The organism is Ferruginibacter sp. HRS2-29 (assembly GCF_024343615.1).
Lineage (GTDB): Bacteria > Bacteroidota > Bacteroidia > Chitinophagales > Chitinophagaceae > Ferruginibacter.
This window is the reverse complement of record NZ_RJUB01000001.1, coordinates 1-57,671: the sequence shown is the minus strand read 5'-3', so window position 1 is coordinate 57,671 and position 57,671 is coordinate 1. Positions and strand designations below refer to the sequence as shown.

The window sequence follows — 57,671 nt, the reverse complement described above, 5'->3', positions numbered from 1 at the left end:
TGCGTCCGCATCAGCTATCTATGGAGCAAGGGCAGCCGCAGGTGTGGTGCTGGTGACAACCAAACAAGGTTCCAGTGCGGGCGGACAAACACGCGTAAATTTCAGCACGTATTATGGTATCAATATTACAGCAAGACAACCTGAACGCCTCAATTCATGGGATGAGCAGACACTGATCGATGAAGCACGTTTCAACGCGACCGGTGCCCGTGAGTTCAATGCAGAGCAAATGGAGTGGCTGCAAAACCCTAATTTTTCTTATCGCCCGAATCCGACAGCTGATCGCTGGGAATATTATGGTAACAACAACTGGGTGGATGCTGGTATGGATAAGATCAACCACCAGCAAAATCATTCTTTGTCTGTCGGTGGTGGAACCAATAAGCTTAATTACCTTTTGTCGGGAAGCTATTATCAACGCGATGGTGTGTTGAGGTACGGCCCTGATGATAATTCACGTTACAATTTCAAAGTGAATGTGAATGCGGAATTGAATAATTATCTTTCTCTAAAAGTCACTTCAGGTTATATCGGTTCATTTGTAAATGAAAATTCTTATGGTACCGATCAGATCATTAACAGGCTGTACCGCAGCCGTACAAGGCAGTCGCTGTATGTGCCAAAAGAAGACCAGACCGGCAATATATACAATGGTGATCTCCAGGTGAACGCAGTTGACATCGAAAAAAATGCCGGGAAAGAAACCCGCGATTATGAAACGTTCACTACCAAAGTAAACCTGCAGGTTAAAAATGTAGTGAAAGGTTTGACATTCGATGTGATCGCATGGCGCAACCAAAGCAGCTACAACATGGAGAACCAGGCTAAAACTTTATATTGGTACGGACGTACTGTCAACACTGTGCGTTTCAGCATCAATACCCCCAACCAGCTTTCTCTGGTTAAAAACAAAGCTTACCAGAATAATATACAAGGATTCTTTACCTATAATTACAAAGCGGGCAATCATGGATTCACGTTCTTACAAGGTGGTTCATTTGAAGAATACCGCAAAGACGAAGTACAGGCTACAGGTCAGAACATGCCGAACAACGAGCTCTTCAGTCTGAACTTTGCCGATCCTCTTACCCGTACCAGCAAAGATGTGGTGCAGACCTGGGCGATCGCTTCTGCATTTGGACGTTTCAACTATAATTTCAAAGGGAAATATTTACTGGAAGCATCTTACCGTTACGATGGCAGCTCCCGCCTGGTACCGGATGACCGCTGGCGTTTCTTCCCTTCCTTCTCAGCAGGCTGGAGGGCAAGTGAAGAAAATTTCATGAAAAATGTTTCTTTCATCAACAACCTTAAAGTGCGTGCTTCATGGGGCAGGCTGGGTAACAGCGATGCACTTGGGTTGTACGATTACATGCCGTTGCTGATAAGCGGTATCGCTACTACCAACAATCTTCCTTTCAATGGCGTGCGCAATCAATATATCTACCAGGATATCATGAATTCGCCAAGGCTTACCTGGGAAACTGTAGCACAATCCAACGTAGGTGTGGATCTTGCTTTCCTCAAAAGCAGGTTGTTAGTGACCGCTGATTATTATGTAAAAAATACCACTGATCTTTTATCACAACCCACCATTCCAAACATCGCAGGCATACCTGCAGGTTATATCAATCTTGGCAAACTGAGAAGCTGGGGTACAGAGCTCGATGTAAAATGGAGAGACCATATCGGTAAAGTACAATACAATGTGGGATTCAACATTTCCGACAACCAGAACAAGTTGGTTTCTTATGATGGCAGAAAGAATGTTGGTACAGGTGGGGTTGTTGGCCTGATTGAAGGCTATGCGATGAATACCGTTTGGGGGTACAAAACAGATGGCTTCTTCCAGACCGATCAGGAAGCTGCGGAATATGCAGCCAAAGTGAACTACCCGTTCTTCGCCAATCCGAAAGCCGGTGATGTGAAATATCTTGATCTCAATGGTGATGGTAAAATAAGTGAAGGTGATGGTACCGTCGATAATCCGGGTGACCTGGTAAATCTCGGTACAACCAATGCACGATACACTTACGGCTTTAGCGTGGGACTTGAATGGAAAGGTTTTGACTTTTCTGTTTTTTTCCAGGGAGCTATGAAGCGTAAATTCCTGATCGACCAGGGAACCTTATCACCGATGTTGGGTACAGCCGACATGCCATGGACAATTCATATGGATCGCTGGACTCCGGATAACCCGAATGCATTTTTTCCAAGGATGTACCAGACAAGTGCGCACAACTACAGGCCTTCCGATCGTTGGGCACAAAACGGAAGCTATATCCGCCTCAAAAATCTTCAGATAGGGTACAAAGTGCCGGTGCCAAAAAAATATGCACGTGAAGTACGGGTATATGTATCCGGACAGGATCTATGGGAATCTACCGATGTATTGAAAGTATTCGATCCCGAAGTTGGCAACAACGTAAGCGCAACATCTTATCCTTTTTATCGCAGTGTGGCATTCGGTCTTAATATTTCACTTTAATCAATCCAGGAAAATGAAAAAGTTTAAAACATCTTCTTTATTAATAATGACAGTTATCGCCTTTGCATTTGCAGGGTGCGATAAATTCGATATCAATCGCCTTCCGGAAACGGAGATCCCGGATAGCCAGTTCTGGAATTCGGAAGCCGATCTTACCAATGCCTGCAACAGGCTTTACCAGGAACTGGATGGCGACTGGATCGACAACAGGGCAGACGATGCATTGACTACGGCACCCAATAATGTCAGCACCGGCAACAGGGCGATACCCAATACCAGTGGAGATTGGAACGATCGTTATGACGAAATATTTACCGCCAACAATATCCTCGAAAAAGGATTGCGTGCAAAAGTGACGGAGCATGTACGTAGCCGCTGGTTTGCCGAAGCATATTTCTTCAGGGCTTATGCTTATTTCAAATTATTGAAATTATATGGCGATGTTCCGCTGCTGTTGAAAACACTGAACACAGAGTCGCCTGAATTATATATGGCACGTACACCCAGGGCAGAAGTGGTTCAGCAGATCTACAACGATCTTGATTCCGGCGTGAAATACCTTCCAAGGCGTGCCGATCTGCCTGCGGCATTGTGGGGGCGGGTTACCCGAAGCAGCGCATTGGCAATGAAAGCAAGGGTGGGATTGTATGAAGGAACCCGGGGAAAATTTCATGGCAATGTTTCCAACTGGCGGGATCACCTGAATATCGCGGTAGCAGCTGCTACAGCAGTCATGGGCGAAGGACATACATTATTTGCAAACTATGGCAACCTGTTCATCCAGGCTGGTGAAGGTCCGGCTAATACAGAGAATATCCTCGTGAAAATTTATGGGGTGAGCAAGGATAATCTTTTGCTGGGGCACAATCATTCCAGGAACATGGAAAATGGGCAGCTGGCGCCAACGCGTAATTTATTGCGCCAATATTTGTACAGCGATGGATTACCTGCTTACAACATCAATGGTACCACAGCATCCGCTACACGTTCTGCATTATTTGTACAGGAATTGAATGAAACCAGTTATAATACCATTCTTGATAACAGGGATCCACGTGTAGGCTTCTCCTATTTCCGTGCCGGCGAAGAAGCGTACCAGGGGCCATGGGTGCCCAAAACATCTTTGGGTATCCGCACCGCGATCGCACCCAAAAAAGGATTCAATAAGATCGATCAGAACATTACCAATGCCGCTACTGTTGACAGGATTCTCATCCGTTATGCAGAAGTATTGCTCACATTGGCAGAAGCTAAATTTGAATTGAACGATGCCATCAGCGATGCAGACCTGAATCTTACTGTGAATGCATTACGCACCAGGGTTGGCTTTGCACCAAAACTTACCAACGCTTTTGTAACCACCAACAACCTAAGTATGCGTGAAGAGATCAGGCGTGAAAGGACAGTAGAATTGGCGATGGAAGGTTTCAGGTACGATGATCTCATCCGTTGGAAATTGGCAGAAACTGTTTTGCCCCAAACTTTGCTTGGCGCAAAATTCATCACAGCTGAATGGGTTGGAACAAATCAGAATACGCTCAACCTCAATGCAGACAGGGTTTTGGTAGTGGAAACAGCAGCCAACCGTACTTTCCGGGTAGACCGTGATTATTTATATCCTGTTCCGTTGAATGAGATCAACACAAGCCGTGGAAATGTAATTCAAAATCCAAACTGGTAATCATCTTAAAAACACAACAATGAAATTAGTCAATTATATAGCATTAGCTTTTATGGGTGCTGCATTCTTCACTTCCTGTGAAAAGCACGAAGCAGCTCCGGCAGGGGTATCGGAACTGGAGCATCATTATTACGCGATCTTTGTTCCGAATAACAACACAGGCATCACCGTATCCAGGTCGCAGACGGCATTGATAAAATTGCCCGTTCAGTTTTATTCAACATTCGTTCGTTCTTACGATGCAGTGGCAGTGTATTCTATCGCGAAATTTATTGATCCTGTTACCACACCGCCTACGGTGTCAAATCCGGCAGTGAGGGGAGTGGATTACAACATCGTGGATCGGAATGGCGTAACTATACCCACTACAGATTCAACTTACAGGATAGTATTTCCCCAGGCCAAACAAGCTATGGACACGATTTATGTGAAACTGCTCAACAATCCTGCACCCGGAGTGCGTAAATTTGAAGTGCAGATGAGAGACAATATCACTTCCGAATTTGATGTGGATATTTTCTCCACAGCATACAGGAGGCCGATCACTATTAATTAACCACTCATATTATTTATCGTATCAAGAATCAAACATCTTTGAAGTATCTTTTTCTTTTTGTTTTATTTCTGTCGGCAGACCGGGCAGGAGCCCAGAGGGTTGTGCTGCCGATGAATGAAAACTGGGAGTTTACAAAAGACATTTATTCTATCGAAAACAACAGCTTACGTGCTGCCACCTGGCAGCACGTTGCCTTACCCCATACGTGGAATATTGCGGATGTGATGGATGACGCTCCCGGGTATTTCAGGGGAACAGGCACTTACAGGAAAAAATTTCTGGCGGGAAAAGATCTGGTAAACAAAGAAGTTTATCTTTTTATCGAAGCTGCTAATCAATCGACGGCAGTTTTTCTCAATGGAAAAATCACCGGCACTCACACCGGTGGTTACACTGCCTTTTATGTTCCGCTGTCGCAATATCTTCTTCCCGGAAAAGAAAATGAACTGGTGATACAGGTTGATAACAGCCACAACGCTGCCATAGCCCCGCTTACAGCCGATTTTACTTTTTACGGGGGATTGTACCGTCAGGTTTCCCTTGTGGCAGTAAATCCCGTTCATTTTTCTTTTAATGAAATGGGAAGCAAAGCTGTTTATATCTCAACGCCGGAAGTCTCGGTTGAACGGGCATCTTTGAAAATCAGATCTGTGCTTGCCGGAAAATATAGTTCAAAAAAAATTATCCTGGTCACTGAACTTTATGATGCAAAAAATAAAAGGATCGCAGAAACTGCTCTACCAATTTTCCCGGGAGCCGCAAATGACACTGCATTTGAACGTACGATACAGGTTGAAAAGCCACACTTGTGGTCGCCGTCAGCGCCTTATCTATACAAAGCTGTAACACGTATCAAAGATGCCGTTACCGGTACCGTGCTGGACGAAATTAAAAATCCCGTAGGTTTTCGATGGTTCCGTTTTGATGCTGCGCAGGGTTTTTTCCTGAATGGAAAACCATTGAAACTGATGGGTGGCAGCCGCCACCAGGATCGTGAAGGAATGGGAAATGCTGTATCAAAAAAACTGGCCCGCAGGGATGTGGAACTCATAAAAGAAATGGGCGGTAATTTTTTAAGGGTAGCGCATTACCCCCAGGATGCAGCTGTAATACAGGCCTGCGATGAGCTGGGGATCCTCACATCCGTGGAAATTCCTGTAGTGAATGAAATAACGGAGTCGGATAGTTTTTATAGTAATTGTATGCGGATGCAGCAGGAAATGATCCGGCAATATTACAATCATCCATCGGTCATCATCTGGTGTTACATGAATGAGATATTATTGAGACCACAATTCAATAATGACAAAGAAAGGCAAAGCCGGTATTTTTCCAACATCACAACTTTGGCAAAAAAACTGGATAGCCTCACCCGTGTGGAAGATCCATACCGATATACAATGATGGCAAATCACGGAGCGTATAGCCGTTACCGTGAAACCGGACTTCTTGATATCCCGATGATCGTTGGCTGGAATTTATATGCCGGATGGTATGGAGCTGATATCAAAGGCTTTCCGGCTTTTCTCGATCAGTTTCACAAGGATTATCCTGCCACACCCATGCTGGTAACGGAATACGGTGCCGATGCCGATCCGCGTATCAGGAGCGCCACCCCCGTTCGTTTCGATAAAAGCATTGAATACAGTACGAAGTTCCACCAGTATTATTTTTATGAAATGATGAACCGGCCATTCGTGGGCGGAGGAATGGTATGGAACCTTGCAGACTTCAATTCGGAAACCCGCAATGAAACCATGCCCCACATTAATAACAAAGGCCTCCTGCAGTGGAACAGGAAACCGAAGGATCCCTATTATTTTTATAAAGCTGCATTAAGTGAAAAGCCTTTTATAAAGATCCTTGGTGCTTCAGATTATTCAGCTGTTGCTGACAGCGGCTTGAATGTGGCATACCACCTTTTGCAGGTAGCAAATAATTTCGATACCGTTTTACTTTTTGTTAATGGAAAAAAGCAGGGGCCTGGTACAACCCAACAATCCCTTGCAACATGGAAAATCCCTTTCAGGAATGGCGTAAATACAATAGAAGCAAAAGCTTTTAGAAATGGAAAAGTATATTCCGATCGTTTATCGGTAAAATTCCGGCTTCAGCCTTTTGTACTAACGGATACGGTTATCCGATTTGAAAAGATGAACGTTTTGCTGGGGGCAGACCGTTATTTTACTGATGATATAAATGAAGTCTGGATACCTTCGCAACAATACAGGCAAGGTAGCTGGGGATATATTGGCGGTAAGCCTTTAAAGCTTTCTTCCGGTAATCTTCCCTATGGTACGGATAAAAACATCCTGGGCACATTTAATGATCCGGTTTATCAGACACAACAAGCAGGAATAAAAAATCTCCGGCTGGATGTTCCGGCAGGTGAATATGAAGTGATATTACACTTTGCAGAATTGGTTGGAGGAACCACGCAGCAATTAGTGTATAATCTTGATTCATCGGGGCGTACAGAACAAAAAGTAAAACGCGTATTCGATGTTTCGATAAACGGAAAACGGGTGGTTGAAAAACTGGATCTGGAACTACAGTACGGGGTTGCAGTCGCGATGCACAAAACCATCAGGGTAGTAGTTGGAAATAATAAAGGAATCGATATAGCTTTTTCGGCAATAGAAGGAGAGCCGGTTTTAAATGCGCTGCAGGTAAAAAAGCTGAATATAAAAACGGTCACGACTAAAACGAAACAATGAAAGCATTCATCATTTACATAACGATCATCTCATTCGCACTGCAAACGGATGGTCAGAAAATCAAGTACAATATCATTATTTCCGATGCAGAAAAACAGACGCAGGTAATGCTGGATGCTATTGCGCAGAAGAAAAATGTTGTAAATAACCCGGCATTGGTTTCTCCGCGGACATTGGAAAAAGAGGAACTTAAACTGGTGCCGGCAAAAGACTGGACAAGCGGATTTTTTCCGGGTCAGTTGTGGCTACTGTATGAACTGACCGGGAAGGAAACATGGAAGCAACAGGCGGAAGCATTTACAAAAAGTATCGAAAGTCAGCAGTTTGATCCGACCACTCATGATCTTGGGTTCAAGATATATTGCAGTATTGGTACGGGTTACAAGCTTACAGAAGATACACATTACAAGGCAGTCATCATTCAGGCGGCAAAAACATTGTCAAGGCGTTTCAATGCCGCAACCGGAACTATCAAATCCTGGGATAATACCAAAAAGTGGGCTTATCCTGTCATCATCGATAATATGATGAACCTTGAGTTGTTATTTGAAGCGACAAAACTTTCCGGTGATTCTTCGTTTTATCACATTGCAGTAACGCATGCGAATACTACCATGAAAAATCATTTTCGTGGAGACTATAGTTCTTATCATGTAGTAGATTATGATACCACAGGTCCAGGAAAAGTCATTAAAAAAACGACCCATCAAGGGTATGCGGATGAAAGTGCCTGGTCACGCGGACAGGCCTGGGGCTTGTATGGTTATACGATGTGTTATCGTGAAACAAAGAATATTGCATATCTGCGCCAGGCAGAAAAAATAGCCGCATATATTTTCAACAATCCAGATATGCCGAAAGACCTTGTGCCTTACTGGGATTTTAATGCACCATCCATACCAAACGAAGAACGGGATGTATCTGCCGCAACCGTTATGGCATCTGCACTGTACGAGCTGAGTTTGTACAGCGATAATAAAAAATCCTACCTTTCAAATGCTGATAAGATACTGAAAAATGTCATTGCTGCTTACCGTGCGCCAATAGGCAGCAGCAAAGGCTTTCTTTTGTTGCACAGCACAGGATCAAAACCGGGAGGGTTTGAAATAGACGCTCCCCTGAGTTACGCTGATTATTATTACATGGAGGCGATTGCAAGAAGTAAAAAACTGAAAAATAAAAAACCTTTATTCTGATCACGAAATGTTGCGGTGGTATAAAAATATAGCGATGATCTTGCTGATATGTTTTTGTCAGCACTCCTTGTATGCGCAGAAGAGCCTGCGTTTGGAAAACGACTGGCAGTTTTTAAAACAGGATATCGGCGGCATATGGGAAGCTGTGCGCCCTGTGATCAAAAACAATCCGGAAGCTGTTCCGGTGTGGACAAATGTAACGTTGCCGCACTGTGCCAATGCGGACGATGCCGTTGATCCAGACGGATTTTATTACCAGGGCGCGTCCTGGTATCGCACACAAATTTCTCTTGAAAATCCTTATGCAAAAGGGCGTACGCTGCTTCATTTTGAAGGAGCGGGGCAAAAAACAACTGTATATATTTATACAACGGAAGTCGCCAGCCATGTTGGAGGTTATGATGAATGGACGGTGGACATTACGGATGCTGTGGAAGCATTCAAAAAGAATCCGGTTTACCAGAAACAGTTCAAAGGGCGTATACCTGTTTCTATCCGTACAGACAATAGCCGCGACCTGGAAATGATCCCTTCCACGTTATCCGATTTCAGTATTTACGGGGGAATATACCGGCACATTAATCTCGTGTATGCGCCACCGTTATCTTTTGATAAATTGTTTGTTGCGGCAAAAGTTGAGAATAAAAGCAGGCAGGGAAAGCTTTCTGTCAGGGCAAGGTTTTTTAATCCTGATAATATCGGTTCAGCAGATATATCTGTAAAAGTCACTGATGCACAAGGAAAACTTGTAGGCCAATCAAGAAAGAAACTCGTTGGACTGAATAAGGATGCGCAGTTAGAAGAAATAATAATTGAAGCACCACGGTTATGGTCAACCGAAAATCCTGATTTATATACTGTGGAAGCCATCGCAATCAACGGCGGAGATACTTGCAGAATATCGGAGCAGGCAGGATTTCGGACTACCGAATTTTTAAGCAAAGGGCCTTTCCTGTTGAACGGTAAAAGATTACTGCTTCGTGGAACGCACCGGCATGAAGATCATGCAGGAGTTGCGGCAGCGATGACGGATGAAATGATCAGGAATGAAATGTTGTTGATGAAAGAGATGGGGGCGAATTTCATCAGGCTCGGGCACTATCAGCAATCTCGGTATGTGTTGAAACTTTGCGATAGCCTGGGAATACTTGTCTGGGAAGAAATTCCCTGGTGCCGTGGCGGACTTGGTGGAAGAATATACAAAGAGCAGGCGAAGCGAATGCTCACCAACATGATCGAACAACATTACAGCCATCCTTCGGCGATCATCTGGGGACTGGGAAATGAAAACGACTGGCCGGGTGACTTCACCTCTTTCGATACATCTGCGATCAAAAGATTCATGACTGAATTGAACGATCTTTCACATCAACTGGATCCATCACGTAAAACTGCTATCCGCCGTTGCGATTTTTGTAAAGAGATCCCTGATATTTATTCCCCTAGCATCTGGGCTGGCTGGTACCGCGGGGTTTACACAGATTATAAAGAATTCACTAAAAAAGAATTTAGCAAGGTCAATCATTTTCTTCATGTAGAGTGGGGCGGAGATAGCCATGCAGGCCGGCATTCGGAAACCCCTGATATCGCATTGCAACAATTCATGCACAACAACGATACGGCAAATTTCATAAAGTCTGTCAAAGCTGCGAAGGATGGTGACTGGAATGAAAGTTATATCTGCAACCTCGTGGACTGGCATTTGAAAGAACAGGAAAAAATGCCCCGGCTTACTGGTACTGCGGCCTGGACCTTTAAAGATTTTTCGACACCGATACGCCCTGATAATCCTGTGCCTTATGTAAACCAGAAAGGAGTGGTAGAAAGGGATCTTACAAAAAAAGAAGCATTCTATGTTTTTCAATCCTATTGGGCTTCCAGGCCGATGGTACATATTTATGGTCACGCTGCGTCTATCCGTTGGGGTAAGAAGAATGAAAAAAAGTTGGTGAAAATTTATTCCAACTGCGATCAGGCGGAATTGTTTGTGAATGGCAAAAGTGCCGGTGTAAAAAAACGTAACAGCCAGGATTATCCTGCTGCAGGGTATCACTGGGAAGTGGCTTTTGCAAATGGAGAGAACATGATTCATGTGGTTGCCCGGAAAGGGAAAGAGATAGTCACGGATACGATTCGCTTTCAATATGAAACAGCATCATGGGGCAAAGTAGCAAAAGCTATTCTTGATAAAATCGCCGAAACCGATGGGGAAGTTACTTTACAGGTGAAACTTGTAGATGATCAGGGGCATCAGTGCCTGGATGCGGCAAATTGGGTTCGTTTTGGACTGACGGGAGATGGGAAGTTGATCGATAATCTCGGTACGTCTACGGGTTCCCGTTATGTGCAGGTTTGTAATGGAGTTGCTAGGATAAAGATTAAAAAGAATAATGGGGCTTCTGTAGCAAGTGCCATGTTAGAAGGAATTTCGACAGTTTTTATTGATATAAAAAAATGAGGCCGGAGTGATAAAGTTGAATAAATATATAACAATAGTATTATTTTGTTTGTCTGCTGCATCCGGTGTGGCACAGAATAAAGTGTCGTCAAAATATGTAAAACTGGATGATAAAGGTTCGCTTCAATATATCCCCGATTCGTTGGGGAATATTTTGCCTGATTTCAGCAGGGTAGGCTGTTACGCCAATCAGGAAGCTTTGCCGGATATACAAACCTGGAGGACGATTTTTCCCACCGGGGAAAACAGCCAGCAGGCGATCCAGTCTGCCATTGATGAATTATCGGTGCAACCTGTAGGTAAAGATGGTTTTCGCGGAGCGATCTTATTAAAGAAAGGAGTTTATAAAATAGCGGGAACTATCCGTATTACCGCCAGCGGAATTGTCCTCCGGGGTGAAGGGGATGAAACGAAACTGGTAGCTGCAGGCAAAGGCCAGCGTAGCCTCATCAGTGTAGCTGGCACGGGGCAATTGCAGGAAATAAGTGGCACAAGGCGAAAGATAAAAGAGAGTTACGTGCCGCTTGGTACAACTTCTCTTACATTGCAAAATGTAAAGGGGTTGAAAGTTGGTGATAGCATTGTAGTATTTCGTCCGGGAACCAGGCAATGGATCGATGATCTTAAAATGAACCAGATCGAGGTTCGCGACAGCAATACCAGGCAATGGCAGCCGGCCGACTATGATCTGCATTTTGAGCGTGTGATCATCGCTATCAACGGAAGTAAGATCACACTGGATAACCCTGTGGTGATGGCCATGGAAGATAAGTATGGTGGTGGCGAAATTTACCGGTACACTTATAAAGGCCGCATCAACAATACCGGCATTGAAGATCTTTTATGCGAGTCAGAATTTAATGGTGATAAAGATGAGGACCATGGCTGGGATGCGGTACATTTCAATAAGGTGCAGAACGGCTGGGTGAAAAATGTTACCTCCGTTTATTTTGGATATTCCTGTGTGAACCTCGGAACGGAAGCCCGCAATATCACTGTGGATAGTTGTAAAAGCCTGGATGCAAAATCGAAGATAGAAGGAGGAAGAAGATATTCTTTTAACAATGACGGGCAGATGAATCTTTTCATGAATTGTTTTGCTTCGGAAGGGCGGCACGATTATGTTACGGGGGCGAAGGTTCGTGGCCCCAATGTTTTTTTTAATTGTAAAGCAGAAAAAACACATGCGGATATCGGTCCACATCACCGTTGGGCAATGGGCACTTTGTATGATAATATTGTAAGTGATGGAGAGATCAATGCGCAGGATCGCGGCAATTGGGGCACAGGCCATGGATGGTCAGGCGTGAACCAGGTTTTCTGGAATTGCACGGCTTCCAAAGCCGCGATACAGGACCCCTGGGTCTCAGGAAAAAATTATGTGGTAGCCTTGCATGCACAAAATTACAGTGGGAGGCTGAAAGGCAGGAACAGCAGCTACTCTGACCCGGGCGAAGCAGATAAATTGCAGATATCATCACTTTATCTTTTCCAGGTACGGGAAGCTGCCAAGCAGCAGATAAAGAATAACCCGGATCAATTGAACAGAACATTACGCTATTAAAAAATATTATGTCAGACATTTTTTCATTGAAAAATAAATCCTTTGTTGTTACAGGTGGCACAGGAATATTGGGTAAAGCTTTTGTGGAAGCCATCGCTGCCGAAGGCGGAAACGTGGGGATACTCGGCAGAAACAAGGTAGTGGCTGAAGAACGTGCGGATGCCATCGTGAAAGCTGGGGGCCATGCCATTCCATTGATCGCTGATATAAATGACGAAGCGGCCCTCTCTGCGGCAAAAGATGAGATGGTAAAAAAATTCGGCTCTGTAGATGGATTGGTGAATGGTGCCGGCGGAAATATTCCCGAAGCGGTGGTGCAACCGGAAGATGATATTTTTTCGCTGGATATGCAGGCATTGGGTAATGCGGTAAAATTGAACTTGTGGGGTACCGTTTTACCTACACAAATATTCGGGAGAGAGATCGCACGCAAAGGAGCCGGGAGCATCGTCAACATTTCTTCACTCAGCGCCTCCAAAGCCCTGACGAGAGTATTAGGTTACAGTCTTGGCAAATCCGCTATTGACTGCTATACCCGCTGGATGGCGGTGGAACTCGCTAACCGATACGGTGATGCGGTCCGTATGAACGCGATCATGCCGGGATTTTTTCTGACGGAACAAAACAGGACTTTACTGACCAACGAAGACAATAGTTACACCGCACGCGGTAATCTTATTGTGCAGCACACCCCATTTAAAAGAATGGGACAGGCTGATGAACTAAAAGGTACTTTAATATGGTTACTGAGCGATGCCTCCCGTTTTGTTACAGGTACTATCATTGCTGTTGATGGCGGGTTCAGCGCTTTCAGCGGAGTGTAAAAATCAATTAAGAATTAAGAATTAAGAATGATGGAAGTCAGTTCAATAAAGATGATACAGACCATGCGCTGGTTTGGGCCAACAGACCCGGTGAGTTTATCGGATATCCGGCAGGCGGGATGTAGCGGTGTTGTTACGGCGCTGCATCATATAAAAAATGGGGAAGTGTGGCCGGTTGACGAGATCATGAAAAGAAAAACTGAGATCGAGGCTGCGGGAATGACATGGGATGTGGTAGAGAGTGTGCCCGTGCATGAAGCGATCAAAACGCAGTCGGGGAATTTTCAGGAGTTCATTGAGAATTATAAAACATCCATCCGCAACCTGGGTGCCTGTGGCGTAACTGTCATCACGTATAATTTCATGCCGGTGCTCGACTGGACGAGAACTGACCTTGCATACACCGTGGAAGATGGCAGCAAAGCATTGCGTTTTGAAAAAGCGGCTTTTGCGGCTTTTGATCTGTTTATCTTAAAAAGGAAAAATGCCGGAACAGAATATAGTCCTGCCGATCTTCAGCGGGCTGAGGAAAGATTCAAAGGAATGAAGGAAGAAGAGAAAGAGCTGTTGCAGAAAAATATAATTGCTGGATTACCGGGCAGTGAAGAAAGTTTTACACTCCTGCAGTTTCAGGAAGTGCTGGATACTTATGAAAATATCGATGCGCAAAAATTACGCAGTCATTTGATCTATTTTCTTCAACACATCATTCCTGTAGCGGATGAATGTGGCGTGAAGATGGTGATCCATCCGGATGATCCGCCGTACCCGATCCTTGGATTGCCGCGTGTGGTAAGCACTGCAGCGGATATTGAACAACTGATAAAAGCAGTTCCATCGCTCAACAACGGACTTTGCTTCTGCACCGGCTCATTTGGTGTAAGGGCCGACAATGATCTTCCTGCCATGGTGAAATTGTTTGGCGAACGCATTCATTTCATCCATTTGCGCAGTACAAAAAGAAATGCGTACGGAGATTTTTATGAAGATGATCACCTCGGAGGCGATGTGGATATGTATGCTGTGGTAAAGGAAATAATAAGGGTGATGCAACAGCGAAATATTTCTATCCCGATTCGGCCCGATCATGGGCACCAAATGCTCGACGATCTCCACAAAAAAACAAACCCGGGTTATTCAGCCATCGGAAGACTTCGGGGGCTCGCGGAATTGAGAGGGTTGGAAATGGGAATAAGGAGATCAATGAAGAATTAAAAATTAAGAATTAAGAATGATGATCGAAGCGGATAGAAGATCGCAGATTTCAAGGGGATAACAGGATTACACAGATGGTTTTTACTTCGTAAAAACGGAAATGCAGTTTATAGAAAATTGAATGATCATTAAAAGTTCAATAGCTTATAAACAGCATTTTCATTTTGCGCCAGCAAAATAATCTGTGTAATCACCTTCATCCCTTTGGAAATCAGTGATCATTCTTTACTTTTTCTTCCTGATAAAATTCTTTCACATAAATCAAAAGCCCTTCAATTCGAAGGGCTTCATTATTAATTCTTCATTGATTTTAAAGTTTTCCCATCACAAACATACTTCCCTTCGGCGTCGGGTTTCCTCCTTTGGTTTCCAGTGTTACGGCGAATGCCTCTGCTTTACCAAAGTTTTTCATTTTTTGTATGTGATAGCGGTTGCCTTTTTTGCTGGTAAGGATCATCCCACCATCAACAGGCTTGCCATCCACGATGCCCCATAGCTGGTATTCTTTTCCTTCGGGAGCTTCGGGAAGATTGCTGGGGTCGATATACACCTCGCCGGTATTTTTCATCCAGAATATTTTAGCAGTAGCTTCAGGAGCTGCCGGCAAACCTTCCAGCGCAACCGGGCGGCTATATTTGTTCTGCACAATGCTCATGTCCTGGTCGAGGCCATTGAGTTTTTCTGTTTGGGCAATTAATTCCTCGTTTTTCTGCTGGTAGGCCAGTGCTGCTTTTTTAAATTTATTGTAATAAACAATATTTACCACCACGCTTGCCAGCAGCAGGAATATGGCAACAGCAGCAGCTCTCTGCCATATTGGTGATATGGAATAAACTTTCGCGGGAGTCTTTTCCGATACCACAGTTTTAGTGGCACTATTATTGAAATTAATTTTATTGAATATTTGTGATTTCAGATCTTCAACAGGCTCAACAGCATTGGCAAAAGCATACTGTTCCATGCTCTTCTCAATCACTGAAAGTTCATTGGCTACTTCAGGATATGCATGCGCCCAGGCCTGCACCTGCGAAGTTTCTTCCGCGGTAGCGAAGCCCATCACATAAGCTTCTAATAATCCTGACGATATGATATCTTTAATTTCCACTATTTAACTGAATTCCAATAATTTTCTAAGTTCTATAATAGCCGTTCGCATACGGGTTTTCACCGTACCCAAAGGTATTCCCATTTCTTTTGAGATTTCTTCCTGTGTATAGCCACTAAAGTAAGCCAGATCTATGATTGCTTTCTGGTCGGGTTTTAATGTAGCCACCTGCTTGCGTAAACCGATAGAATCGAATTGCTCTACCCCAAAATTCTTGTCATGATAACTACTTACGGAGTTTTCATCATGGGAGATTTTCTGTTGTTTCTTATATCCTTTGCTGCGCAAAATATCGATCGTGAGGTTGCGGGTGAGATTTACCATCCAGGTAAACAGGCGCCCTTTACTGCTATCGTATTGTTTGAAATTGTTCCAGATCTTCAGGAATGCTTCCTGCAGAATATCTTCCCGCAGCTGGATATCTTCTACCAACCGGAAGATTACCCCATTGAGCGCACCCGCATAATTATCGTAGAGGTACGAAAATGCAGATTGATCCTGCGACTGTAAAAGCCTTACCAGGTCCTCTTCGCTATATTTTTGTGAGTCTTGCAAAAACGGGGTTGATAATTATGTTTTGTCGAAAATAGGGCGAAATTGTCAATTGACAAATATATAAACACATTACATTAAACAATTTATAAGCCGGAAACAGGCCAAACCTCGTACACACCGCTAAAAAGATACCATTTGCCTGTGGATAACTCCTCGCATTTATATCTTTTTCTCACTTTTTCGCCTTTGCGGAATATCCTGCCGTCTTTTATCCTGAATAATGTATTGTGTTCCAGTTGCTCAACAAATAATTGTCCATTTTGTTTACTATCGTATTTTTTTAATTCACGTAGCAGATTTTCGTCGCCACAACTGCTGGCTGCCGGGTTTTTCAATGTTTTGATCAGCACCGCTTCAAGGCCCGGGGGGACTATTTTTTTTCGGATAAATTCCGCCAGGATCATCCCGAATTCATTTTTCCACTCACGGCCATGGGATGCCACACGGTTCCCGAATTTTTCATAAGTGAACAGGTGCGCCAGTTCGTGCAGGAGCGTTACCAGGAAAGAAAATTTATTGAGATTGCCGTTTACGCTGATGCGGTGGCCCAGGGCTCCGTGGGCATGGCGGTAATCGCCGAGTACTGACTGCCGCTGCCGTGTGATGGTGAGTTGTACTTTGTAGCGATGAATGTATTCCACCACACTTTCATAACTGCCTTCGGGCAGGTAGGGGATCAGTGACGAGAGGTCAACCTGTTCTTTAGCCATTTGATTTTTTGTTCAGCCTGGAAACTGCCATCACTTCTACCCCCAGGTAAACAAGGTATAAAAGCAGGGATACAAAAACCGATCTTTTATTGAAAGCCGCCCCACTGCTAACCGTATAAATAAGCACGGCTATCACACAGGAAAACATCTTGATCATCATGCCCGACATTACGCTGCGGATGAAAACATTAGGATTGGGGTTGCCTAAAGCTTTTTTCTGAATGAAGAACACGAGTATACACATCAGCAGGAACAGGGTATTGGCGCCGAGCAAAACCAGGTTATCCATTCCGGCATGTTGCAATGGGCCCCAGGCAATGCCGATGATAAGTGAGACCAGGAAAAATACTATCAGGAAAGGGGCTAATGCCCGGTTGGCCGTGATCATGTAGACTATTTTTTGGGTGTGGTATCCCGGATGATCTTGATGATCAGGCCGGTGATGAAGAGCAAAGGTAACACCCATACGGCTATTGGCACACGAAATTTCAGGAGGCGGTCAAGCTGCATGCCGCCAAATACGGCAATGGCGATCGCCACAAAAAACTGCGTAGCGAGGCCCGCATATTTCCATAAAAAGGAATTGTTCTTTTCTTTATTCATTTACAGCCAGGGGCGCATCCTGTTGTTTGAGTTCTACTACGCTCGCGCCCATTTTACATTGCCCGTTGAAACTGGCAGTCTCTTCCACAAAGAGTTTAGTGGTATGGATATCGCCGGTAACCAGCGCTTTGCCCTTTAATTGTAAAAGATCCTTTACCTGGATATGGCCGATCACCTGTCCCATCACATCCGCCACGCGGCAGGAAATATTGCCTTCCACCACGCCGTTGGGGCCTATGAGCAGCTTGGCATTGCTGATGATGTCGCCCTTGAGCGTACCGTCGATACGAAGATCCCCGTTGGTTTCAATGTTACCGGTAATGGTGGTACCCGCACCTACGATGCTGTTGGCGGCGGCGGCAGTTTCTTCTGCCGAAGACCTGGATTTGGAAGTAAACATAATACGAGGTTTAAAATGTTTAAAGAGTTCAAAAGTTCAAAACGTTTATAAGTGCATTTAATGGATAATTGATCAATGGATAATGGATAATATTTCAGGCTTATACATTATCCGGTTTCCGGAAACACTATCTGCAGAAGGCATTGTCCATTCTCCATTATACTATTATCCATTCTTCGTAACGCTGAAAACCTACACTTTATTCTCAATCATCTGTATTTTCCACCTTCGGTAACACTAATTTATTGGTATCCAGTTTAGGAACTTTCCCCTCCAGCACTTTCTGGATATTGCTGTAATACTGGTTCTGGTGCAGCAATGCCTGTTCCATCGAATCCGTCCTGATCTTTAGATCCCTGTACTGCTTCACTTCCCGGGCATTTCCATATCCCACACCCGGCAGGTAGTATTTCAACGGGGTAAAAATGATGAGGGCAGAAGTGAGTCCCACCATCAGGATGAAAATGCTGCTGAAGATCACATATACACTCATCCTCGTCAGCTTGAATTTCACCACTTCCTCATACGTATCCTCATTCATGATCACCAGCCGGTAGTGATTCCGAAGCCTTTTCAGCGTATTGCCAGTATCCAGTTTTGCCATAATTATGTGTCGAATTAGGATGATGCCCCTTTTCACCCATTCCACCAATCATCATCCGGGGATTAAATGTACGAAACTGCTACCAATCTCTATAATATTGCCGAATATTATATATGTATCTGTCTGCCCCGAATTTATTTAACAGAAATAACTTGCTAAAGTGCTAAAAATCATATTGCTTGCCTTTTTTTAAGGTACGGTTTGTAAAAAAAAACCGATATTTAGCCCTATATTATAACATCGTCGATCCATGTTCACACCCAAGTTAAAATTAATCCTGTTTTTTTGCTTCACCTGCTGTTATATCACCGCATCATATGCACAGCCAACCTGGACATTGGACCCCTTCGGGAAAGAAAAAAAGCCCGCTCAATACGAAGAAAAGATCCTCGCATCGGAGAAGACTGATAAAAAACTGACCAACTTCAGGCGTTTCATTCAAAATAACGTTACACATTATAATTTCTATTTCAACGCCAACAACAAACTCAATGGTGTGCTCGAAAGGGCCAGGCTTTCGCAAAAAGATGATTATTCTCAGCTGTTATCTTTTTACCCATATTCACTCGAGAATACCGCTTCGCAAAAATTGGAGCTGGATTCGGTGATCTATAAGTCCACCGCCGGGATATTGCTGCACGACCTTCGTACCGATTGGGTAGATAATATGTACCTCCTTATCGGGAAAGCTTATTATTTCCGCAAACAATTCGACTCGGCGGCGCTTACTTTCCAGTTCATCAATTACAATCTTTTTCCGCGTAAGCGAAAAAATGATGATGACGACCGTATCGTGGGAACCAATGACGAACCCGGTACAGGAGCGCTTTCCATCGCCAATAAAGAAAAAAGGAACATCGTTCAGAAAGTGCTGACCTTGCCGCCAAGCCGCAACGATGCACTGATCTGGCTCACCCGTACTTTCATCGATCAGGAAGAATACGGGGATGCCGCAGGGCTGATCAATATCCTGCAGCAAGACCGCAACCTGCCGCAACGCCTGAAAAACGATCTCGAGGAAGTGACCGCTTACTGGTTCTTCACACAGAATAACCTCGATAGTTCGGCCGCACACCTCGAAAAGGCACTGAGTAATGCTGATACCAAACAGGATAAAAGCCGCAGGGAATTTTTGCTGGCGCAATTGTTCGAGATCAACGGGGAATTTGAAAAAGCTTCCGATTATTACGGAAAAGCCGCCAAACATACCACCGATCCGGTGATGGACATTTTCGCACGCCTCAACGATGCGAAGATGATGCGGAATTCCGGCAACACAAAAGAACTGGAAAACAGCATTTCCAATTTGTTGAAAATGGCGAAAAAAGATAAGTACGAAAATTACCGCGATATCATTTATTATTCTACCGGGCAACTGAGCATGCAGCTGCCGGACACCGCCAACGCGATCATTTCGTATAAAAAAAGTACATTGTATAACCAGGGGAATATACTGTACAAAAACAGGTCTTTCCTGCAGCTCGCAGACATCGCTTATGTGCAGAAAAGATACGTGGATGCACATTCTTACTACGACAGCCTCGACCTTACCGATAAATCATTTGCTTCGCAAACTGCCGACATCACTCAGCGGAAAGAGTCACTGGCGAAGATCGTGGAAAAGATCACCAACATTCAACTCCAGGACAGCCTTCAGTTGATTGCTGCGATGGCTCCTGCCGAACGTGATGCACTCATCAGGAAAATGGTGCGCCGCTACCGCAAAGAACAAGGGCTTAAGGAAGAAGATAATTCGGGCGGAAGCACACCCATTACTTTTGCCAACAGCAAGAATGCTGAACCTGCAGACCTTTTTCCAACGAGCTCAAGAGGCGAATGGTACTTTTATAATTCCAGTGCTAAATCGAGAGGTTACTCCGAATTCAAATCACGCTGGGGCAAACGTGAGAACGTAGATAACTGGCAGCGTAAGAGTGCCACTGAAGCAGCATTGGGCAAGTCGCTTACTGCCGGCACAGGAAATTACGATGATCCGGATAAAGTGCAGCCTACACCCGGGACCAACCTGGCTACCAATGGAGCCTCACCGGTTGAGTTTTCTTACGATGCACTGATCGCTAATGTGCCATTGTCGCCGGAAAGGATGGATAGCAGCAATAAAATGATCGCTGAGAATATGCTGGCGCTGGCAAAATTATTCCAGGAAGAATTGCTGGATTATGGCGAAGCCATCAAGACTTACAATGAATACCTGCAACGTTTCGCCAACAGTGGTAATGAAGCTGAAATATATCTCGGTCTGTATTATTGTTATTCAAAACTGGGTGATGCCTCCAAAGCGGCTTATTACAAAAATGTAGTGACCACTAAATACGCCGGCTCTACCGCCAGCAATAAGATCGTAAATCCATCTTTGCTTGACCCGGCCAAAAAGAATCCTGAAGTGACGCAGCGTTATGCTGATATCTACAATATGTTCATCGAAGGAAAATTTTCGGAAGCAACGGAAGCCAAGAAAAAAGCGGATAGCCTGTATGGTTCCAATTATTGGTCGCCGCAGTTGTTGTACATCGAAGCGGTGCAGCAGATCAAGGAGCGCAGGGATAGCAACGCGATAGCGATCTTGAACAACCTGCAGGAATTATATCCATCCTCTCCGTTGAAATATAAAGCGGTTAGCCTGATAGATGTTTTGAACCGCAGGTTCCAGATCGAGCAATATCTTACCAATCTTGAAGTTACAAGGGCGGAAGAAGAGAAGCTGATCTTTGTGGATGAAAAGCCGATCGTAACAGAGAAGCCGGTGGTGAAGCCGGTAGCTACGGCGCCTGTAGCAGTAGCAGCGCCGGTAAAACCCCAGGTGCTGAAAGATACCGCCGCATTGAAAGTAGCGCCGGAACTGATCAGTGCAGGCTTCACACTGGAGCTTGATCAGCCGCAATATGTGGTGATGATACTTGATAAAGTGGATGGGGTATATATCAATGAAGCGAAGAATGCATTCAGCCGGTTTAACCGGGAAAGTTATTATACACAAAATATTGTTATAACAAGAGACGCTATTGACGGAGAAAAAACATTGTTGTTATTTTCGCCGTTTGAAGATGTGGCAACTGCTATGAAATATTTTGACAAGATAAAAAAAGCGGCACCTTCGGAAGTTTCCTGGTTGCCGGCAAACAAATATTCTTTCATGATCATTTCCGGCGCAAACCTGCAGGTATTGAAAACCAATAAAGACCTGCCGGCGTACAAAGCATTGCTGAATAAAAATCTTGGCAACAAATTTTGATAACAGGCGCAACTATTTTTAATTAATTAAACATTTATGAGCCGTTCTGTAAAAATATTATGGCGGGTTTTTTTCGGAGGAATCCTTTTCGCGGTAGTGCTTTTCCTGTGCGCCAATTTTGGTGTGTTTGGAAAAATGCCTTCCCTGCAGGAACTTGAAAATCCCGAAGCCGATCTCGCCAGTGAAGTGATCAGTGCGGATGGAATGCTGATGGGTAAATATTATGCGGAAAACAGGAGTGAAGTGAAATACAATGAAATTTCGCCGAATGTGATCCACGCCCTCATCGCCACAGAAGACGAACGTTTTTACGATCACTCCGGTATCGATGCGAAAGCGGTTGCCAGGGCCGTAGCCAAACTTGGGACGGATGGTGGCGGTAGCCCGATCACGCAGCAGCTGGCAAAGATGATATTGAAACAAGGCAAGGGCAATGTGGTGATGCGTGGGCTGGATAAGATGAAGGAGTGGATCATCGCGGTGAAGCTGGAAAGGAATTTTACCAAAGAAGAGATCATCACTTTATACCTCAACAGGGCCCCATGGGGAAATGTGTACGGTATCCGTAATGCCAGCCTTACTTATTTTCAAAAAGAACCGGCTGAGTTGGAAGTGGAAGAAGCAGCCGTGCTGGTTGGGATGCTGAAAGGATTTATTTACAACCCGATCTCACGTCCTGATAAGGCATTGTACAGGCGCAATACGGTGATCGAACGGATGGTGGATTGTAAGCAGCATTACCTTACCGAAGCACAGGCCGCGAAATTCAAGGCGAAACCACTCATTACAAATTATAAAAAGATCGATGAGAACATCGGTATCGCTCCTTACTACCGCAGGGCACTGATAGATGTATTGAAAAAGTGGTGCAAGGAAAATACGAATCCTAAGACGGGCGAGCCATACGATCTTAACCGTGACGGCTTGAAAATATACACCACCATCGATTCGCGTATGCAGCGGTATGCCGAAGAAGCTACAGCTCAACATCTGCCGGAGCTGCAGAAAAAGTTGAATGCCTCTCTCAAAGGGCGCAGCGAAAGATTGTGGAAAGGGCATGAAAGCACGCTGGAAAGTGCAATGAAATACAGCGAGCGCTGGAAGAACATGAAAGCCGATGAAGTGGACGAAGCTGATATCCGCAAATCATTCAACGTACCGGTGAGGATGAAAATATTTTCCTGGTGGGGCAATGACAAGCACGAAAAGGATACGGTGATGACACCGATGGATTCGATCAAATACCACAAGTTATTATTGCAGACTTCTTTCGTGGCCATGGATCCTAAAACAGGTGAGATCAAAGCCTGGGTAGGCGGCCCGGATTTCCGCTGGTTCAAATACGACAATGCCACCGCCATGAGGCAGGTAGGCTCTACTTTCAAACCATTGCTTTACACACTGGCAGTTACCGATGCAGGTTACACACCCGAAACGGTGATACCCGGCGGATCGCTTACATTGAATGGCAAAACCATTACCGGTGGTGGCGGTACGTTGGCATATGCGTTGGCACAATCCAAGAACTTTGTGGCCTGGAGGCTGATGTCGGTGATAGGGGTGAAGCGTACCATCGAATTTGCACAGCAATGCGGCATCACTGTAAAAATTCCTCCATACCCTTCCATCGCGTTGGGCGCTGCCGAAATTCCGATGATGCAGATGCTGCAGGCATACACGATGTTTCCGAATAAAGGGTACAACACCACACCGGTATACGTAACGAGGATCGAAGATAAAAATGGCAACCTGCTGCACGAGTTTCCTGTGGCACAAAGCAAACAGGTGATAGGCGAGGTAGACGATTATACAATGGTAAAACTCATGCAGGGGGTAATCAAATCGGGTACAGCACGCAGGATCAACAGTTATAATATACCAGTGGAGAAAGCTGGTAAAACCGGTACCACCAACGGTAATACCGATGGTTGGTTCATCGGCTACACACCCGAATTGCTGGCGGGTTCGTGGGTTGGCTGCGCCGATCCGTTCATCCCGATCTATTCCAACAATGCCGGTGGTTCGGAAATGTCCGCTCCGCGTTGGGGTATATTCATGAGCAAAACTTATGCGGATAAAAAACTGAACTATGGCCGCCAGAAAGAATTTGATGAGCCTACAGAAGTGAAGAACGGCCCGATCATGGCAGACGATGCATTCAACCGTGCATTGATGACCGGCGATAGCCTCACAGAAGAAACAGGAAATGGTTCAGCACTCGATTTCGGTGATGAGCCTGAATTGCTGGATACGCCGGCAAAAACAGTTCCTCCTAAAAAAGAAGAAAAGAAAGAAAATAAACCTGTTACAGTAACACCTCAAGGCAATAAACCACCGGATGATAAAAAACCGGCAACAAAACCGAAAAAGGATAACGACTACTAAAGGGCAATAGGAAATAGTCAATAGTCAAATCTTCGATAATTTTAAAAAATCCCCGGGATTTATCTCGGGGATTTTTTATTGCTCATTATTTATTCGTGCATTTGTGGCATTTTTTTTCTCCCTCTTCCAAACCAAAATTCCCCTGCCATCGTACATGACTGAAATAAATAAATTCATCAAACCAACAAATAGTTTTTTATGAAAAAGATCAAAAGTATTTTTTTAATGGCATCAATTGCCTTCGCTTCTACAACAGCATTTGCACAGGAAAAAACAGTAATGGTAGGTGGCGCAGCCATGTACCCGAGTAAAAATATTGTAGAAAATGCTGTGAACAGTAAAGATCATACAACTCTGGTAGCAGCAGTAAAAGCAGCCGACCTGGTAGCTACATTGCAGAGTGCAGGCCCTTTCACAGTGTTTGCTCCTACCAATGAAGCATTTGCTGCATTACCTGCGGGAACAGTAGATAACCTGCTGAAACCGGAAAACAAAAAAGCACTTACAACTGTACTTACTTATCACGTAGTTGCCGGTAAATTAAACGCGAAAGATATCGCAAAACTCATCAAAGACGGTGGTGGAAGTGCTACTTTAAAAACTGTAGCAGGGGGCTCACTCACTGCAAGTATGATGGGAAATAAACTGGTGTTGAAAGATGAAAGTGGCGGTACGTCAACAGTTACCATCAAGGATGTGAACCAGAGCAACGGTGTGATCCATGTAGTTGATCATGTACTGCTTCCAAAGATGTAGTTTAATAACTCAGACTATAAGGAAAAAGCCCCGCAAATTTTTGCAGGGCTTTTTGTCTAGCGCCGGTCAGAAATTCATTAATAGCTTGTAGGAATGCTTCCCAGTTTGGAACCAGCGGCATTGGAGATCGTAATGTTACCATCCTGGTTATCCTGTGTGCCGATGTAAACGTTACGGTTTCCTCTTTTATTGGAAATACCGATACGTCCACCTGCATCCGGAGTAGAAAGGCGGATCGTTTCTTTATTATTATTCAGCAAAGCGAAGTAACCCCCACCATCTTCCGTATAAGTGATCCAGGCCAGCTTTTCACCGTATTTATCATTTACTTTAAAGTAACCGGATTCGCCTTCGGTAACACCGAATTCAACGATCTCCTTGGCCTCAGAGTTGAACATGCCCATATAAGCGCCACCGCTCTTCGTACGGGTTACTTTGAAGATAACATCTCCGTCGTCATCAAAAGTGTTGATGCCACCGGCACCGCCTTCAGAAGTGAACAGGTCAACCAGTTTGCGGCCACGGCCATTGAAAGTGGTCAGAGAGCCGTTTCCTTTATCTTCTCCCAATTCTGCAATGATCTTTCCATTGTCATCCACTACCTGGAAAGATTTGGCCTGTATCCTGTCCGGCACAAACTGATTCTTGGTGCCCGAAGACATGAGGGAGAATGTGCAGAGAGCGATGATGCCGGTACCGAAAATGATGCGGTAGTTGCGGAGATTTTTTTCGAGCTTTTGTACACGAAGTTCTAATTGGTTCATAATGTCAGTTTTTAGTTTAGAGTTAATACCAATGAGTTTATTACACAAGTATAGAACATAAAATCAGCAAACCCAATACCCTCTGATGGGTATGTTTAAAAATAATGTTGCAAAACCAGGGTTATTTTATTCCTTCCTCTTTTTTGAACATCGCTATTTTATTGCGAAGAAGATCATTGATCGGTGTACGGGAATGGAGGAAGACGTATATCCCTAAAAAGTAATATCAGGGTGAAACGTGTTCCTTTTGCAGATGAAGTAATAGTGCTGTTGGTCATGTCCTCATATCTTTTTACCAAAAATTTTAAGGCTGTACTCTTGTCCGTCCATGACGGCGATATCACGGAGGTTTGCCCATTCTTCAAAACCAAGATCTGTAAAAAGTTTTACGCTTGGCAGGTTGTGCGCAAAGATGAAACCCAGCAATGTATGGATGTTCAGTTCTTCGCAGCGGGAAAAACTGTATTTCAGTAGTTTCTTTCCCAGGCCTTTTCCACGGGCACTTTCATGAAGGTAAATACTGATCTCGACAGTTCCATCATAGGCCGGGCGCCCATAAAAATCCTGGAAACTGACCCAGCCCATCACATTTTTTTCATCATCTTCTATCATCCATAGCGGCCGCCGGTGGGGAGTGTGTTCGTCAAACCAGGCCTGCCTGTCGGCAACACTTACCGGAGTGGTATCGGCAGTCACCATACGGCCTTCTACAGTGGAGTTGTAAATATCTACGATCACCGGAAGGTCATCCTGAACAGCATCTCTAACGTGCATCTGGAAATTTTGAATAAATATAAATAAAAACCCCGGAGGTTTTTTAAAACCTCCGGGGTTTACGCCATCACACTCACCATATCCAATGCAGGCAATGCCAGCCTTTCCTCGCCGGTAATGATTATCTCATCTTTCGCATCCGAAGCCCGGATACTTTTCGAAAATAGTTTCCAGGCAATCGCTGCAGCAATTGATACTATTGCAGCGGGAGCTGTAGTTTCATTTTCCTGCAAGGCCCAACCCTGTCGGGTTTTACCGAGATACCAGTTTCCTCCGGCATCCCCGGAAATGACGATCTTTATCAAAGTGCCTGCATCCGCGTGTATTTCACGGTAAGTATAGGGTAGGGCCTGCATGAATGTATTCATGAAAGGGTAATAGAATTCCTTCGCCATCAGGCCTGGTTTGTTTACCGTATCCCTGATCTGTTGCTGGTGCAGCCATTTTTCTGTGTATTCGCGGGCAATGTGCATCCAGTTCTTACTCTCTTCTTCACCGGCCCATGCCACGCTGAAACCTGCTTTGCCAAAGGGATCCAGCGAGGCATAATAATCGCAGTACGACTTGCCGGTGGCTTCATGCAACCATATCAGAACCTGCGGACTAACTCTTTTCATGGCTTTAACCCAGTCGGCATTCAACCTGTTCAGAAAATCCAGCAACGATCCGTTTCCCGGGGCTTCTCCAAAATAGCCATCCCGCAGCATCGAAAGGCTCCGGATATTTCCATCCAGTAAATGAGCAGCAATATCTTTTACTTTCCATAATCCCGCAACGCTTTGCCGCTCCCAGTCTTCAGGAGATAAACTTTTCAGCAAGCCGATCAGCATCTTATCCATTACCGGCAAGAGATGGACTACATCGATGGGAGGTTTGTTTAGCATAAAATCAATTAATAAAGAATAATTAATAAGTAATAATTGATTCCAGAATATTCAGCAACGTGTCTGAATTATTAATTATTAAGAAAAATAAAATCGCCACAGAGAAACGAATGATCGTCTTCTGTGGCGAAGTGGTGTGTTTGTAAAAAATTATTTTTTTCCGCCACCTTGTCTTCGCGACATGATATCACGATCAAAAAGATAAAGTCCGCTTTTGTCATCGCCGATCAGCTCCAGTTTATCATTCAATACACGGGCGCTTTTTTCCTCTTCTATCTGCTCGCTCACATACCATTGCAAAAAGTTGTGCGTAGCATAATCCCTTTCGGAAAGTGCAAGTTCCACGAGGTCGTTGATGCTATTGGATACCAGCAGTTCGTGCTGAAGAAATTCTTCAAACATGCTCTTGATTCCTTTGTAAGTTACTATCGGTTGTTCGAGTGTAGGAACGATGGCAAATCCACCACGTTCGTTGATGAAACGCATCAGCTTGAGCATATGGATACGCTCTTCTTCACTTTGCAGGAAAAAGAATTCGGCTACACCATCCAATCCGGGTTGGATCTCGCTCCAACTCGCCATTGCAAGATATGCCTGTGAAGAAGAAGCTTCTAATTTTACCTGGTTGTTTAATGCATCCTGCATCGGTTTTGATAACATGTGAATATTTTTAGGTGATATGGTTAATTAAAGATACTTCTTAACTTTTATGTTCGCAACGGGATACGGTTCATTTTTTTACGAGCTTATTTTTTGAATTTATATACCAGGTAACTGTCTTTGTGGAATTGGCGCTTTCGTCGTATGCATTGTCAGTAGTGATCTTCACCTGGTTGTTGCGGATGCTGCTTTCCACGTTTAATGAACCTTCGGAATTGTCATAGTATACCTGCTGGAGATCCAGTAAATTCATAGCCGGATCGTAGATTGTCAGCCACACTATATTTTCTTCGGGCCAGGTACGGGAAATGAGCAAAACAGTTGTCCCGTTACCGGAATAAAGGGTGTCGTAAATAAAATATCTGAACCCATCACTTTCCACGTTATCCAGCTTGCGGATAGAATATTTTTTTTGCTGTGTTTTATCCAACGGCGAAACATTCTTTTTACCCGACACAGTTTTTTCATTCAGTTCAACATCCTTAAGGAGGATGCTGTCTTTCTGAACAATTTTTACAGGATTTTCCGGTACTTCGATGAGCGGACCTTTTTGAACTTTAGCAGGAACTGCTGTTTCTTCAGGATTATTGGAATTGCAGGCTATCATCGCGATGAGCATGCCGGAAAAAAGAAAATACCTTTTCATACAAATGATTTTATAGTGCTGAAGTTGTTGCCTATGGGTACGAATTTGGTTTTAAAAAATCCCCGTCTATTATCAGCAACACCGTTCCTTCTTCAGAAGAAGACCGATGCGAACTGTTGCCGTCGGTAACGATATAACTCATCCCTTTGTTCAACAATATTTTCTCGCCGGTAGCCAGTTCGCTGGTAAAAGCCCCTTCGAGGCAGTGTACAATATGTCCTTTCTCACACCAATGGTTGGCAAAATAACCAGGCTCATATGTCACCCTACGCACACGCAATCCCTCAAACTGCAGCGTCTGCCAGTAAGATATTCCTGTGGTGCCTTCGTGGATGGTCGGCGATATCTTGTCCCAATCGATTGCCTGGAAGGGTATGTTCATCTGGTTTATTTAAAGCGGAAAGTTCTGATAAAATTTGCGGATAGACCAATCCATTTCAGCAAACGGCACAAATTAACCAGCAAGTGGACTATATTTACGGGTAAAATGCAGGAAGATGGATAATAACGATATTCTCAAAAAACTGAGGGTGGCCCTTTCTTTACGCAATGAAGATATCATTGAGATATTAAAATTGGTAGATTTTGAGATCAGCAAAGGAGCGCTCGGCGATTTTTTTCGCAATCCCGATCACCCGGGATATGTGCAGGCTCAGGACCAGGTGCTGAGGAATTTTTTGAATGGACTCGTGATCTATAAAAGAGGGAAACTGCCGGATAACCGGAATAAGGATAAAGGGGAGGAGGAAAAATAATTGCTGATAATTGATAATGTAAAAATGGATAATGGATAATTTTTTCAATTTAACTTACTTACCAATTCATGAAGAAGTTTAAGTTGAAAAAATTATCCATTATCCATTATGCATTAAATCATTGATCGTCTTCCTGCTTATCCAGGCTATAACTATTGTTCTCTTCATCTTCTTCTCCAATATCTTCATCCGCATCATCATCGCCCGAACCCGGTACATCCAGATCGTCTCCCGACTTTGAATTGGCGGAAGTTTTTTCATTCAGTAAAGTTCCGTCTTCGTCGGTATCATCCAGTTCTGCTTCGTGCAGGCTTCTTTCTTCATCATCTTCAAAAGAGGCATCGAGTAATGCACGTTCTTCATCGCTGATATCACTATCATCGTCCGGAGAAATTTCACCTTCATTACCGGCCGCATATTTTCTTGTATCATTCATCGGGTCTAAGTTATCTTTTTCTCTATCTGGCATAAAATTGTTTTTAAGGTGTAATTCTTATATTATTTATCATTCCTGTGGTGATCGGGAACTGATTCTTCGTCATCATCATCCAGGTCCACATCATCGATCCAGTCTTCTTCCGGAAGATTATCGTCATCCACCAGCCTGTCTGTTTCCACACTATCCAGGGCGGCTGCCTCCTGGTCAAAATCGGCGTTTTCCAGCAACTCAAGCTCTTCGGCGCTGATGCCATCTTCTTCATATCTTTCATCGTCTGTATCCAGGCGATCATCACCATCCGTTGCCGCCGAAAACTCCATGGTGTCGTGCTTCAGATCTGTTTTGATATCGTCTTCTGGTTTGGATGTCTGTTTTTTCATGATGATTGTTTTTAGTATAGTAAGGTAGGATAATTACAGTTAAAAACGTGCCAAGAAAGTTCGAAAGGTTGAAGGTTGAAAGTTGAAGGTTGATCATAGATTTACCACTTTCAACTTTCAACCTTCAACTTTCAACGGTATCTGGCCTGGCAGTTTTCACAAAAATAACTCTGCCTTTTTCCCTTGCCGGTCAATCGTTTATGCAAAGGTATTTTGCAACGCGGGCATTCTTTTTTTTCATATGCCTGGAAATGTTTGCTGAGTGTTCCTTCTTTTTTCCATTTCAAAAAATCAACTGCGAATTTGCTGACCTCCTTCAGCAGGGCGGATAATTTTGCCGGCGGTAAACTGCTCACCACGCTTTCGGGATGGATGCGGGTGCGGAACAATGTTTCGTTTTTGATGATATTGCCCGATCCGGAAAATATATCCTGGTCCAGCAAAGCATCACAAACCAGCATGGCGGGATGTCCGGCCAGTTTTTTCTTTGCTTTGGCAACGCTCCATTTTTTATTCATGATATCGGCGCTCCAGTCGTACACTTCATCCAGCGGCTCTTCGATGAGTTTGATATCACTCATATAAAAATTGACATCATCCTTCGCAAAATGCAGGCTCAGTTTCGGGTTGATCTTTTTGGTCTTATTGATCAGGTATGAACCGAACATCAGGAGATGGATGCGGATGGTAATATCTTTGAAACAGATCAGCGTGTGTTTGCCCCAGGTCTTAAGATCGGTGATGGTTTTGCCCTTCAGCTTTTTGTAATCAATCTTTGCGTATCCGGAAGCACTGATGACTTTTTTTCCTTTAAAAGGTTTGAGCACTTCGTGCAGGATGATGATGGATGGGCCTTCGGGCATAAGTTTTTTACCTGTAATACAAAAGTTACGCCATCTGGTGTTGTTTTTGAAAGAGGTAGTAAAACTATATGATGGATTGGAAAATCGGATGTTCTGGATTTGCTTACAAGGATTGGCAGGGGCTTTTTTATCCTTACGATCTTGTGCAGGCTGATTGGTTGCCTTATTATGCCCGGTTCTTTGATACGGTAGAATTGAATGTGAGTTTTTATAAATTTCCTACGGCACGTTTTCTGAAAAACCTGTACAATAAAGTGCCTGAAGATTTCAGTTTCATCCTGAAAGCCCCGAGGGAAATCACCCATACGCGTCAGTTCGTGGAAGTAAATCAACAGTTGGAGCAATTGTATGCAGCCGCAGGCGAAGGACTGTCTGATAAGCTGAAAGGAATATTGTTCCAGTTGCCGCCTTCGTATGATTATACGGAGGAAAGGCTGGACATGATCCTCGATAATATGGATACCGGTTTCACAAACATTCTTGAGTTCAGGCATCGCAGCTGGTGGAATAAACGGGTGATTGCTTCATTGAAACAACGCTCTGTTACTTTCTGCGGAGTAAGTTTCCCTGGCTTGCCGGATGATGTGGTCGTATCAAATGCCGTAGCGTATTACCGCTTTCATGGTGTACCAAAATTATATTATTCCATGTATGAGCAAGGCTTTTTAAGGAACGTGGCGGATACACTGCAAAAGGATCCTGTTGTTGGGCAAGCATTACTACTGTTCAATAATACTGCCACGAGGGCAGCTTTGGAAAATGCTTCTTTCCTCCAGGAATATGCTGCATTTTAAATTTTCGCTCTCACATATTGCTTCGGCCATTCTACATCTATTGATAATTCTTTGGCAGCGTGAAGGGGAAAATAAGTATCCCGCAAAAATTCCCTCGCCATAAATACCATATCAGCTTGGCCCGAAGCGATGATAACTTCCGCTTCAGAAGCAGTAGTGATGAGCCCTACAGCGCCGGTAAGTAAACCGGTCTTTTTTATTGCCTCCGCAAAATCTACCTGGTAAAGCGGCCCGATAGCAATCTTCTGATCACGCGAATTGCCGCCGCTGGAGCAATCGATGAGATCTACAGAGGCATCTTTTAATGCGCCGGCAAGCAATAATGAATCATCCATCGTCCAGCCGCCTTCCACCCATTCGGTGGCCGATATGCGGACAAATAATGGGAGGTTGTAGCCAATTACTTTCCTTACAGCTTCTATGACCTCCAACAGCAGCCTCGTCCGGTTTTCAAACGAGCCGCCATATTCATCCGTTCTTTTATTGCTTAGCGGGGAAAGAAACTGATTGAGCAGGTAACCATGCGCCGCATGTATTTCAAAAACTTTGAACCCTGCATCTATAGCCCGTTGTGCAGCTTTTGAAAAATCGTTGATGCATTGCCGTATGTCTGCCAATGTCATTTCCCGGGGAACAGGTTCTCCATCGGCATAGGGAACAGCAGAGGGTGCCAGGGTGTGCCAGGCACCCTCATCTTCTTTGAGTGCTTTATTGCCCTCCCAGGGAGCATGATGACTGGCTTTGCGCCCGGCATGTGCCAGCTGGATGCCCGGTATGCTTCCGTTTGATGAAATAAAGGAAGTGATGCGTTGCAAAAATTCCACCTGTTCATCCTTCCAGATACCAAGATCTCCGGGTGAGATCCTTCCTTCCGGCGAAACTGCCGTGGCTTCCGTAATGACAAGTCCGGCACCACCTACCGCCTTGCTGCCCAGGTGTACCAGGTGCCAATCGTTGGCAAATCCATCGATAGACGAATACTGGCACATCGGCGAAACTACCAGCCGGTTTTTAAAAGTTATATTTCTTATAGTGAGTGGTTGAAAAAGTGCAGACATATTGAATGTTATTTTTTACAAAAGTAGGTATAAGGTTTAAAGAGTTCAAAAGTTAAAGAGTTCAAAGGTTCAAAAGTTCAAAAGTTCAAAGGTTCAAGAGGATCGAAATGTAAAGAAACGTTTTAAACGTTTTAAACATTTTGAACTTTTGAACTCTTTGCTTTTCTCCGTGGTAAAAGGATTAAATTTATACTCTAAAATTCCAGCTATGAACATGGATCAATTATCCGGATTAATCGGTAAAGAAAATGAAAGCCTGCTTACACATACCTGCGGCACGATTTCGAAAGATCAGCTAATCTTGCCTTCCCCTTCTTTTGTGGATGATATATATGCTTTGTCGAACCGCAATATCCCGGTACTCAATAACCTTTCCAGGATATTCGCCCATGGGCGATTGGGGGGAACGGGTTACCTGTCCATATTACCCATCGATCAGGGGGTGGAGCATAGCGCCGGGGCTTCATTTGCGCCCAACCCGGTTTATTTCGACCCGGAAAACATCCTTCAATTGGCAATTGAAGGCGGCTGTAATGCAGTGGCTACCACATTTGGCGGCCTCGGCATCCTGGCCAGAAAATATGCGCATAAGATCCCTTTCATCGCGAAGCTGAATCACAACGAGCTGCTGACTTATCCCAATAAATTTGACCAGACAATGTATGGCACAGTAGAAGAAGCTTGGAACCTTGGCGCTGCGGCTGTTGGCGCTACTATTTATTTCGGCTCTGCCGAATCAGACAGGCAGATCGTGGAAGTGTCTAAAGCATTTGACAGGGCTCATCAGCTGGGGATGGCAACCATTCTCTGGTGTTACCTGCGCAATGACGCCTTTAAAAAAGACGGAGTGGATTATCATGTTTCCGCCGATCTTACCGGGCAGGCGAATTACCTGGGCGTGACCATACAGGCGGATATCATCAAACAAAAGCTGCCGGAAAACAATGGCGGGTTCAAAGCGATGAGTATGGGTAACAGCAGTTACGGAAAGCTGGATGAACGAATGTACTCGCAACTGGCTTCTGATAACCCGATCGATCTTTGCCGCTACCAGGTAGCCAATTGTTATATGGGCAGGATCGGGTTGATCAATTCCGGAGGTGCATCACAAGGAGATAAAGACCTGAAGGAAGCTGCCATCACTGCTATCATCAATAAGAGGGCAGGCGGTACGGGATTGATATCGGGAAGAAAAGCATTTCAGAAACCGATGAAAGATGGTGTGAAATTGCTGAATACGATACAGGATATCTATGCGGATGATAACATAACAATCGCATAGAAAAATGCAGGTATCAATAGGATGAATAGATTTCTCAGCTCATTTTTACTAGGTAAAAAATTAAATGCAGTTCATGTAAACTTCAATGAAAAAAAATCGGATTTATATAAACTGCATTTTCATTTTGCTTTGCAAAAATCTGCGAAATCCTGAAATCTGTCTGTGATCTGCGATTATCTTAATTACAGTTTATTTTTGTCAATGCTGCTTTCTCATCAAATTGCAAGGTGGTTATACTTTTGAAGACGGTTTTATCAGCTTTGTCTTTACTTTCACCAAACCCTTCTACCAGCAGATTGCCTTTTTTTACAAAAGCCACTTCTCTTACCGATAGCATCCCTTCCGCCCGATAACTGTATTCCGCCACCAATGTATCGCCTGAAAACTTCCCTTTGATAGTTCCGGTATTTTTATCTTTTTCAAAATAATTGTACATCAGTTCGCCGGCAACCACATTGTCATTTATCGTGTAACTCAGTTGCACCGTGTCTTTGCCGCTGATCTTTGAGTAACATTCTTTAATAGGTTCCGAAGGCTTTGTTACCGGCTTTGTTTCCTGGGTTGTTGTTACAGTTTTCTTTTCCTGTTGGTTACAGGCCAGAAGTAATATTGAGCAGGCTGCTATTGTTAAGGGTGATCCGGTCATATGTTTTAAGCTTTTTTAACGCAAACATCATGCCTTTAAAATAAGAAATAGGAATAAAAAATAGGTATAAGAAAGTGGTCAGCGTTTAGAAGCCGGAGTTTCTTATTGCTTATTTTTTATTTCTTATTCTTTCCTTCCTACCGTTTATACATCGGCGCTTCCCGTTGGGGAATCGCCAACCTACCGGTAATGCCTACACGAATATTTTTGTCTTCGTATCAATACAGTCATTTATACAACTAACATTATGAAGAAAATATTTTTACTTTCCTTACTGATCTGCAGCCTTGTTCTGGCGAATGCACAGAACGCTGGTATTGGCACCAACAATCCCGCAGCAAGCTCGATGCTGGATGTGAGCAGCAGCAACAAAGGCTTTTTATTACCGCGTGTTTCGCTTTTAAGCAATACCGATGTTGTCACCATCGCATCACCTGCCATTTCACTGCTGGTGTACAATACAGCCACTGCCGGAAGCGGCGCTGCCAGTATCACTCCGGGCTTTTATTTCTGGAACGGGAATAAATGGATGGCCATTGGTGGCACAACATCGGTAGTGGGTGGCTGGTCTTTAACCGGTAACAATGGCATAAATGCGGCAACAAATTTTCTGGGAACTACGGATAACAATCCATTAAAATTCCGCGTGAATAATTCACACGCTGGGGAAATAAATCCCAATGGCTTAAACTTTAGCCTTGGCCTCAATGCCCTCCCTGATCCGGGGACAGGTCAGGGTAACGTAGCCATTGGTACCAATGCTTTGGCAATATGTACAACCTGCATTGGAAATACTGCGGTAGGATACAATGCACTTAAATCGCAGACCGCGAATGATCTTAACGGATACCGGAATACCGCGATCGGCTACTCGGCTCTGACAACAAATACCACTGGTTTCTGGAACACGGCAACAGGTTCAACCTCTTTATTAAACAATACCACCGGTAGCAGCAACACCGCTACCGGAATGCAGGCGTTAGGGTCCAATACAACAGGAAACAATAATACGGCAGTGGGTTCTTTCGCACTCAATTATAACACGGTTGCCAACAATAATACTGTTATTGGAGCAAAAGCGTTTCAAACCAACAAGATGGGTTTTTCCAACGTTGTAATCGGGAGCTTCGCTGCAGGCCGGATAGCATATGCCAGTAATATTGTTGTGATCGGCGACAGCAGCTTACATGCCCAGAATACTGATCCTTTAAACGGTGCTGATTTTGACGGTACTGTCGCCATCGGCGCAAAAAGCCTGATGAAAAATATTTCCGGGTATGGCAATATAGCGATCGGTTATGAAGCGATGAAAGAAAACGAGACCGGCAAATTCAATGTAGCCATTGGGAGGAAAGCGCTCAAAGAGAACTACGATGGAACAGGCAACCTGGCATTGGGAGATGAAACGATGACCAATAACCAGTCTGGAAACCGGAATACCTCTATTGGTAACAATTCCATGAGTGAACTCTACAACGGCCATGATAATACAGTCCTTGGATACCAGGCTAACCAGAATGCTTACTCCGGAAGCCGCAATGTAGGTATTGGAGCATCGTCACTATTTAACAATGCTAATGGGAATGATAATGTTGCTGCCGGATTTTATTCCTTATCGAAAAATACGAAAGGTTACAGTAATGTAGCCATTGGAACCAATGCGATGGCCTCCAATACTACCGCACACAATACGGTAGCAGTCGGTGATTCCGCCTTGTATTCGCTCCTTAATAATTCTGCCGGCTATAATACTGCTGTAGGGTCAAAATCTCTTTTTAAAAATATTTCCGGTAATTCTAATACAGGCATTGGGTTTCAAACCCTGATGAATAATTCAAGCGGGGACGAAAATACCGCTATCGGAGACAGGGCACTTATTGCAAATACGGGAGGTGATCAAAATACAGCTGTTGGTGTCCGCTCCCTCACAGGTAATGTTACCGGGATGCAAAACACTGCTGCCGGCGTTTCCAGCATGGAATTTAATAACAACGGTGCGTATAATGCTGCATTTGGCCAATCGGCATTACGATTCAATTCCAGCGGTTTTTTTAATACCGCGGTCGGCTCATCGGCCCTTCAGGGCAATCTTGGAGGTTCCAATAATACAGCTGTAGGTTCAAGCGCCTTAAGCAGCAATCAAGGCGGCAGTTCTAATACTGCTATAGGAACGGGTAGCCTTTCTCTAAACCAGGGTGGTGAAGAAAATACTGCACTTGGCATGTCATCCCTCTCATCAAACATTGCAGGCAGTCTCAATGTGGCCCTGGGCAACAAAGCCGCTAAAAATACGAATGCGAGTTATAATGTTGCCGTAGGATATAACAGCCTTACGAATAATACTGCCGGGCTTGCGAACGTAGCAGTGGGTTACCAGGCGCTTCAATACAATGAGATAGGAAATAACAATGTGGCGATCGGTACGAACGCAGGTGTGGGCCAGGGTTTAACTAATTATAATAATTCCGTTGCGGTAGGCTGGCTTTCTACTTATGCGGCACCAAATTATGTAGTGCTAGGTAATTCACAAACGGCGGTGATCGGAGGCATGCAGGAGTGGAGCAAACTGAGCGATGTTCGGTTTAAGAAAAACATTCAGCCGGAGGCTCATGGCCTGGATTTCATACTGAAACTGCAGCCGATCGTTTATAATCTTGATGTGGAAAAACTTAATAATTTTCAATACGGTTCAAAAGGCGATAGCATCACTAAGTTGTTTGCAAAGCAGCAATCCAAAAGGGCAGACCAAAAATTGGTAAGCGGCTTCAGTGCACAACAAGTAGAAGAAGTGGCGAATGCAGTCGGGTATGATTTCAGTGGGGTGAACAAACCGCAAAATGAGAACGATCATTATTCGTTGGCCTATGCCGAATTTGTAGTGCCGCTGGTCAAAGCCGTACAGGAGCAGCAGGTGATGATCACCGATCAGCAAAAACTGATCGCTTCGCAAAAAGAATTATTAGAGAAAATGGAAGCGAGGCTTACAGCTTTGGAAAAGAAATAAGAAATAAGGAATGAAAAATAAGGAATAAGAAAGGAGGTTCATATGACAGCCCACTTTCTTATTCCTCATTATGACTTTAGTACGCCCTCTGGTGGCCGATCGCTTTTTCAAGACTATGGACCAGCTTTTCAGACGCAGCTTTTACTGCTTTGTGTATGGTATCGGCGTGGCTGGTGACTGCTATCGGGTTCAATCCCCTGAGCCGGGCCTCTATCATGGCTTTTTTGTCGTCACCTGCTTCCTTACTTCCGTTCTCATCACTCAGGTGAACTTCCACACGGGTAATCTGTTCATCGAACCTGCCCAATGTATCTTTTAGAACTTCGCTAAAATGAACGATGAGTCCTTCACTTCCTTCAATGTTTTTGTCGGTGTTGATCTGTATCAGCATATCCTTTTTTTTTAATGAAAAATTGATTTGTACCTGTTACAAGGTAGCATTAATGGCTCAAGAATAATGCCAACGAAAACACAATTCAGAATTAAAAATTTCAAATTAAGGATGCAAAAACAGAAAGCCCGTTCAAACAGAACGGGCTCTCATTATTAATTCTTAATTTTTAATTCTTAATTAGTAACGGTACATTTCCGATTTGAAAGGACCTTCTTTGCTCACGCCCAGATATTCAGACTGTGCAGTGGTCAGTTCTTCCAATACCACACCGATCTTCGCAAGGTGCAAACGGGCAACTTTTTCATCCAGGTGTTTAGGTAGTACGTATACTTTGTTTTCGTACTTATCAGTATTTACCCAAAGTTCTATCTGTGCCAGGGTCTGGTTGGTGAATGAGTTACTCATTACGAATGATGGGTGACCGGTTGCGCAACCAAGGTTTACCAGGCGGCCTTCAGCCAGTACGATGATATCTTTTCCATCAATGGTATAAAGATCAACCTGTGGCTTGATGGTGTTTTTAGTATTACCATAGTTTTCGTTCAGCCATGCCATATCGATCTCGATATCGAAGTGACCGATGTTACAAACGATCGCTTTATCTTTCATCACTTTGAAATGTTCGGCAGTGATCAGGTCGCGGCAGCCTGAAGCAGTCACGATGATGTCAGCTTCTTTCACCGCATCGATCATTTTCTTTACTTCAAAACCGTCCATAGCAGCCTGCAAAGCACAGATAGGATCGATCTCGGTAACGATCACACGTGCACCTGCGCCACGCAAAGATTCAGCAGAACCTTTACCCACATCACCATAACCACCAACAACAGCAACTTTACCTGCCATCATTACGTCGGTAGCACGACGGATAGAATCTACCAGGGATTCTTTACAACCGTATTTGTTATCGAATTTAGATTTTGTAACGCTATCGTTCACGTTGATAGCCGGGATAGGCAAAGTGCCTGCGGCCATCCTTTCGTACAAACGGTGAACACCTGTTGTGGTTTCTTCGCTCAAACCCTTAATGTTTGCGATCAGCTCAGGGTATTTATCAAATACGATGTTGGTAAGATCACCACCATCGTCCAGGATCATATTCAACGGACGGTCAGCACCACCAAAGAACAAGGTTTGCTCGATACACCAGTCAGCTTCTTCCTGTGTCTGTCCTTTCCATGCAAATACACCAATGCCTGCAGCAGCAATAGCGGCAGCAGCCTGGTCTTGCGTAGAGAAGATATTACAGCTGCTCCATTTTACTTCGGCACCCAGGGCAACCAGGGTTTCTATCAATACGGCAGTCTGGATCGTCATGTGAAGGCAACCTGCGATGCGTGCACCTTTCAATGGCTGACTTGCTCCATATTCTTCACGAAGGCTCATAAGACCCGGCATTTCTGCTTCAGCAAGCATGATCTCTTTGCGGCCCCATTCAGCAAGGCTGATATCTGCAACTTTGTTTTTCAAAGAAAAATCAATTCCTTTTTCTGTAATTGTTGACATAATTTGTGATTTTTAAAATTAGGCCACAAATGTACTTCAACTAGAATAAAAAACTATGTGAATATTTAACTTCAGGATAAAATGACAGTATATTTACATATTGAAGGATAAAATACTATTGAGATATGAAATCATCTGTTCAAAAAGCCGAAACAACTATCCCGGTTCCGAACCTCGATAAAGCCGACCTGGCGATATTGAAACTGCTGCAGCAGAATGCCCGCATCACGGTAAAGGAGATCTCCGAAAAGATACACCTCAGTACCACGCCGGTGCACGAACGCATCAAGCGGCTGGAACAGAGCGGGGTCATCCGGCAATACGCCGCTTTGCTCGATCATTCCAAAGTCAAAAAGGGGCTCATGGCCATCTGTTATATATCATTGCGGCAGCACAGCAAGACGGCCGGGGTGCAATTCATCAAAGCCATCAATGCCATGCACGAAGTGATCGAATGTTATACCATCAGCGGCGAATTCGACTTCATGCTGAAAGTGGTGACGGAGGATATGAATGCCTATTACGATTTTCACGTGAACAAACTCGGACAGGTAGAAAATCTGGGGCATCAGCAAAGCGTATTTGTAATGGGGGTGGTGAAGGAAACGCACCAATTAATTTATTAACCACGAATTACTGATGGAAGCGGAGAAATGGATCACAGATTTCAAAGGGATGAAGGCGGTTACACAGATTATTTTTAGTTCGTAAAAACAGAAATGCAGTTTGTAAAAATTGTGCCCATCTAAAGAGTACAAGTTTTTACAAACTGCATTTTCATTTCCTGCTTGCAGGAAATAATCTGTGTAATCGCCTTCATCCCTTTGAAATCTGCGATCTTCTTATTTCTTTGGTTGAAAATGCACATCTTCCATCATACATCATCCATTATACGGCGGAGATCAGTAACCAGCGGTGAATTTTTAAAAAGAGAAATGCCACGAATGCACGAATAAACTGCGATAAAAAATTATAGGTATCTCATTCGTGTATTCGTGGCAAGCCGAACGCACCGCAGCGCATTCTTACAACGCTTATCGATTTGTGTAAAAGTTAAAAAAAGTGAAGTTTATCCAATGAATTATAATTTGCCCTATCTTTCAAATCAATAAATAAAATATACATGAAAACTTCTATCGGAGTAGCCATTGTGGCAATCGCTATTATCATTTCTTTTTTCCTGATCGGGAATGCGTATAAGTACAAATTCAAAACCACTGAAAACATTACCGTTACCGGCTCTGCCGAAAAGGATTTCGTGAGTGACCAGATTGTTTGGGAAGGGAATTATACCCGTAAAAACCTGGATCTCAAAAGTGCTTACGCTTCGCTTAAAGAGGATGAGGCAAGGATAAGATCTTACCTGGCACAGAAAGGTGTTTCAGAAAATGAAATGGTGTTTTCTGCGATCAGCATCGATAAGGAATTCAACAACAGGTTCGATGAGAATGGCCGCCAGATAGGAAGCGAATTCACCGGTTACAACCTCAAACAAAGCGTTACGGTGGATTCCAAAAGTATCGATAAAGTAGAAAAGATCTCCCGTGAGATCACCGAGCTCATCGAATCAGGTATCGAACTGAATTCGACTTCGCCATCCTATTATTATACCAAGCTGTCTGAATTAAAGATCGATCTTTTGGCCAAAGCCAGCGCCGACGCTAAGCTGCGTGCGGAAACGATCGCTAAAAATGCGGGGAGTTCTTTAGGGAAGATCAGGAAAGCGACCATGGGTGTGTTTCAGATCACGGGGCAAAACAGCAACGAAGATTACAGTTATGGCGGTGTGTTCAACACCAGCAGCAAAAATAAAACTGCCACGATCACCATGAAGGTTGATTTTGCAGTAGACTAAAAGGTTCAAAAGGTTCAACAGTTCAAAAGTTCAAAAGTTCAAGAGGTTCCAAATGTTATTCGTTAGAATGGCAACGTTTTGAACCTCTTGAACTTTTGAACTGTTGAACCTTTTAAACTTTTGAACCTTTTAAACTGTTGAGCTCATGATATAATCATCCATCACAAATCCATGGCCGATATCCAGCACTTCGGTTTTTGTAATGGTGAAATCATTTCTTTTGTAAAACTGTATCGCTGGATTTTCTTTATTCACATTCAGCTCAAGCGATTTGCCGCCAAGTTTTTTAACGGCATCTTTTACATGTTGCAATAAGGCTTTACCTGTGCCTTTTCCTTGCTGATCGGGAAGGAGATATAATTTATTGAGACGGAAAGTACCGGTGTCGTCATTTACTTTCGGGGAATATGAAGCAAAGCCTGTTGCATTTTCATCATCATTATAAACCAGCACGAACTGGTGTTTCAATTCATCCATCTGTTTTATAAGTGCAGCTTTGCTGTAAATAAGTTCCAGCATGTAGCCGATCTGTTCATCGGTGATGATCCCCTTATAACTCACAGGCCAGATAGTATGTGCCAGGTTGCGGATAATGTCGATATCCGGAATGCCGGCGTTACGGAAGAACATTTACAGGGAGATTATTTTTAGGTTTGGAGCATACATCACCCTTCCTTTCGGATCCTTTGCGATGATGTCGAAAAAGAAAACCTCTTCTCCTTTTTTCAATCGTTCGTTTAAAAAATCAAGCCATTTGGCACTGATCGGCGTGGCGGAAAAACGCTGGGAAGAAAGGCTGGTGGCCGGTATTGCCTTGCCATCTTCTGTTTCTGAAACAGTCATTTGTTTGTATGCCACCTGGTAATTGGTAACAACATACACCACTCCTTTTTCATCCACCACCCGCAATGGCAATGCTAAAGCTTTCAATACATCCTGCCTCGGCAGCACAACCGAATCTTTGTATTGCCCGAGCAGGGTAGACATTTTCGGTACTTTATAAGGTGCTATTTTGGTTTCTTTCGGTTTTGTCTGCGCCTTCAAACCGGTATGGAAAGAGGCCCAGAGCACAACAAGCAACAGATATTTATATTTCATAGAAATTATATTCTTAAAAAAACGAATCTACAAAAAGAAAAATTGTGCGCCCCGTACTTTAACAGCAATTTCAGATTAAAGCCCGGCAAGGCTTTCTTCGATCACTTTTATTTTCGATTCGGCATCAGATTTCTTCTTTTGTTCCAACGCTAGTACATCCGGCCGGGCATTCTGTACAAATTTTTCATTACCCAGCTTTTTCTCTACCGATGCCAGGAAACCTTTCAGATGATCCAGTTCTTTGAGCAGCCCTTCTTTCTGGCCGGTTGTGTTCAAAGGCTGCGGTGTCTGTATGTAAAATTTATCCTTACCCAACACCAGCGTGACTGTTCCTTCTACCGGTTCAAAAATATCATGCACGGCGCTTGCGTTAACCTGTTTTGCCAGCAGCGATTCAATGATGGCATACACGTGTTTATTTTCCGACTGGATATGCAGCACGATGGTCTCTTTCGGTTTCACCTGCTGTTTGTTCCTCACATCCCTGATGGCCGTGATAGTGTCTTTCAGCAGATCCCCATGCTGAAGTATGGGGGTATCGGGAGAAGGATAAGAACGCATTTGTTTCACACAAAGATCATCTGTCCTTTCTTCCAGCTGATGATATAATTCTTCCGAAACGAACGGCATGAACGGGTGCAGCAATTGCATCAGTTCTGAAAAGAAGCCAATTGTTTTTTTATAAACACCTGCATCGATCGGTTGTTCAAAACCAGGCTTAACCCATTCCAGGTACCAGCTACAGAAATCCGTCCAGATCAGGGAATAAACAGATTTCAACGCTTCGCTCAAACGGAACTGTTTCATCAAAGTATCCACTTCAGTACATACTTCTGCCAACCTGTTTTCGAACCAGGAAATCGCAAAGTTGTGAGTTGTAAGATGTGAGTTGTCAGCAATACTTTCGGTGGTCGGTCGTCGGTCGTCCGTCGTCTGCTTTCCTTCCCACATTTTTACCAGCTTGAGCGCATTCCACAATTTATTATTGAAATTCCTTCCCTGTTCCAGCGAGCTTTCATCAAACAACAGATCATTTCCCGCAGGGGATGCTATCATGATGCCAAAGCGTACCGCATCAGCGCCATATTGGTCGATCAGGCCGAGCAGGTCCGGCGAATTGCCCAGTTGTTTGCTCATTTTGCGGCCTTGTTTGTCACGCACCATTCCGGTGAAATAAACATCCTTGAACGGATATTCCTGTTCATATTCATAACCCGCCATGATCATCCTGGCTACCCAGAAAAAGATGATGTCCTGCCCGGTAACGAGGGTGGTGGACGGGTAATAATATTTTACTTCTTCATTGCCCGGGTTGCTGATGCCTTTGAAAACTTCCATGGGCCAGAGCCAGCTGGAGAACCAGGTATCCAGTACGTCTTCGTCCTGGCTTAAGGTGGAATGTTCAAGGTTGAATGTTGGCGATTTTGCTGCGGCTTGTTGCCTGGCTTCAGCTTCTGTAGCGGCTACATAATAATTGCCTTCCTCATCGTACCATGCCGGTATGCGCTGCCCCCACCAGAGCTGGCGGCTGATGCACCAGTCTTTGATATTGTTCAGCCAGTGGCTGTAAGTATTTTTCGCTTTAGCGGGATGAAATTCTATGGTGTCATCCATCACGGCGCTCAAAGACTGCGGATTCTTTTCCAGAAATTTTTTCATGTCGATGAACCATTGCATCGACAATTTGCTTTCGATCACCGCACCCGTTCTTTCGCTCGTACCTACCTGTCCTTTGTAATCTTCTATCCTGATGATCTGTCCCAGTTCTTCCATATCCTGCACGATCTTTTTCCGCAAAGCAAAACGGTCGGTGCCAACATAAGACAGCACCAGTTCCGAAGGGTTTTCCTCCAGCAATTCTTCAGCGGTAAATTTCCCGGTAACATCCAGCGTATCGATCGCTTTCAGGTTATGTTTAAGCCCGAGCATATTATCGTTCTTGTCATGCGCCGGGGTGATCTTCAACGCACCGGTACCAAAATCGGCCGATACATATTCATCGGCGATGATCGGGATCCTGCGGTTGATGATCGGAACGATCACTTCCTTACCAATAAGGCTGGAATAGCGTTCGTCTGCCGGGTTCACACAAATGGCCACATCGCCGAGGATCGTTTCCGGGCGGGTGGTGGCAACAGTGATACCCGGATCGCCATTTTCCAGTTTATAATGAACGAAATATAGTTTTGAATCAACATCTTTAAAGATCACTTCTTCATCACTCAGCGCAGTGAGGCTCACAGGGTCCCAGTTTACCATGCGTTTGCCGCGGTAGATCAGTCCTTTTTCATACAGGTCCACAAATACTTTTATCACCGATGCATAATAATCCTTATCCATGGTGAAGGAAGTGCGGTTCCAGTCGAGGCTACAGCCCAGTTTTTTCAACTGCTGCAAAATGATGCCGCCATATTTTTCTTTCCATTCCCAGGCATACGCCAGGAATTCGTCGCGGGTGAGGGAAGATTTGGTGATGCCCCTTTCGCGGAGCATAGCCACCACTTTGGCTTCTGTGGCAATGGAAGCATGATCGGTGCCCGGTACCCAACAAGCATTTTTGCCCTGCATCCTTGCATGGCGGATAAGGATATCCTGAATGGTATTGTTGAGCGCATGGCCCATATGCAGCACACCGGTCACATTTGGCGGTGGCATCACAATGGTATAAGCTTCCCGGCCATCCGGGGTGCTGTTGAAATAACCTTTATCCATCCAGTGTTTATACCACTTATTATCAATTGCCTGCGGCTCGAAATTCTTTGAAAGTTCCATGAAGCATTACCTTTTTTAAAGTCGACAAAGGTACTGAAGAGAATTACGAATTAAAAATTACGAATTACGAATTGTTCGGCATTGAAGGAAAATTTTAAAATATGTGGCAAATAACTAAAATAGTTAGTAATTTGCGTCGGTGTCATCAAATATCCTGGTGCCTATAAAATTCGTAATTCGTAATTTTTAATTCTTCATTGATTTGTATTGTATAGTAGATATCGAAACCACCGGCGGTTCCGCTTCATCCAGCGGGATTACAGAAGTATCTATATACCGGCACGATGGACATGAAGTGACAGGGCATTATACTACACTCATCAATCCCGGGCACAGGATTCCGGCGCATATCACTTCGCTTACGGGCATCAGTAACGCGATGGTAGCTTCGGCGCCAACCTTTGATGAAGTTGCGGAGAAAATATATGAACTGCTGAGCGGCAATATTTTCATCGCACACAATGTCAATTTCGATTTTTCTTTTTTAAAACATCACCTGCATCAATCCGGGTACAATCTTGTGGTGAAAAAACTCTGCACGGTAAGATTGAGCAGGAAAACATTCACCGGGCTTCCTTCGTACAGCCTGGGCAATCTTTGCCGCAGCCTGCGTATCCCGCTGGAAAACAGGCACAGGGCCGATGGCGATGCCAAAGCGACTGTTTTATTGTTTGAAAAAATTTTGCTGGCCAACGGGCAGGTGTATATCGATGCGATGCTGAAGAAGTCTTCCGGCGAACAATGGCTTCCCATGCAGCTGGATAAAAAAACGATCGATCGGCTGCCATTGAGTGCGGGGGTATACTATTTTCACGATATCAAAGGAAAAGTGATCTACGTAGGCAAAGCCATCAACATCAGGAAGCGGGTGAGCAGTCATTTTACGCACAATGACGCGGCATTGCGGCGGCAGCATTTTTTACGCCTGATAGCAGATATCACGTTTAAGGAATGTGCCAGCGAATTGCATGCCCTGGTGCTGGAAAGCACCGAAATAAAAAGGCTTTGGCCGAAATACAATTACAGCCAGAAGGAACCTTTGCAGAAATTCGGTTTATATAGTTTTGAAGATAACAAAGGGTATCTCCGGCTGGCGATCGATAAAAAGAAGAATAACCTGCCGGCGTTGTGCCAGTTCAACCTGTTATACGATGGCATTACTTTACTGCGCAAAATGGCGGAGCAGTTTGCGCTTGATCTCCGGTTATGCCACATCGATAAAACCGTTTTTACAATGGAAGAACTGGATGAGCTCGATCCCCCGATGATCTACAACCAGAAGGTGGTGGCGGCTTTGCAGGAATTGCAACGGCAATTGCCCACATTTGCCGTGATGGAAACCGGAACAAAAAAAGACGAGCTGCTTTGCCTGCTGATGGAGAAAGGAAGCTTTTGGGGAATGGGGTACATCGACCGGCAGTTGAAAGACGCACCGGTAGACCTGTTGAAAGAAAAATTACAGCCTTACACAGATAATAATTTCATACGGAATAGCCTGTATGCTTATGTGGAAGCCAATCCTGCCAAACGGGTTTCGTATACCTTTTAACCGCAGAGAATTGAGAAAGCGGAGTTTACGCAGAGAAATGTTTTTAATCTCTGCGTAAACTCTTTTAACTCCTGTTCTCCGCGGTTAAAAGCCTGCTGCTGATCGATAAAATCTTTTTGTTTTCACAAATTCCACTATTTTCGCAGCCCTCGAAAAATCAACATAAAATAAAAAAATATTCATACATGTTCGCACAATTGATCGCACAGAAGTTATCCATCAAACCCTCCCAGGTAGAAACGGTTTTGCAGTTGCTGGAAGAAGGCAGTACCATTCCTTTCATCGCCCGCTACCGCAAAGACATGACGGGTGCATTGGATGAGGTAGAGATCCAAAAGATCCAGGAAGAAAATAAAGGAATGAATGAATTTGCCGAGCGAAAGGCTTTCATCGAAAAGACCATCACCGAGCAGGGAAAAATGACGGAAGAGTTACAGGCAAAAATAAATGCCGCCGTCACTATTTCGCAGCTGGAAGACCTGTACTTACCGTACAAACAAAAACGCAAGACCAAAGCTGTAACGGCGAGGGAAAACGGGCTTCAGCCACTGGCGGATATGTTGCTGGCGCAAAAAGATATCGATCTTGAAAAAGAAGCGGGGGCATTCCTCAATGAAAAAGTGCTGACAACGGATGCTGCTTTGCAGGGGGCACGCGATATCATTGCAGAGCAGGTGAATGAAGATATTACCGTGAGGGAAAAGATGAGAAAATTATTCGAGCGGGATGCTTCCCTCAAAAGTACCGTCATTACGGAAAAGGAAGCGGAAGCTGCAAAATATAAAGACTACTTTGCCTTCGACGAACGCATCGCTACGGTGCCATCACATCGTACATTGGCGGTGTTGCGTGGTTTCCTGGAAGGTTATCTCCGCATCGCGATAGAGCCGCAGGAAGAGACCGCGTTGGAGATCATCGAAGAATTGTACATCAAGGGCATGAGCAATTGTAATGAACAACTGCGGAAAGCGATCAGGGACAGTTATCGCCGTTTGCTGCAGCCAAGTCTTGAAACCGAGTTCCGCACTGCATTGAAGACAGCTGCTGATGAAGAGGCGATCAATGTATTTGCGGAAAATCTTCGCCAGCTTTTATTGAGCGCTCCTTTGGGAAGTAAAAAAATACTGGCGATCGATCCCGGATACCGCACCGGATGTAAAGTGGTTTGCATAGATGAAAAAGGGGAGTTGCTGAAAACCGATCTTATTTATGTACATGAAAAAAATCATCGCCTGCAGGATGCGGAACATACCATCCGTTCACTCGTGAAACAATTTGATATCGAAGCATTCGCCATCGGCGATGGTACGGCCGGCAGGGAAACCGAACAGTTTGTAAAAGGGCTGCAGCTTGGGTTGCCTGTTTACCTGGTAAATGAAGATGGTGCCAGCATTTACAGTGCTTCGGAGATCGCCCGCCAGGAATTTCCCGACCAGGATATTACAATCCGTGGTGCGGTGAGTATCGGCAGAAGATTGATGGATCCGCTGGCCGAACTGGTAAAAATCGATCCGAAAAGTATCGGGGTAGGGCAATACCAGCACGATGTGAACCAGCCGAGATTGAAAGAGCGTCTCGATCAGACCGTTATGAGCTGTGTGAATAGTGTTGGGGTGAATGTAAATACAGCGAGCAAGCACCTGTTGAGTTATGTGAGTGGTATCGGCAGCACCATTGCCGATAACATCATCAATTACCGCAGGGAACAGGGAAAATTCACGAGCAGGAAAGAATTATTGAAAGTGCCGAGGCTTGGTGGTAAAGCGTTTGAGCAATGTGCGGGATTTTTGCGCATACCCGGTGCAAAGGATGTGCTCGATTCAAGTGCGGTGCATCCGGAGGCTTATTCGCTGGTGCAGGCAATGGCGGCCGACCTCAACGTGGCGGTAAATGATATGATCGGCAATGAAAATTTATTAAAAGATATTTCAGTAAAAAAATACATCAGTGAATCATTTGGTGAACATACCATCAAAGACATCCTGGCAGAGTTGAAAAAGCCGGGCCTCGATCCGCGTAGTGGCGTGCAGTTGTTTGAATTCGCCCAGATATTTTCTATCGAAGATGTACATGTGGGAATGGAAGTGCCGGGCATTGTGACCAATCTTACACGCTTTGGGGCGTTTGTGGATATTGGTGTAAAACAGGATGGGCTGGTACATGTATCGGAAATAGCACACAAATACATCCAGGATCCGGGAGAAGTATTGAAGCTGAATCAGCAGGTAAAAGTAAAAGTGATGGAAGTAGATGTGGCAAGGAAAAGGATCGCGTTATCCATCAAGCAGACCGAAGCTGCACCTGCACATTCGCAGGGAGGAGCAAGGCCGAGACAAAATCAATTTGCAAAACCTGCTGCGAAAGCAGAAGCACCTGCCGGCACGATGAGTGATGCGTTAGCGGCATTAAAGCTCAGGTTCAAAAACTAAAACAATGTATGATGTATGATGTATGATGTATGATTTCTTTCTGTTGAGGCGACCAGCATTTTGGAAAGTCTTAACCAGTTGAATAAACCACATCATACATCATACATCATACATCATATATCATAGATCATACATCTCACATCATACATTCCTTCTACGCTTTTTTCTTTCCTCCAAAGTTCTTGGAAAGGCCTATCGATACTGTCTTTCCGAAGTTTATATTGAACGAGTTATTACCCGGTCCGCTCTTTGGATCATTGTTGTTGTAAGAGATACCACCCACATTGAAGTTAAGTCCGAAGCTGTTCTTCAGGTTGATGAAGACAGCAGGAAAAAGATTTACCCCGAGTGTGTTTCCTTCCGCCGTAGTAGTCGTTACATTTCCCGAGGTGAGTTTGCTCTTGTAACCGCCATATACGCCCTGCAGTTGTCCGTACACTGCAAAAATATTCGACAGCGGTTTCGTGTAACGAATGAAAGGCCCTGCCGCAAAGGAATTGTTTTTGCTATCATTGATACCATTTTCATTTTTGGAAGAGTTCAATGCTGCGGTGATACCTGCGGTCCAGTTGTCGTTGAACTGGTAACCTACATAAGGATTAAAACTGATAGAGTGACTTTTAACATCAGAGTTTTCCACTTTGTTGCTACTGAAATCAACGTCTCCACCTACCAATACAGTTCCGGATTGCGCTTTTGCGCCAAAGAAAGAGGCCACTATCAAGGCGCTCATTAGTACTTTTTTCATATTTGGTTAAATTTAGAACACAAATGTATAAGCGGAAAAAATCAGCTGGAAAATTTGAAAATGCCTTTAAGAAAAATTTAGCTTTTGTAATTTTAGGATTTCTTTCAAATCCTTACCTATAAAGGGTTTCAGGAAACGCTGCTTTTGATTTTCAGTTTAACAAATAGGCTGAAGATGAAACTAACGGTTAGGGGTAGACTAAAATATTTAGAGATCATTTATGAGTAGTATTGCCACGAATGCACGAATACGATCAGGTATTATATTCAAGACAATTATTTGAGTATCCTTGGCAATATGTTACGTACAGGTAACGCCATCATACAATCAGGTCTTGTAAAATCTTTATAAATGAATCCCGCCCGATCATCTTCGCGCCAAGGCTTTGCAGGTGTGCGGTATAGACCTGGCAATCGATGAGCCGTACGTTTTCCTGTTGTAGCTGCTGTATGTATTTTATAAAAGCAAATTTGCTGGCATTGCTCACATGGCTGAACATGCTTTCTCCAAAAAACACATCGCCAAGGCGGATGCCATATAATCCTCCAACGAGTTTACCATCAAGCCAGGCTTCGGCGCTGTGCGCAAATCCTTTTTCATGCAGGGTAGTATAGGCCTTTTGTACATCGGGCGATATCCAGGTTCCGTGCTGGCCTTCGCGGTAAGTAGTTTTGCAGTTTTCAATCACTTCTGCAAATGCGGTGTTCACGGAGAATGTAAATGAATTGTTCTTTAGCAGGGATTTCATGCTTTTGCTCACTTTCAACTCTCCGGGAAACAATACGAACCGTGGGTCGGGGCACCACCAGCAGATCGGTTCATCTTCGTTGTACCATGGAAAGATCCCTTGCCGGTAAGCAAGCAGCAGACGTTCTGTGCTCAGGTCGCCACCGATCGCAAGCAATCCGTCTTCATCCGCTGATTGTACAGGGGGAAAAATGATTCGTTGATCTAAAAGATACATGGAGTAAAGTTAGCCTGCTATCACTTCAATCGTTGCGCCTATCTTCCGGTCGGTGATAGCATCGCATTGAGGCTTGAGTTCATCGTAGCTGCCGTTTTTTACGGCGTACTTTCCTTTGGTGTGAATGAGCATGGCACATTGTTCGGCCTGTTCCTGTTGATGGCCACATATTTCTATCAGGGTTTCAATTACCCATTCGAAAGTATTGACCTCGTCATTCCATACTACCAGCGAGTAATTGCTTTCCGTTTCGGTGAGCACATCCACATCGCTGTCGGGCGCCAGATCAGGATTATATGTTGCGGTAAAATTCATGCTGTTTTGCAAAACTAGTATTTTCTGTGTTTTAAAACGCAAAAAAACAAGGAATATTAAGAGCAATGTTACTTGAAAAAGTTAAGCCCTTTCGACCGGTGCCACTGCAGCCATTGCATGGTAAAACGCAGTACGGCTTCGGTTTTTGTCCTAAAATATTGCCTTTCAGGCATTTTAAAATGATACCAGTCAAAAAATCCATCGTCTTTCGTTTCTGGTTTCACCTGGTAAAATACCCCATATTCTTCACCTTTCTCAGTTTGCCTAGATGAAGTGACACGGAATGAATAACTGAATCCGGTTATCACATATAAATAATTATTAAAGTCTTCGTCGCATTTGAAGAAATCGAGCATTTCCATTGTTATAAAATATTAGCGGGATGATAAAATGAAAACCTCTTTCCCTGGTGGAACGGAGGCAAGAATCGGCTGTTCGAAATCACATAATACGTGCCAAATGTAGGGAGGAAAATTAACCGGACTTGAATGTGGATATTATGAAAATGTAAATATTCGAATTGTTGAAATCTTCTTTCAAAGAAGGGACTCATGAGAATTTGCAGAATGGGTTTTGGCTGTTTTGTGGATTTTTTTACCGATATTATGCAACTAAATAAGTCCCACCATCTGTGAGGCTTTAGAGTTCGCGGGCTCGAACCGCGGACCTTCTGCTTATAAGGAGTAGTTATAATGGTTTGATGTGGTTTCATCTGTTTTCATTTGATTGCTCATAAACAAGTTGCATTTATTACAAAATCGTATTGTTTTAGATAAAACCGCATTTTGAGTTCAAATTGCGTGTAAATTTTTCATTACTTTATTGCATGAAAGGGGCTCATTTTGTGTAAAGATTTCCCTCGATACAAGAAGGGCAAAAGCGGATGGCACTTATTCGCTAATCTTACGGTTAGTCACAAATGGCCTATGTAGGCTATTGTTTCAATCAGTATTTGATTGCGAACATGGACTCAACCAGTTTCAAAAACTTATTTCCCCTGTATTGGCCACCAAGAGTTGTATATTAAAATAATAATATTTATTATTACCAAATGGGCAACAAAAGGATGCCAATAAGAAATATCATATGTTGGATAGTATGCAGCTTGGTTTTTATCAGCTGTCAGACTCTATTTTCCAGCGCTGGAAGGACGATAGAAAAACAGAGTTCGGAGGCTGGAAATCTTGATAGTTTTTATTCAAGTCTGCAAAAACGGTATAAACTGATTGTCGCCTATTACCCGCATAATCCATCAATGGCAGCACAGGTGGATCAGCAGCGGTTTGTTTTCTGTTATAATTCATCATCACAATGTACTGGCTATATATATACAAAACGGATGATTCAGATGTTGAATAACATAAAGAAAAATCGAATAGACAGTATCGTTGTGCCTCGGATGCCGCTGAAGCAGTTTTAAAACTATTTAAGGAATCAAAAGGATGGAACTTAAATTATAATGATGCGAACGATGATAGCTTGCAGAACGATTGTTTCTATAAAACGCATAAACAATGTTTCATCTTGCATGGCGAAACATATCAGGCAGCTTTTATTTATAAAAATCGGCAGGCTATCTCGCTATTGTATGCACCGGATCGGTATGAAAAGGAATGTTGCCAGGGTAATATTAACAGGCAGAAATTTTTGGCTATAAAATTAGTAATGGATGCTGCATTTAAAAAGGCTGGATTAGAACTTAACCCTAAGCCGTAGCTTCCTGCCATTTCGAGGTAAGTTGACTATTTAAGGTGTCGGATGTTAATACTTAATTGATCATAGAATAATCGCTTGTTAGGTAACAAGAGCTTGATAGGCTTCGATTGATAATAAACCTTCTATTTCATCAGGCTTTATCAGTTCAATCTTTATCATCCACCCTTTATCAAAAGGGTCAGAGTTTACCCAAGCGGGGTTTAGCCAGAGCGGTTTATTAATCTCGATGACTTTGCCTGAAACGGGCATAAAGAGATCGCTCACCGTTTTGAGCGCTTCGATAGAACCAAAGATGTCACCTTGCTTAAATATTTTCCCGGTGTCTGGTAAATCAACAAATACGATTTCTCCTAACTCGCTCTGCGCAAAATCTGTGATGCCTATCGTGCCTATCGTATTCTCAACGTTGAGCCATGTATGCTCACGATGGTATTTTACATTGCTTGGAAAATTCATATAAACGTATAAGAAAGTCTGTTAAAATCCTTGTCTTAGCATCGTCGCATATTCATTCGGCAAAGGGCTGTCCTCAACCGCTTTTGCGGCCTTTTCTACATCGTATTTGAACCGAATAAATTTAGCCTGGATGCTGTCTTTGTCCGTTATGCCGCTATTCTCTTTAAGGGTCAGCATCACATACCCGCCTTCGGGGTTACTGTCTTTGGGCTTACCGATAGATCCGATATTGATAGCGTGCCTGTAATGCGCCGGCTGCCCCTCCTGGGCGCTATTCAAAATACGGTGGTAGGGCTTATGGGTATGACCGAAACACATCACATCAGCATCCGCTGTTTCCATGATCCGCAACATGCTTTTTTCTTCGCGGTCTTCAAACAAGTATTCATTAATCTTGCGAGGACTGCCATGTACCAGCAGCAGGTTGAGCTTGTCCTCGTTCAGTTGAAACTCGACTTTGATATGTGCGGGCAATGTTCTTAGATAAGCCCGTTCTTCATCTTTCATGATACTGTTGGTATAGGAAATAGAAATCTTCCCCATGTCCTTTTCTTCATCCGTTTTATAGGCACACCCGCAATCATTGCTCATGCGTCCAATGCCAAAATCGTAATTGCCTGCAATCGTTGGAATACGACGCTTGCGGATTTCATTGACGACTTCATTCGGCCAAATGTTATAGCCGACAAGATCACCCAGACAGTAAATCATATTGGGCTGGCGGCTCTCAACATCAACAAAGAAAGCCTCCAGGGCGGGCAGGTTTGCATGTATATCGGAAAAAAGTGCAATTTTCATGATGGTTGTATTTCAGGTGATGAATAATATTTTTTACGCAGCCAGAAGGCCACATTCACAAGCCCTATGAGTGCCGGAACTTCGACGAGTGGGCCTATCACCCCCGCAAAGGCCTGGCCGCTGTTGATTCCAAAAACACCGATGGCAACGGCAATCGCCAGTTCAAAATTGTTGCCTGCAGCCGTAAAGGCGATGGAAGCGTTTTGCGAATAATCAGCGCCCATTTTTTTGCCCACAAAGAAGCTGACCAAAAACATAATCGCAAAGTAGATCGCAAGCGGAATTGCAATACGGATCACGTCAAAAGGGATTTGAACGATCAGGCTGCCTTTCAGACTAAACATGATAACAATGGTAAACAGCAAGGCTATTAAGGTGATCGGAGAAATGATTGGAATAAACCTGGTGTTGTACCATTCTTCCCCTTTCAATTTTACGAGAGCAAAGCGGCTGACAACACCTGCCGCAAAGGGTAATCCGAGATAAAGAGCGACACTTTTTGCAATCTCGCCAATGGTAATATCGACGTTAAAGCCCTTTAAACCGAATAATGGCGGCAACACGGTTATAAAGACATAGGCATAAACACTATACAGCAACACTTGAAAAATACTATTCAAAGCAACCAACCCTGCTGCATACTCCCTGTTGCCTTCGGCAAGTTCGTTCCACACGATGACCATTGCGATACAGCGGGCAATTCCGATGAGAATAAGGCCGATCATATATTCAGGGTAATCGTGCAGAAAGGTAATCGCTAAGAAGAACATCAGGATGGGGCCAATGATCCAATTCAATAAAAGCGATGCGCCGAGAATTTTAGTATTCTTAAAAACTTGCCCAATCTTTTCATAGCGCACTTTGGCAAGTGGCGGGTACATCATCAGGATCAATCCAATAGCAAGCGGAATATTGGTGGTGCCGCTTGAATAGGAATTGATGAACTCCGGTGCTGTCGGGATAAAGTACCCAATGGCTACACCGAGCGCCATTGCGGCAAATATCCACAATGTTAGGAATCGGTCGAGGAAGCTTAGTTTTTTTCTATTGTGCGCCGGTGCGCAATTATTTGCTGACATTTTTTATATTTTCAGGTTAGTTGCAACAATCCGTCCCGCAACACGGCGCTTTTTCTGTTAGTGGTTTTTCTGCATAGACCGTCACGCTGAATATGCCCGTACTTCCCGCCTTGAAAGCCGCCAATTCTTCGGCATTTAGATATTTGGAGAGGATGTCATCAGGGATCACAATGGCCTTTTCTTTTTGCACGGTAATATTGGTAAAACCATTGGCCGTAATAAGGCCGAAATAATCTTCTTTCTGAATGGCCCCCGATACGCAGCCTGCATACATTTCGGCTGCTTCTTGCAAGGCTTTGGGTAGGTTGCCTATTAACACAATATCGGAAATGCTGAAATGGCCGTTTGGTTTTAATACCCGATAAATATCTTTGATAACGGCATACTTATTCGGTACTAAGTTAAGGACACAATTGCTGACGATGACATCAGCGGTATTGGCATCCACTGGCATATTCTCAATATCGCCCTGGCGGAAATCGATATTTGTAAAGCCGAGCGTTTGAGCATTTGCTTTTGCCTTTTCAATCATGGCAGGCGTAAAATCAATCCCGATAATCTGGCCTTCTTCACCCGCTTCAGCACGAGCAATAAAGCAGTCATTCCCTGCTCCACTTCCTAAGTCGATAACCGTATCGCCTTTTTTGATCTTGGCAAATTGGGTCGGCAATCCGCAGCCTAAGCCTAAATCAGCATCCGGGTTATAACCACCTAATTCATCGTAACTCTCGCTCATGATATTATAGACTTCTGTCGAGCAACAGGTAGAGCCGCAGCACGATGCCTGATTAGCTTCTTTGGCTTGTAAAGCGATTTCACTGTATTTCTGTTTTACAAGATTTTTGATGTCGTTTTCTGTTTGCATGGTATATCCTTTTAATTGATTGTAATATTGCGATTAATGAGGTCAAAAAAAATCAACAGCACTTAGGATCGGTAGCCACTTCCTTGAAGAACAAAGTAAATAGGCTTTTATACTTCTTCCACATTTTAGGCTCGATGCAATAGCATGTGTTCACGCCTTCAATACTGCCCTGTATCAGCCCGATGTTTTTAAGTTCCTTTAAATGTTGCGAGGTCGTCGCCTGGGCTAATCCTAATTCTTCTACTAAATCCCCACAGACACAGGCATTTTTTTTGACCAGATATTGCAGGATGGCAATTCGGGCTGGATGGCCTATAGCTTTGGCCATAGCTGCCATATCGTTTTGCTCTTTGGTGAATAAATCTGTTTTTGTCAGTCCCATATCAAATCCTTTGTATCGCAATATTACGATTAATGTTTAACATGTCAATATTATTGTTTATTTCCGCATCAGTATAAAAAAAAGGGGCTAACTGTAAAAACAGTACCCCGGTTAATCCGTACCCTATGAAAACTAGCGTGAAAGTAATTGTAATTCAGCTCATATCAGATTTTTCGCAACAATTTATGAACCGTACTTTTATATCCTCAATATCACAAGATTTAATAAGTGGGTTTGGGCTGAATACGTCTGATTGGTCAGCAAAAAAATATCTTAAAAACTGCGGCAAATAAAAAAGGGTTTCAAACTCAATCGTCTGAAACCCTTATCTGTAGTGTGGGAGTTCGCGGGCTCTAACCGCGGACCCTCCCGCATTGAAATGCGGGATGATCTAATCAACTGTGCCGGTAGTATTGATGAGTTTTTGTATTCTTGATCGGCTTTTCCACTTCTTTACCTCTCGCTCACGGGCATATGCCAAATTTTTGGTCTCGTGTTTTTCGTGATAAACAATTATCCAATCGCCCCGACCACCGGTAAATCCTTTATGATTTGAATTGTGTTTGGCAAGACGATTAGCAAGAAGATCGCTGGTGTGTCCTATATAAAATTTATCAAGGGAGGAAGAGTATAAAGTATAAAAATAAAACATGACAGTCTTGTGAATTAAAGCCCGCAATATGTGAAGCTATTGATGGTATCACGAGGCTCGAACTGCGGATTCTC

53 protein-coding genes (1 of these 53 running past the window's edge) are annotated in these 57,671 nt (G+C 43.9%); 20 read left to right on the top strand and 33 right to left on the bottom strand.

All coding sequences use genetic code 11. The features are described from left to right. The 9 genes in view from EGI32_RS00265 to uxuA are tightly spaced (at most 49 nt apart) and all read left to right on the top strand, a layout consistent with a single transcriptional unit that may run on beyond the window. On the top strand, positions 1 to 2,488 hold the 3' portion of the coding sequence (locus EGI32_RS00265; protein WP_255153328.1) for a TonB-dependent receptor. It extends 599 nt beyond the left edge of the window; only the last 2,488 of its 3,087 coding nucleotides appear in the window; its start codon lies beyond the left edge, outside the window; its stop codon occupies positions 2,486 to 2,488. Between the two features lie 13 nt (positions 2,489 to 2,501). Next, the gene (locus EGI32_RS00260) at positions 2,502 to 4,169 is read left to right on the top strand and encodes a RagB/SusD family nutrient uptake outer membrane protein (RefSeq protein ID WP_255153327.1); all 1,668 of its coding nucleotides are present in this window, start codon (positions 2,502 to 2,504) and stop codon (positions 4,167 to 4,169) included. A 19-nt stretch (positions 4,170 to 4,188) separates the two neighbouring features. Further along, positions 4,189 to 4,725, top strand: coding sequence for a hypothetical protein (locus EGI32_RS00255; protein ID WP_255153326.1), 537 nt, complete (start codon positions 4,189 to 4,191; stop codon positions 4,723 to 4,725). A 38-nt stretch (positions 4,726 to 4,763) separates the two neighbouring features. Then, on the top strand, positions 4,764 to 7,442 hold the full coding sequence (locus tag EGI32_RS00250) for a glycoside hydrolase family 2 TIM barrel-domain containing protein (protein ID WP_255153325.1): 2,679 nt from the start codon (positions 4,764 to 4,766) through the stop codon (positions 7,440 to 7,442). Then, positions 7,439 to 8,638, top strand: a complete 1,200-nt coding sequence (locus EGI32_RS00245) for a glycoside hydrolase family 88 protein (protein ID WP_255153324.1) — start codon at positions 7,439 to 7,441, stop codon at positions 8,636 to 8,638. Before EGI32_RS00250 ends, EGI32_RS00245 begins: the two co-directional genes overlap by 4 nt. Before the next feature lie 34 nt (positions 8,639 to 8,672). After that, positions 8,673 to 11,096: a glycoside hydrolase family 2 protein gene (locus EGI32_RS00240; RefSeq protein WP_255153323.1), complete on the top strand. Its 2,424-nt coding sequence runs from the start codon at positions 8,673 to 8,675 to the stop codon at positions 11,094 to 11,096. 49 nt (positions 11,097 to 11,145) lie between these two features. Next, positions 11,146 to 12,660, top strand: coding sequence for a hypothetical protein (locus tag EGI32_RS00235; protein WP_255153322.1), 1,515 nt, complete (start codon positions 11,146 to 11,148; stop codon positions 12,658 to 12,660). A gap of 8 nt (positions 12,661 to 12,668) precedes the next feature. After that, on the top strand, positions 12,669 to 13,484 hold the full coding sequence (locus tag EGI32_RS00230) for an SDR family oxidoreductase (protein WP_255153320.1): 816 nt from the start codon (positions 12,669 to 12,671) through the stop codon (positions 13,482 to 13,484). 27 nt (positions 13,485 to 13,511) lie between these two features. Then, positions 13,512 to 14,699 (top strand): mannonate dehydratase, encoded by a 1,188-nt coding sequence (gene uxuA / locus EGI32_RS00225; RefSeq protein WP_369681601.1) that lies wholly within the window; start codon positions 13,512 to 13,514, stop codon positions 14,697 to 14,699. Positions 14,700 to 15,009: 310 nt separating this feature from the next. Here the strand turns inward: uxuA and EGI32_RS00220 are convergent, their stop codons facing one another. From EGI32_RS00220 to EGI32_RS00190, 7 genes are all read right to left on the bottom strand, one after another. After that, entirely contained in the window at positions 15,010 to 15,804 is a 795-nt protein-coding gene (locus EGI32_RS00220) for an anti-sigma factor (protein ID WP_255153319.1), read from the bottom strand. A 3-nt stretch (positions 15,805 to 15,807) separates the two neighbouring features. Next, entirely contained in the window at positions 15,808 to 16,359 is a 552-nt protein-coding gene (locus tag EGI32_RS00215; protein WP_255153318.1) for an RNA polymerase sigma factor, read from the bottom strand. 83 nt (positions 16,360 to 16,442) lie between these two features. Further along, the gene (locus tag EGI32_RS00210; protein ID WP_255153316.1) at positions 16,443 to 17,069 is read right to left on the bottom strand and encodes a SprT-like domain-containing protein; all 627 of its coding nucleotides are present in this window, start codon (positions 17,067 to 17,069) and stop codon (positions 16,443 to 16,445) included. Further along, a complete protein-coding gene (locus tag EGI32_RS00205) occupies positions 17,062 to 17,457 on the bottom strand; it encodes a hypothetical protein (protein WP_255153315.1) in 396 nt (131 codons plus the stop codon). The genes EGI32_RS00210 and EGI32_RS00205 overlap by 8 nt, the downstream gene beginning before the upstream one ends. A gap of 5 nt (positions 17,458 to 17,462) precedes the next feature. Continuing rightward, positions 17,463 to 17,672 carry a hypothetical protein gene (locus EGI32_RS00200; RefSeq protein ID WP_255153311.1) on the bottom strand — a complete coding sequence of 70 codons (210 nt, stop codon included), beginning with the start codon at positions 17,670 to 17,672 and terminating at the stop codon, positions 17,463 to 17,465. Continuing rightward, complete coding sequence (locus tag EGI32_RS00195) at positions 17,665 to 18,072, bottom strand: polymer-forming cytoskeletal protein (protein ID WP_255153310.1); 408 nt, start codon at positions 18,070 to 18,072, stop codon at positions 17,665 to 17,667. The genes EGI32_RS00200 and EGI32_RS00195 overlap by 8 nt, the downstream gene beginning before the upstream one ends. A 205-nt stretch (positions 18,073 to 18,277) precedes the next feature. Further along, positions 18,278 to 18,676: a hypothetical protein gene (locus EGI32_RS00190; protein ID WP_255153309.1), complete on the bottom strand. Its 399-nt coding sequence runs from the start codon at positions 18,674 to 18,676 to the stop codon at positions 18,278 to 18,280. A 250-nt stretch (positions 18,677 to 18,926) separates the two neighbouring features. Between EGI32_RS00190 and EGI32_RS00185 the strand changes: the two genes are divergently transcribed. The 3 genes from EGI32_RS00185 to EGI32_RS00175 all read left to right on the top strand — a co-directional run bounded on the left by EGI32_RS00185 (position 18,927) and on the right by EGI32_RS00175 (position 25,070). After that, positions 18,927 to 21,929, top strand: coding sequence for a hypothetical protein (locus EGI32_RS00185; protein WP_255153308.1), 3,003 nt, complete (start codon positions 18,927 to 18,929; stop codon positions 21,927 to 21,929). Between the two features lie 36 nt (positions 21,930 to 21,965). Further along, entirely contained in the window at positions 21,966 to 24,314 is a 2,349-nt protein-coding gene (locus EGI32_RS00180) for a transglycosylase domain-containing protein (RefSeq protein WP_255153306.1), read from the top strand. 198 nt (positions 24,315 to 24,512) lie between these two features. Next, positions 24,513 to 25,070 (top strand): fasciclin domain-containing protein, encoded by a 558-nt coding sequence (locus EGI32_RS00175; protein WP_255153299.1) that lies wholly within the window; start codon positions 24,513 to 24,515, stop codon positions 25,068 to 25,070. 77 nt (positions 25,071 to 25,147) lie between these two features. On the opposite strand, the gene EGI32_RS00170 is transcribed toward EGI32_RS00175, so the two are convergent. The 6 genes from EGI32_RS00170 to EGI32_RS00145 form a co-directional block, all read right to left on the bottom strand. Further along, positions 25,148 to 25,834, bottom strand: a complete 687-nt coding sequence (locus EGI32_RS00170) for a hypothetical protein (protein ID WP_255153295.1) — start codon at positions 25,832 to 25,834, stop codon at positions 25,148 to 25,150. Between the two features lie 282 nt (positions 25,835 to 26,116). Then, entirely contained in the window at positions 26,117 to 26,608 is a 492-nt protein-coding gene (locus EGI32_RS00165) for a GNAT family N-acetyltransferase (protein WP_255153294.1), read from the bottom strand. Between the two features lie 59 nt (positions 26,609 to 26,667). Then, positions 26,668 to 27,492 carry a maleylpyruvate isomerase N-terminal domain-containing protein gene (locus tag EGI32_RS00160; protein WP_255153292.1) on the bottom strand — a complete coding sequence of 275 codons (825 nt, stop codon included), beginning with the start codon at positions 27,490 to 27,492 and terminating at the stop codon, positions 26,668 to 26,670. 150 nt (positions 27,493 to 27,642) lie between these two features. Continuing rightward, the gene (locus EGI32_RS00155) at positions 27,643 to 28,152 is read right to left on the bottom strand and encodes a ferritin (protein ID WP_255153289.1); all 510 of its coding nucleotides are present in this window, start codon (positions 28,150 to 28,152) and stop codon (positions 27,643 to 27,645) included. A gap of 70 nt (positions 28,153 to 28,222) precedes the next feature. Further along, positions 28,223 to 28,798 carry a hypothetical protein gene (locus EGI32_RS00150; RefSeq protein WP_255153288.1) on the bottom strand — a complete coding sequence of 192 codons (576 nt, stop codon included), beginning with the start codon at positions 28,796 to 28,798 and terminating at the stop codon, positions 28,223 to 28,225. Between the two features lie 31 nt (positions 28,799 to 28,829). Next, entirely contained in the window at positions 28,830 to 29,180 is a 351-nt protein-coding gene (locus EGI32_RS00145) for a DHCW motif cupin fold protein (protein WP_255153287.1), read from the bottom strand. A 115-nt stretch (positions 29,181 to 29,295) separates the two neighbouring features. Between EGI32_RS00145 and EGI32_RS00140 the strand changes: the two genes are divergently transcribed. Beyond that, positions 29,296 to 29,553 carry a DUF1456 family protein gene (locus tag EGI32_RS00140; RefSeq protein ID WP_255153286.1) on the top strand — a complete coding sequence of 86 codons (258 nt, stop codon included), beginning with the start codon at positions 29,296 to 29,298 and terminating at the stop codon, positions 29,551 to 29,553. Positions 29,554 to 29,671: 118 nt separating this feature from the next. Here EGI32_RS00140 and EGI32_RS00135 read toward each other — a convergent pair whose 3' ends face one another. The 3 genes from EGI32_RS00135 to EGI32_RS00125 all read right to left on the bottom strand — a co-directional run bounded on the left by EGI32_RS00135 (position 29,672) and on the right by EGI32_RS00125 (position 31,235). Further along, complete coding sequence (locus EGI32_RS00135) at positions 29,672 to 30,022, bottom strand: hypothetical protein (protein WP_255153285.1); 351 nt, start codon at positions 30,020 to 30,022, stop codon at positions 29,672 to 29,674. 29 nt (positions 30,023 to 30,051) lie between these two features. Continuing rightward, positions 30,052 to 30,372, bottom strand: a complete 321-nt coding sequence (locus EGI32_RS00130; RefSeq protein WP_255153284.1) for a hypothetical protein — start codon at positions 30,370 to 30,372, stop codon at positions 30,052 to 30,054. 131 nt (positions 30,373 to 30,503) lie between these two features. Beyond that, a complete protein-coding gene (locus tag EGI32_RS00125) occupies positions 30,504 to 31,235 on the bottom strand; it encodes a DNA-formamidopyrimidine glycosylase family protein (RefSeq protein ID WP_255153283.1) in 732 nt (243 codons plus the stop codon). A gap of 71 nt (positions 31,236 to 31,306) precedes the next feature. Between EGI32_RS00125 and EGI32_RS00120 the strand changes: the two genes are divergently transcribed. Further along, positions 31,307 to 32,029, top strand: coding sequence for a DUF72 domain-containing protein (locus EGI32_RS00120; protein WP_255153282.1), 723 nt, complete (start codon positions 31,307 to 31,309; stop codon positions 32,027 to 32,029). Here EGI32_RS00120 and EGI32_RS00115 read toward each other — a convergent pair. Beyond that, positions 32,026 to 33,087 (bottom strand): NADH:flavin oxidoreductase/NADH oxidase, encoded by a 1,062-nt coding sequence (locus EGI32_RS00115; protein ID WP_255153280.1) that lies wholly within the window; start codon positions 33,085 to 33,087, stop codon positions 32,026 to 32,028. The two genes, EGI32_RS00120 and EGI32_RS00115, sit on opposite strands and share 4 nt — an antisense overlap. A 208-nt stretch (positions 33,088 to 33,295) precedes the next feature. Between EGI32_RS00115 and EGI32_RS00110 the strand changes: the two genes are divergently transcribed. Further along, positions 33,296 to 34,369 carry a class I fructose-bisphosphate aldolase gene (locus EGI32_RS00110; protein ID WP_255153279.1) on the top strand — a complete coding sequence of 358 codons (1,074 nt, stop codon included), beginning with the start codon at positions 33,296 to 33,298 and terminating at the stop codon, positions 34,367 to 34,369. 178 nt (positions 34,370 to 34,547) lie between these two features. Here the strand turns inward: EGI32_RS00110 and EGI32_RS00105 are convergent, their stop codons facing one another. After that, positions 34,548 to 35,015, bottom strand: a complete 468-nt coding sequence (locus EGI32_RS00105) for a hypothetical protein (protein WP_255153278.1) — start codon at positions 35,013 to 35,015, stop codon at positions 34,548 to 34,550. 247 nt (positions 35,016 to 35,262) lie between these two features. On the opposite strand from EGI32_RS00105, the gene EGI32_RS00100 reads away from it, so the two are divergent. Beyond that, complete coding sequence (locus tag EGI32_RS00100) at positions 35,263 to 38,019, top strand: tail fiber domain-containing protein (RefSeq protein ID WP_255153277.1); 2,757 nt, start codon at positions 35,263 to 35,265, stop codon at positions 38,017 to 38,019. Positions 38,020 to 38,095: 76 nt separating this feature from the next. Here EGI32_RS00100 and EGI32_RS00095 read toward each other — a convergent pair whose 3' ends face one another. Together EGI32_RS00095 and ahcY are read right to left on the bottom strand one after the other, a co-directional pair. Next, entirely contained in the window at positions 38,096 to 38,410 is a 315-nt protein-coding gene (locus EGI32_RS00095) for an HPF/RaiA family ribosome-associated protein (protein WP_255153276.1), read from the bottom strand. Positions 38,411 to 38,590: 180 nt separating this feature from the next. Continuing rightward, a complete protein-coding gene (gene ahcY, locus EGI32_RS00090; RefSeq protein ID WP_255153275.1) occupies positions 38,591 to 39,919 on the bottom strand; it encodes an adenosylhomocysteinase in 1,329 nt (442 codons plus the stop codon). Between the two features lie 125 nt (positions 39,920 to 40,044). On the opposite strand from ahcY, the gene EGI32_RS00085 reads away from it, so the two are divergent. Together EGI32_RS00085 and EGI32_RS00080 are read left to right on the top strand one after the other, a co-directional pair. Beyond that, the gene (locus tag EGI32_RS00085; RefSeq protein ID WP_255153274.1) at positions 40,045 to 40,545 is read left to right on the top strand and encodes an Lrp/AsnC family transcriptional regulator; all 501 of its coding nucleotides are present in this window, start codon (positions 40,045 to 40,047) and stop codon (positions 40,543 to 40,545) included. Positions 40,546 to 41,042: 497 nt separating this feature from the next. Then, on the top strand, positions 41,043 to 41,774 hold the full coding sequence (locus tag EGI32_RS00080; protein WP_255153273.1) for an SIMPL domain-containing protein: 732 nt from the start codon (positions 41,043 to 41,045) through the stop codon (positions 41,772 to 41,774). A gap of 129 nt (positions 41,775 to 41,903) precedes the next feature. On the opposite strand, the gene EGI32_RS00075 is transcribed toward EGI32_RS00080, so the two are convergent. The 3 genes from EGI32_RS00075 to EGI32_RS00065 all read right to left on the bottom strand — a co-directional run bounded on the left by EGI32_RS00075 (position 41,904) and on the right by EGI32_RS00065 (position 45,644). Next, the gene (locus EGI32_RS00075; protein ID WP_255153272.1) at positions 41,904 to 42,404 is read right to left on the bottom strand and encodes a GNAT family N-acetyltransferase; all 501 of its coding nucleotides are present in this window, start codon (positions 42,402 to 42,404) and stop codon (positions 41,904 to 41,906) included. Further along, positions 42,405 to 42,872, bottom strand: a complete 468-nt coding sequence (locus EGI32_RS00070) for a hypothetical protein (RefSeq protein ID WP_255153271.1) — start codon at positions 42,870 to 42,872, stop codon at positions 42,405 to 42,407. A 75-nt stretch (positions 42,873 to 42,947) separates the two neighbouring features. Next, a complete protein-coding gene (locus EGI32_RS00065) occupies positions 42,948 to 45,644 on the bottom strand; it encodes a valine--tRNA ligase (RefSeq protein WP_255153269.1) in 2,697 nt (898 codons plus the stop codon). A 202-nt stretch (positions 45,645 to 45,846) separates the two neighbouring features. Here EGI32_RS00065 and EGI32_RS00060 point away from each other — a divergent pair, with 202 nt between their 5' ends. Then, positions 45,847 to 47,193: an exonuclease domain-containing protein gene (locus EGI32_RS00060; RefSeq protein WP_255153266.1), complete on the top strand. Its 1,347-nt coding sequence runs from the start codon at positions 45,847 to 45,849 to the stop codon at positions 47,191 to 47,193. 185 nt (positions 47,194 to 47,378) lie between these two features. Next, positions 47,379 to 49,622, top strand: coding sequence for a Tex family protein (locus EGI32_RS00055; protein ID WP_255153263.1), 2,244 nt, complete (start codon positions 47,379 to 47,381; stop codon positions 49,620 to 49,622). Between the two features lie 154 nt (positions 49,623 to 49,776). On the opposite strand, the gene EGI32_RS00050 is transcribed toward EGI32_RS00055, so the two are convergent. The 10 genes from EGI32_RS00050 to EGI32_RS00005 all read right to left on the bottom strand — a co-directional run bounded on the left by EGI32_RS00050 (position 49,777) and on the right by EGI32_RS00005 (position 57,597). Beyond that, entirely contained in the window at positions 49,777 to 50,370 is a 594-nt protein-coding gene (locus EGI32_RS00050; RefSeq protein ID WP_255153261.1) for a porin family protein, read from the bottom strand. Between the two features lie 319 nt (positions 50,371 to 50,689). After that, positions 50,690 to 51,334, bottom strand: a complete 645-nt coding sequence (aat, locus tag EGI32_RS00045) for a leucyl/phenylalanyl-tRNA--protein transferase (protein ID WP_255153260.1) — start codon at positions 51,332 to 51,334, stop codon at positions 50,690 to 50,692. A 9-nt stretch (positions 51,335 to 51,343) separates the two neighbouring features. Then, positions 51,344 to 51,649 carry an ATP-dependent Clp protease adaptor ClpS gene (locus EGI32_RS00040; protein WP_255153259.1) on the bottom strand — a complete coding sequence of 102 codons (306 nt, stop codon included), beginning with the start codon at positions 51,647 to 51,649 and terminating at the stop codon, positions 51,344 to 51,346. A 68-nt stretch (positions 51,650 to 51,717) separates the two neighbouring features. After that, positions 51,718 to 52,011, bottom strand: a complete 294-nt coding sequence (locus EGI32_RS00035; protein ID WP_255153258.1) for a hypothetical protein — start codon at positions 52,009 to 52,011, stop codon at positions 51,718 to 51,720. Positions 52,012 to 53,443: 1,432 nt separating this feature from the next. Then, complete coding sequence (gcvH, locus tag EGI32_RS00030; protein ID WP_255153257.1) at positions 53,444 to 53,821, bottom strand: glycine cleavage system protein GcvH; 378 nt, start codon at positions 53,819 to 53,821, stop codon at positions 53,444 to 53,446. Between the two features lie 21 nt (positions 53,822 to 53,842). Beyond that, positions 53,843 to 54,619, bottom strand: a complete 777-nt coding sequence (locus tag EGI32_RS00025; protein WP_255153256.1) for a metallophosphoesterase — start codon at positions 54,617 to 54,619, stop codon at positions 53,843 to 53,845. After that, positions 54,616 to 55,698 carry an ACR3 family arsenite efflux transporter gene (gene arsB / locus EGI32_RS00020; protein ID WP_255153255.1) on the bottom strand — a complete coding sequence of 361 codons (1,083 nt, stop codon included), beginning with the start codon at positions 55,696 to 55,698 and terminating at the stop codon, positions 54,616 to 54,618. The genes EGI32_RS00025 and arsB overlap by 4 nt, the downstream gene beginning before the upstream one ends. Before the next feature lie 16 nt (positions 55,699 to 55,714). Further along, a complete protein-coding gene (locus EGI32_RS00015; protein ID WP_255153254.1) occupies positions 55,715 to 56,563 on the bottom strand; it encodes an arsenite methyltransferase in 849 nt (282 codons plus the stop codon). A 52-nt stretch (positions 56,564 to 56,615) separates the two neighbouring features. Further along, positions 56,616 to 56,945, bottom strand: coding sequence for a helix-turn-helix transcriptional regulator (locus EGI32_RS00010; RefSeq protein WP_255153253.1), 330 nt, complete (start codon positions 56,943 to 56,945; stop codon positions 56,616 to 56,618). A gap of 391 nt (positions 56,946 to 57,336) precedes the next feature. After that, the gene (locus tag EGI32_RS00005; protein ID WP_255153248.1) at positions 57,337 to 57,597 is read right to left on the bottom strand and encodes a GIY-YIG nuclease family protein; all 261 of its coding nucleotides are present in this window, start codon (positions 57,595 to 57,597) and stop codon (positions 57,337 to 57,339) included. Positions 57,598 to 57,671: the final 74 nt, after the last annotated feature.

Excerpts from the sequence above, each read along its gene's own strand:
- EGI32_RS00260 (WP_255153327.1), top strand. The coding sequence starts at position 2,502 with ATGAAAAAGTTTAAAACATCTTCTTTATTAATAATGACAGTTATCGCC.
- EGI32_RS00255 (WP_255153326.1), top strand. The coding sequence starts at position 4,189 with ATGAAATTAGTCAATTATATAGCATTAGCTTTTATGGGTGCTGCATTC.
- EGI32_RS00245 (WP_255153324.1), top strand. The coding sequence starts at position 7,439 with ATGAAAGCATTCATCATTTACATAACGATCATCTCATTCGCACTGCAA.
- EGI32_RS00240 (WP_255153323.1), top strand. The coding sequence starts at position 8,673 with ATGATCTTGCTGATATGTTTTTGTCAGCACTCCTTGTATGCGCAGAAG.
- EGI32_RS00230 (WP_255153320.1), top strand. The coding sequence starts at position 12,669 with ATGTCAGACATTTTTTCATTGAAAAATAAATCCTTTGTTGTTACAGGT.
- uxuA (WP_369681601.1), top strand. The coding sequence starts at position 13,512 with ATGATGGAAGTCAGTTCAATAAAGATGATACAGACCATGCGCTGGTTT.
- EGI32_RS00210 (WP_255153316.1), bottom strand. The coding sequence starts at position 17,069 with ATGGCTAAAGAACAGGTTGACCTCTCGTCACTGATCCCCTACCTGCCC.
- EGI32_RS00205 (WP_255153315.1), bottom strand. The coding sequence starts at position 17,457 with ATGATCACGGCCAACCGGGCATTAGCCCCTTTCCTGATAGTATTTTTC.
- EGI32_RS00200 (WP_255153311.1), bottom strand. The coding sequence starts at position 17,672 with ATGAATAAAGAAAAGAACAATTCCTTTTTATGGAAATATGCGGGCCTC.
- EGI32_RS00195 (WP_255153310.1), bottom strand. The coding sequence starts at position 18,072 with ATGTTTACTTCCAAATCCAGGTCTTCGGCAGAAGAAACTGCCGCCGCC.
- EGI32_RS00190 (WP_255153309.1), bottom strand. The coding sequence starts at position 18,676 with ATGGCAAAACTGGATACTGGCAATACGCTGAAAAGGCTTCGGAATCAC.
- EGI32_RS00185 (WP_255153308.1), top strand. The coding sequence starts at position 18,927 with ATGTTCACACCCAAGTTAAAATTAATCCTGTTTTTTTGCTTCACCTGC.
- EGI32_RS00180 (WP_255153306.1), top strand. The coding sequence starts at position 21,966 with ATGAGCCGTTCTGTAAAAATATTATGGCGGGTTTTTTTCGGAGGAATC.
- EGI32_RS00175 (WP_255153299.1), top strand. The coding sequence starts at position 24,513 with ATGAAAAAGATCAAAAGTATTTTTTTAATGGCATCAATTGCCTTCGCT.
- EGI32_RS00170 (WP_255153295.1), bottom strand. The coding sequence starts at position 25,834 with ATGAACCAATTAGAACTTCGTGTACAAAAGCTCGAAAAAAATCTCCGC.
- EGI32_RS00165 (WP_255153294.1), bottom strand. The coding sequence starts at position 26,608 with ATGCACGTTAGAGATGCTGTTCAGGATGACCTTCCGGTGATCGTAGAT.
- EGI32_RS00160 (WP_255153292.1), bottom strand. The coding sequence starts at position 27,492 with ATGCTAAACAAACCTCCCATCGATGTAGTCCATCTCTTGCCGGTAATG.
- EGI32_RS00155 (WP_255153289.1), bottom strand. The coding sequence starts at position 28,152 with ATGTTATCAAAACCGATGCAGGATGCATTAAACAACCAGGTAAAATTA.
- EGI32_RS00150 (WP_255153288.1), bottom strand. The coding sequence starts at position 28,798 with ATGAAAAGGTATTTTCTTTTTTCCGGCATGCTCATCGCGATGATAGCC.
- EGI32_RS00145 (WP_255153287.1), bottom strand. The coding sequence starts at position 29,180 with ATGAACATACCCTTCCAGGCAATCGATTGGGACAAGATATCGCCGACC.
- EGI32_RS00140 (WP_255153286.1), top strand. The coding sequence starts at position 29,296 with ATGGATAATAACGATATTCTCAAAAAACTGAGGGTGGCCCTTTCTTTA.
- EGI32_RS00135 (WP_255153285.1), bottom strand. The coding sequence starts at position 30,022 with ATGCCAGATAGAGAAAAAGATAACTTAGACCCGATGAATGATACAAGA.
- EGI32_RS00130 (WP_255153284.1), bottom strand. The coding sequence starts at position 30,372 with ATGAAAAAACAGACATCCAAACCAGAAGACGATATCAAAACAGATCTG.
- EGI32_RS00125 (WP_255153283.1), bottom strand. The coding sequence starts at position 31,235 with ATGCCCGAAGGCCCATCCATCATCATCCTGCACGAAGTGCTCAAACCT.
- EGI32_RS00120 (WP_255153282.1), top strand. The coding sequence starts at position 31,307 with ATGGATTGGAAAATCGGATGTTCTGGATTTGCTTACAAGGATTGGCAG.
- EGI32_RS00115 (WP_255153280.1), bottom strand. The coding sequence starts at position 33,087 with ATGTCTGCACTTTTTCAACCACTCACTATAAGAAATATAACTTTTAAA.
- EGI32_RS00110 (WP_255153279.1), top strand. The coding sequence starts at position 33,296 with ATGAACATGGATCAATTATCCGGATTAATCGGTAAAGAAAATGAAAGC.
- EGI32_RS00105 (WP_255153278.1), bottom strand. The coding sequence starts at position 35,015 with ATGACCGGATCACCCTTAACAATAGCAGCCTGCTCAATATTACTTCTG.
- EGI32_RS00100 (WP_255153277.1), top strand. The coding sequence starts at position 35,263 with ATGAAGAAAATATTTTTACTTTCCTTACTGATCTGCAGCCTTGTTCTG.
- EGI32_RS00095 (WP_255153276.1), bottom strand. The coding sequence starts at position 38,410 with ATGCTGATACAGATCAACACCGACAAAAACATTGAAGGAAGTGAAGGA.
- ahcY (WP_255153275.1), bottom strand. The coding sequence starts at position 39,919 with ATGTCAACAATTACAGAAAAAGGAATTGATTTTTCTTTGAAAAACAAA.
- EGI32_RS00085 (WP_255153274.1), top strand. The coding sequence starts at position 40,045 with ATGAAATCATCTGTTCAAAAAGCCGAAACAACTATCCCGGTTCCGAAC.
- EGI32_RS00080 (WP_255153273.1), top strand. The coding sequence starts at position 41,043 with ATGAAAACTTCTATCGGAGTAGCCATTGTGGCAATCGCTATTATCATT.
- EGI32_RS00075 (WP_255153272.1), bottom strand. The coding sequence starts at position 42,404 with ATGTTCTTCCGTAACGCCGGCATTCCGGATATCGACATTATCCGCAAC.
- EGI32_RS00070 (WP_255153271.1), bottom strand. The coding sequence starts at position 42,872 with ATGAAATATAAATATCTGTTGCTTGTTGTGCTCTGGGCCTCTTTCCAT.
- EGI32_RS00065 (WP_255153269.1), bottom strand. The coding sequence starts at position 45,644 with ATGGAACTTTCAAAGAATTTCGAGCCGCAGGCAATTGATAATAAGTGG.
- EGI32_RS00055 (WP_255153263.1), top strand. The coding sequence starts at position 47,379 with ATGTTCGCACAATTGATCGCACAGAAGTTATCCATCAAACCCTCCCAG.
- EGI32_RS00050 (WP_255153261.1), bottom strand. The coding sequence starts at position 50,370 with ATGAAAAAAGTACTAATGAGCGCCTTGATAGTGGCCTCTTTCTTTGGC.
- aat (WP_255153260.1), bottom strand. The coding sequence starts at position 51,334 with ATGTATCTTTTAGATCAACGAATCATTTTTCCCCCTGTACAATCAGCG.
- EGI32_RS00040 (WP_255153259.1), bottom strand. The coding sequence starts at position 51,649 with ATGAATTTTACCGCAACATATAATCCTGATCTGGCGCCCGACAGCGAT.
- EGI32_RS00035 (WP_255153258.1), bottom strand. The coding sequence starts at position 52,011 with ATGGAAATGCTCGATTTCTTCAAATGCGACGAAGACTTTAATAATTAT.
- gcvH (WP_255153257.1), bottom strand. The coding sequence starts at position 53,821 with ATGAATTTTCCAAGCAATGTAAAATACCATCGTGAGCATACATGGCTC.
- EGI32_RS00025 (WP_255153256.1), bottom strand. The coding sequence starts at position 54,619 with ATGAAAATTGCACTTTTTTCCGATATACATGCAAACCTGCCCGCCCTG.
- arsB (WP_255153255.1), bottom strand. The coding sequence starts at position 55,698 with ATGTCAGCAAATAATTGCGCACCGGCGCACAATAGAAAAAAACTAAGC.
- EGI32_RS00015 (WP_255153254.1), bottom strand. The coding sequence starts at position 56,563 with ATGCAAACAGAAAACGACATCAAAAATCTTGTAAAACAGAAATACAGT.
- EGI32_RS00010 (WP_255153253.1), bottom strand. The coding sequence starts at position 56,945 with ATGGGACTGACAAAAACAGATTTATTCACCAAAGAGCAAAACGATATG.
- EGI32_RS00005 (WP_255153248.1), bottom strand. The coding sequence starts at position 57,597 with ATGTTTTATTTTTATACTTTATACTCTTCCTCCCTTGATAAATTTTAT.